The organism is Enterococcus sp. DJ147D b (assembly GCF_058216655.1).
The window spans coordinates 1,672,475-1,730,145 of sequence record NZ_CM177104.1; the positions used below are offsets into that span (position 1 = coordinate 1,672,475).

The 57,671-nt window shown below is 37.0% G+C and carries 60 protein-coding genes (2 of these 60 running past the window's edge); 9 read left to right on the plus strand and 51 right to left on the minus strand.

The genetic code is table 11. From position 1 onward, the window contains the following. From accD to fabT, 10 genes are all read right to left on the minus strand, one after another. On the minus strand, positions 1 to 106 hold the beginning of the coding sequence (accD, locus tag AC4BD1_RS07930) for an acetyl-CoA carboxylase, carboxyltransferase subunit beta (RefSeq protein WP_206909151.1). 764 nt of this gene lie to the left of the window's left edge; the window shows 106 of its 870 coding nt (coding positions 1-106); it begins with the start codon at positions 104 to 106; its stop codon lies beyond the left edge, outside the window. Beyond that, positions 107 to 1,486, minus strand: a complete 1,380-nt coding sequence (locus AC4BD1_RS07935; protein ID WP_490485441.1) for an acetyl-CoA carboxylase biotin carboxylase subunit — start codon at positions 1,484 to 1,486, stop codon at positions 107 to 109. Between the two features lie 7 nt (positions 1,487 to 1,493). Then, on the minus strand, positions 1,494 to 1,913 hold the full coding sequence (gene fabZ, locus AC4BD1_RS07940; RefSeq protein WP_490485443.1) for a 3-hydroxyacyl-ACP dehydratase FabZ: 420 nt from the start codon (positions 1,911 to 1,913) through the stop codon (positions 1,494 to 1,496). A 14-nt stretch (positions 1,914 to 1,927) separates the two neighbouring features. Further along, positions 1,928 to 2,413, minus strand: a complete 486-nt coding sequence (accB, locus tag AC4BD1_RS07945) for an acetyl-CoA carboxylase biotin carboxyl carrier protein (RefSeq protein WP_490485445.1) — start codon at positions 2,411 to 2,413, stop codon at positions 1,928 to 1,930. Positions 2,414 to 2,415: 2 nt separating this feature from the next. Continuing rightward, positions 2,416 to 3,651 (minus strand): beta-ketoacyl-ACP synthase II, encoded by a 1,236-nt coding sequence (gene fabF / locus AC4BD1_RS07950; protein WP_490485446.1) that lies wholly within the window; start codon positions 3,649 to 3,651, stop codon positions 2,416 to 2,418. Between the two features lie 18 nt (positions 3,652 to 3,669). Next, complete coding sequence (gene fabG, locus AC4BD1_RS07955; protein WP_206909142.1) at positions 3,670 to 4,407, minus strand: 3-oxoacyl-[acyl-carrier-protein] reductase; 738 nt, start codon at positions 4,405 to 4,407, stop codon at positions 3,670 to 3,672. Between the two features lie 2 nt (positions 4,408 to 4,409). Then, complete coding sequence (fabD, locus tag AC4BD1_RS07960; RefSeq protein ID WP_490485447.1) at positions 4,410 to 5,336, minus strand: ACP S-malonyltransferase; 927 nt, start codon at positions 5,334 to 5,336, stop codon at positions 4,410 to 4,412. 104 nt (positions 5,337 to 5,440) lie between these two features. Next, entirely contained in the window at positions 5,441 to 5,665 is a 225-nt protein-coding gene (locus AC4BD1_RS07965; protein ID WP_002287614.1) for an acyl carrier protein, read from the minus strand. A 60-nt stretch (positions 5,666 to 5,725) separates the two neighbouring features. Further along, complete coding sequence (locus tag AC4BD1_RS07970) at positions 5,726 to 6,688, minus strand: beta-ketoacyl-ACP synthase III (RefSeq protein ID WP_490485448.1); 963 nt, start codon at positions 6,686 to 6,688, stop codon at positions 5,726 to 5,728. 9 nt (positions 6,689 to 6,697) lie between these two features. Then, positions 6,698 to 7,138, minus strand: a complete 441-nt coding sequence (gene fabT, locus AC4BD1_RS07975; protein WP_067480856.1) for a fatty acid biosynthesis transcriptional regulator FabT — start codon at positions 7,136 to 7,138, stop codon at positions 6,698 to 6,700. Between the two features lie 304 nt (positions 7,139 to 7,442). Between fabT and AC4BD1_RS07980 the strand changes: the two genes are divergently transcribed. Next, the gene (locus AC4BD1_RS07980; protein ID WP_490466229.1) at positions 7,443 to 8,378 is read left to right on the plus strand and encodes a GIY-YIG nuclease family protein; all 936 of its coding nucleotides are present in this window, start codon (positions 7,443 to 7,445) and stop codon (positions 8,376 to 8,378) included. 100 nt (positions 8,379 to 8,478) lie between these two features. On the opposite strand, the gene AC4BD1_RS07985 is transcribed toward AC4BD1_RS07980, so the two are convergent. The 6 genes from AC4BD1_RS07985 to AC4BD1_RS08010 form a co-directional block, all read right to left on the minus strand. Further along, positions 8,479 to 8,709 (minus strand): YkuJ family protein, encoded by a 231-nt coding sequence (locus tag AC4BD1_RS07985; RefSeq protein WP_206899131.1) that lies wholly within the window; start codon positions 8,707 to 8,709, stop codon positions 8,479 to 8,481. 85 nt (positions 8,710 to 8,794) lie between these two features. Then, entirely contained in the window at positions 8,795 to 9,682 is an 888-nt protein-coding gene (locus AC4BD1_RS07990; RefSeq protein ID WP_490485449.1) for an NAD(P)-dependent oxidoreductase, read from the minus strand. 75 nt (positions 9,683 to 9,757) lie between these two features. After that, on the minus strand, positions 9,758 to 10,981 hold the full coding sequence (locus tag AC4BD1_RS07995; RefSeq protein WP_490485450.1) for a glycosyltransferase family 4 protein: 1,224 nt from the start codon (positions 10,979 to 10,981) through the stop codon (positions 9,758 to 9,760). A 17-nt stretch (positions 10,982 to 10,998) separates the two neighbouring features. Then, positions 10,999 to 12,048, minus strand: a complete 1,050-nt coding sequence (locus AC4BD1_RS08000; protein ID WP_490485451.1) for an LTA glycolipid anchor biosynthesis glycosyltransferase, IagA/BgsA family — start codon at positions 12,046 to 12,048, stop codon at positions 10,999 to 11,001. 186 nt (positions 12,049 to 12,234) lie between these two features. Then, entirely contained in the window at positions 12,235 to 13,962 is a 1,728-nt protein-coding gene (gene ptsP / locus AC4BD1_RS08005) for a phosphoenolpyruvate--protein phosphotransferase (protein ID WP_490466232.1), read from the minus strand. Continuing rightward, on the minus strand, positions 13,962 to 14,228 hold the full coding sequence (locus AC4BD1_RS08010; RefSeq protein WP_002287602.1) for a phosphocarrier protein HPr: 267 nt from the start codon (positions 14,226 to 14,228) through the stop codon (positions 13,962 to 13,964). The genes ptsP and AC4BD1_RS08010 overlap by 1 nt, the downstream gene beginning before the upstream one ends. A gap of 578 nt (positions 14,229 to 14,806) precedes the next feature. On the opposite strand from AC4BD1_RS08010, the gene AC4BD1_RS08015 reads away from it, so the two are divergent. Together AC4BD1_RS08015 and AC4BD1_RS08020 are read left to right on the plus strand one after the other, a co-directional pair. Then, positions 14,807 to 17,044 carry an ATP-dependent Clp protease ATP-binding subunit gene (locus AC4BD1_RS08015; protein WP_206909303.1) on the plus strand — a complete coding sequence of 746 codons (2,238 nt, stop codon included), beginning with the start codon at positions 14,807 to 14,809 and terminating at the stop codon, positions 17,042 to 17,044. Between the two features lie 213 nt (positions 17,045 to 17,257). After that, positions 17,258 to 17,581 (plus strand): DUF1827 family protein, encoded by a 324-nt coding sequence (locus AC4BD1_RS08020; protein WP_490485452.1) that lies wholly within the window; start codon positions 17,258 to 17,260, stop codon positions 17,579 to 17,581. 142 nt (positions 17,582 to 17,723) lie between these two features. Here AC4BD1_RS08020 and AC4BD1_RS08025 read toward each other — a convergent pair whose 3' ends face one another. From AC4BD1_RS08025 to AC4BD1_RS08080, 12 genes are all read right to left on the minus strand, one after another. Further along, entirely contained in the window at positions 17,724 to 17,978 is a 255-nt protein-coding gene (locus AC4BD1_RS08025; protein WP_242589911.1) for a flagellar motor switch protein, read from the minus strand. Positions 17,979 to 18,283: 305 nt separating this feature from the next. Further along, positions 18,284 to 18,484, minus strand: coding sequence for a hypothetical protein (locus AC4BD1_RS08030; protein WP_490466233.1), 201 nt, complete (start codon positions 18,482 to 18,484; stop codon positions 18,284 to 18,286). A gap of 26 nt (positions 18,485 to 18,510) precedes the next feature. After that, complete coding sequence (locus tag AC4BD1_RS08035) at positions 18,511 to 18,762, minus strand: helix-turn-helix domain-containing protein (RefSeq protein WP_490467307.1); 252 nt, start codon at positions 18,760 to 18,762, stop codon at positions 18,511 to 18,513. Between the two features lie 311 nt (positions 18,763 to 19,073). Continuing rightward, complete coding sequence (locus AC4BD1_RS08040) at positions 19,074 to 19,616, minus strand: ClbS/DfsB family four-helix bundle protein (RefSeq protein WP_490485453.1); 543 nt, start codon at positions 19,614 to 19,616, stop codon at positions 19,074 to 19,076. 173 nt (positions 19,617 to 19,789) lie between these two features. Beyond that, positions 19,790 to 20,167 (minus strand): HsmA family protein, encoded by a 378-nt coding sequence (locus AC4BD1_RS08045; protein WP_206909121.1) that lies wholly within the window; start codon positions 20,165 to 20,167, stop codon positions 19,790 to 19,792. 18 nt (positions 20,168 to 20,185) lie between these two features. Next, complete coding sequence (locus AC4BD1_RS08050; protein WP_490485454.1) at positions 20,186 to 20,605, minus strand: DUF2871 domain-containing protein; 420 nt, start codon at positions 20,603 to 20,605, stop codon at positions 20,186 to 20,188. A gap of 9 nt (positions 20,606 to 20,614) precedes the next feature. Further along, positions 20,615 to 21,025 carry a hypothetical protein gene (locus AC4BD1_RS08055; protein WP_490485455.1) on the minus strand — a complete coding sequence of 137 codons (411 nt, stop codon included), beginning with the start codon at positions 21,023 to 21,025 and terminating at the stop codon, positions 20,615 to 20,617. A 44-nt stretch (positions 21,026 to 21,069) separates the two neighbouring features. Next, the gene (locus AC4BD1_RS08060) at positions 21,070 to 21,624 is read right to left on the minus strand and encodes a TetR/AcrR family transcriptional regulator (RefSeq protein WP_206909115.1); all 555 of its coding nucleotides are present in this window, start codon (positions 21,622 to 21,624) and stop codon (positions 21,070 to 21,072) included. A 252-nt stretch (positions 21,625 to 21,876) separates the two neighbouring features. Then, positions 21,877 to 22,203: a hypothetical protein gene (locus AC4BD1_RS08065; protein WP_490466237.1), complete on the minus strand. Its 327-nt coding sequence runs from the start codon at positions 22,201 to 22,203 to the stop codon at positions 21,877 to 21,879. Positions 22,204 to 22,457: 254 nt separating this feature from the next. Then, complete coding sequence (locus tag AC4BD1_RS08070; RefSeq protein ID WP_490485457.1) at positions 22,458 to 24,035, minus strand: peptide chain release factor 3; 1,578 nt, start codon at positions 24,033 to 24,035, stop codon at positions 22,458 to 22,460. A 162-nt stretch (positions 24,036 to 24,197) separates the two neighbouring features. Continuing rightward, positions 24,198 to 25,574, minus strand: coding sequence for a hemolysin family protein (locus tag AC4BD1_RS08075; protein ID WP_206909109.1), 1,377 nt, complete (start codon positions 25,572 to 25,574; stop codon positions 24,198 to 24,200). A gap of 128 nt (positions 25,575 to 25,702) precedes the next feature. Beyond that, positions 25,703 to 26,821: an AI-2E family transporter gene (locus tag AC4BD1_RS08080; protein WP_490466238.1), complete on the minus strand. Its 1,119-nt coding sequence runs from the start codon at positions 26,819 to 26,821 to the stop codon at positions 25,703 to 25,705. Between the two features lie 148 nt (positions 26,822 to 26,969). Here AC4BD1_RS08080 and AC4BD1_RS08085 point away from each other — a divergent pair, with 148 nt between their 5' ends. After that, entirely contained in the window at positions 26,970 to 27,413 is a 444-nt protein-coding gene (locus AC4BD1_RS08085; RefSeq protein WP_490485458.1) for a GNAT family N-acetyltransferase, read from the plus strand. A gap of 51 nt (positions 27,414 to 27,464) precedes the next feature. Here the strand turns inward: AC4BD1_RS08085 and ntdP are convergent, their stop codons facing one another. The 3 genes from ntdP to recX all read right to left on the minus strand — a co-directional run bounded on the left by ntdP (position 27,465) and on the right by recX (position 30,072). Next, positions 27,465 to 27,998: a nucleoside tri-diphosphate phosphatase gene (gene ntdP / locus AC4BD1_RS08090; RefSeq protein ID WP_206899103.1), complete on the minus strand. Its 534-nt coding sequence runs from the start codon at positions 27,996 to 27,998 to the stop codon at positions 27,465 to 27,467. A 93-nt stretch (positions 27,999 to 28,091) separates the two neighbouring features. Continuing rightward, positions 28,092 to 29,279, minus strand: a complete 1,188-nt coding sequence (gene mutY / locus AC4BD1_RS08095; protein WP_490485459.1) for an A/G-specific adenine glycosylase — start codon at positions 29,277 to 29,279, stop codon at positions 28,092 to 28,094. Further along, the gene (gene recX / locus AC4BD1_RS08100; protein ID WP_490485460.1) at positions 29,272 to 30,072 is read right to left on the minus strand and encodes a recombination regulator RecX; all 801 of its coding nucleotides are present in this window, start codon (positions 30,070 to 30,072) and stop codon (positions 29,272 to 29,274) included. The genes mutY and recX overlap by 8 nt, the downstream gene beginning before the upstream one ends. Positions 30,073 to 30,179: 107 nt before the next feature. Between recX and rlmD the strand changes: the two genes are divergently transcribed. Further along, a complete protein-coding gene (gene rlmD, locus AC4BD1_RS08105) occupies positions 30,180 to 31,556 on the plus strand; it encodes a 23S rRNA (uracil(1939)-C(5))-methyltransferase RlmD (RefSeq protein WP_490466241.1) in 1,377 nt (458 codons plus the stop codon). A gap of 92 nt (positions 31,557 to 31,648) precedes the next feature. Here the strand turns inward: rlmD and AC4BD1_RS08110 are convergent, their stop codons facing one another. The 8 genes from AC4BD1_RS08110 to AC4BD1_RS08145 form a co-directional block, all read right to left on the minus strand. Beyond that, complete coding sequence (locus AC4BD1_RS08110; protein ID WP_490485462.1) at positions 31,649 to 32,893, minus strand: LCP family glycopolymer transferase; 1,245 nt, start codon at positions 32,891 to 32,893, stop codon at positions 31,649 to 31,651. Positions 32,894 to 33,289: 396 nt separating this feature from the next. Then, on the minus strand, positions 33,290 to 34,291 hold the full coding sequence (locus tag AC4BD1_RS08115) for a WxLIP family cell surface protein (RefSeq protein WP_490485463.1): 1,002 nt from the start codon (positions 34,289 to 34,291) through the stop codon (positions 33,290 to 33,292). A 33-nt stretch (positions 34,292 to 34,324) separates the two neighbouring features. After that, entirely contained in the window at positions 34,325 to 34,933 is a 609-nt protein-coding gene (locus tag AC4BD1_RS08120; RefSeq protein ID WP_490485464.1) for a WxL domain-containing protein, read from the minus strand. Between the two features lie 24 nt (positions 34,934 to 34,957). Beyond that, complete coding sequence (locus AC4BD1_RS08125; RefSeq protein WP_490466245.1) at positions 34,958 to 36,322, minus strand: adhesive domain-containing protein; 1,365 nt, start codon at positions 36,320 to 36,322, stop codon at positions 34,958 to 34,960. A gap of 33 nt (positions 36,323 to 36,355) precedes the next feature. Continuing rightward, positions 36,356 to 37,843: a Mur ligase family protein gene (locus AC4BD1_RS08130; protein WP_490466246.1), complete on the minus strand. Its 1,488-nt coding sequence runs from the start codon at positions 37,841 to 37,843 to the stop codon at positions 36,356 to 36,358. Positions 37,844 to 37,872: 29 nt separating this feature from the next. Next, on the minus strand, positions 37,873 to 38,112 hold the full coding sequence (locus tag AC4BD1_RS08135) for a hypothetical protein (RefSeq protein WP_490466247.1): 240 nt from the start codon (positions 38,110 to 38,112) through the stop codon (positions 37,873 to 37,875). Then, the gene (locus AC4BD1_RS08140; protein ID WP_490485465.1) at positions 38,112 to 39,797 is read right to left on the minus strand and encodes a hypothetical protein; all 1,686 of its coding nucleotides are present in this window, start codon (positions 39,795 to 39,797) and stop codon (positions 38,112 to 38,114) included. Before AC4BD1_RS08140 ends, AC4BD1_RS08135 begins: the two co-directional genes overlap by 1 nt. Before the next feature lie 72 nt (positions 39,798 to 39,869). Continuing rightward, positions 39,870 to 43,214, minus strand: coding sequence for an adhesive domain-containing protein (locus AC4BD1_RS08145; RefSeq protein ID WP_490485467.1), 3,345 nt, complete (start codon positions 43,212 to 43,214; stop codon positions 39,870 to 39,872). 482 nt (positions 43,215 to 43,696) lie between these two features. Here AC4BD1_RS08145 and AC4BD1_RS08150 point away from each other — a divergent pair, with 482 nt between their 5' ends. Next, positions 43,697 to 45,145 (plus strand): helix-turn-helix domain-containing protein, encoded by a 1,449-nt coding sequence (locus AC4BD1_RS08150; RefSeq protein WP_490466250.1) that lies wholly within the window; start codon positions 43,697 to 43,699, stop codon positions 45,143 to 45,145. A 132-nt stretch (positions 45,146 to 45,277) separates the two neighbouring features. On the opposite strand, the gene AC4BD1_RS08155 is transcribed toward AC4BD1_RS08150, so the two are convergent. The 3 genes from AC4BD1_RS08155 to AC4BD1_RS08165 form a co-directional block, all read right to left on the minus strand. Continuing rightward, complete coding sequence (locus AC4BD1_RS08155; RefSeq protein ID WP_067480755.1) at positions 45,278 to 45,478, minus strand: cold-shock protein; 201 nt, start codon at positions 45,476 to 45,478, stop codon at positions 45,278 to 45,280. Positions 45,479 to 45,614: 136 nt separating this feature from the next. Continuing rightward, positions 45,615 to 46,223, minus strand: coding sequence for a superoxide dismutase (locus tag AC4BD1_RS08160; protein WP_206909089.1), 609 nt, complete (start codon positions 46,221 to 46,223; stop codon positions 45,615 to 45,617). Positions 46,224 to 46,337: 114 nt separating this feature from the next. After that, positions 46,338 to 46,796, minus strand: coding sequence for a GtrA family protein (locus AC4BD1_RS08165; RefSeq protein WP_206909088.1), 459 nt, complete (start codon positions 46,794 to 46,796; stop codon positions 46,338 to 46,340). Positions 46,797 to 47,042: 246 nt separating this feature from the next. Here AC4BD1_RS08165 and AC4BD1_RS08170 point away from each other — a divergent pair, with 246 nt between their 5' ends. Together AC4BD1_RS08170 and AC4BD1_RS08175 are read left to right on the plus strand one after the other, a co-directional pair. Continuing rightward, positions 47,043 to 47,852 carry a DUF1189 domain-containing protein gene (locus AC4BD1_RS08170; protein WP_490485468.1) on the plus strand — a complete coding sequence of 270 codons (810 nt, stop codon included), beginning with the start codon at positions 47,043 to 47,045 and terminating at the stop codon, positions 47,850 to 47,852. A 123-nt stretch (positions 47,853 to 47,975) separates the two neighbouring features. Then, positions 47,976 to 48,923, plus strand: coding sequence for a phosphoglycerate dehydrogenase (locus AC4BD1_RS08175; protein WP_490485469.1), 948 nt, complete (start codon positions 47,976 to 47,978; stop codon positions 48,921 to 48,923). Positions 48,924 to 49,055: 132 nt separating this feature from the next. Here AC4BD1_RS08175 and AC4BD1_RS08180 read toward each other — a convergent pair whose 3' ends face one another. The 7 genes from AC4BD1_RS08180 to mltG form a co-directional block, all read right to left on the minus strand. Next, complete coding sequence (locus tag AC4BD1_RS08180; RefSeq protein ID WP_067480740.1) at positions 49,056 to 49,355, minus strand: HesB/YadR/YfhF family protein; 300 nt, start codon at positions 49,353 to 49,355, stop codon at positions 49,056 to 49,058. An 18-nt stretch (positions 49,356 to 49,373) separates the two neighbouring features. Continuing rightward, complete coding sequence (locus tag AC4BD1_RS08185; protein ID WP_206909083.1) at positions 49,374 to 50,039, minus strand: potassium channel family protein; 666 nt, start codon at positions 50,037 to 50,039, stop codon at positions 49,374 to 49,376. A 217-nt stretch (positions 50,040 to 50,256) separates the two neighbouring features. Then, the gene (locus tag AC4BD1_RS08190; RefSeq protein ID WP_206909082.1) at positions 50,257 to 50,889 is read right to left on the minus strand and encodes a response regulator transcription factor; all 633 of its coding nucleotides are present in this window, start codon (positions 50,887 to 50,889) and stop codon (positions 50,257 to 50,259) included. A 6-nt stretch (positions 50,890 to 50,895) separates the two neighbouring features. Continuing rightward, positions 50,896 to 51,963 carry a sensor histidine kinase gene (locus AC4BD1_RS08195; protein WP_490466253.1) on the minus strand — a complete coding sequence of 356 codons (1,068 nt, stop codon included), beginning with the start codon at positions 51,961 to 51,963 and terminating at the stop codon, positions 50,896 to 50,898. Further along, positions 51,960 to 52,691 carry a cell wall-active antibiotics response protein LiaF gene (liaF, locus tag AC4BD1_RS08200; RefSeq protein WP_206909080.1) on the minus strand — a complete coding sequence of 244 codons (732 nt, stop codon included), beginning with the start codon at positions 52,689 to 52,691 and terminating at the stop codon, positions 51,960 to 51,962. Before liaF ends, AC4BD1_RS08195 begins: the two co-directional genes overlap by 4 nt. 155 nt (positions 52,692 to 52,846) lie before the next feature. Next, a complete protein-coding gene (gene greA, locus AC4BD1_RS08205) occupies positions 52,847 to 53,326 on the minus strand; it encodes a transcription elongation factor GreA (RefSeq protein WP_206909079.1) in 480 nt (159 codons plus the stop codon). A gap of 134 nt (positions 53,327 to 53,460) precedes the next feature. Further along, on the minus strand, positions 53,461 to 54,633 hold the full coding sequence (mltG, locus tag AC4BD1_RS08210; protein ID WP_490466254.1) for an endolytic transglycosylase MltG: 1,173 nt from the start codon (positions 54,631 to 54,633) through the stop codon (positions 53,461 to 53,463). A 168-nt stretch (positions 54,634 to 54,801) separates the two neighbouring features. Between mltG and AC4BD1_RS08215 the strand changes: the two genes are divergently transcribed. After that, the gene (locus AC4BD1_RS08215) at positions 54,802 to 55,959 is read left to right on the plus strand and encodes a serine hydrolase domain-containing protein (RefSeq protein ID WP_490485470.1); all 1,158 of its coding nucleotides are present in this window, start codon (positions 54,802 to 54,804) and stop codon (positions 55,957 to 55,959) included. Between the two features lie 72 nt (positions 55,960 to 56,031). On the opposite strand, the gene AC4BD1_RS08220 is transcribed toward AC4BD1_RS08215, so the two are convergent. Beyond that, positions 56,032 to 56,982, minus strand: a complete 951-nt coding sequence (locus AC4BD1_RS08220) for an NAD-dependent epimerase/dehydratase family protein (RefSeq protein ID WP_490466256.1) — start codon at positions 56,980 to 56,982, stop codon at positions 56,032 to 56,034. Between the two features lie 136 nt (positions 56,983 to 57,118). Beyond that, positions 57,119 to 57,671, minus strand: the final stretch of a protein-coding gene (locus AC4BD1_RS08225; RefSeq protein ID WP_490466257.1) for a lipopolysaccharide biosynthesis protein. The gene runs 866 nt beyond the window's last position; the window shows 553 of its 1,419 coding nt (coding positions 867-1,419); its start codon lies beyond the right edge, outside the window; it ends in the stop codon at positions 57,119 to 57,121.

Here is a 57,671-nt window from a genome sequence, read left to right on the forward strand (position 1 = left end):
TCGGACACTTTGCCCACATGTTGTCAGGAACAGTTGGTGGACTTGTAGGCTGAGCTCCACGATTTGGGTTAATGCGAATATATTTTTTCTTCTTAAACAGAGCCATCTACTCGCCTCCAATCTCCGTTTCAGGTGTCCAATTTGGTAAAAATTCTTCTTGTAAAAATGCTGTCGTGTAATCACCAGCAATCACTGCTGGATGACTAATCAAGTCCATTTGAAATTCGGCATTTGTCACAACACCATCTGTCACGATTTCACTTAACGCACGTTGCATTTTCATCAACGCCTCAAAGCGTGTATCGCCATGAACAATGACTTTAGCAATCATTGAATCATAGTATGGAGGTATTTTATAGCCTGAATAAACTGCACTATCGACACGTAAACCCATTCCTCCAGCAGGAAGTAATAAGTTTTCAATGGTTCCAGGTGAAGGGGCAAAATGAAAAGCTGGATTTTCTGCATTGATTCGACATTCAATCGCATGACCTTGAAACTTGATGTCGCTTTGTTCTAACCCCAATGGTTCGCCTGCTGCGATTTCAATTTGCTTTTTCACTAAGTCAACATTCGTTACCATTTCTGTCACTGGATGTTCTACTTGAATTCGCGTATTCATTTCCATAAAGTAAAAGGCACCAGATTCATCCATCAGAAATTCAATGGTTCCAGCATTTTCGTAATTTACAGCTTTCGCTGCACGAACAGCCGCAGCGCCTAAATCTGCACGTTTTGCAGCAGAAATCACAACAGATGGTGATTCTTCAAGAACTTTTTGATTATTTCTTTGTAACGAACAATCACGCTCACCCAAATGAATGACATTTCCATAATGATCACCCAATATTTGAACTTCAATGTGTCTTGCTGGATAAATAATTTTTTCCAAATACATTTCGTCATTTCCAAACGCAGCAGCAGCTTCTTGTTGCGCAGAAGCAAAGTGTTGTGGTAGGTCTTCTTTGGTCATTACCTTCCGAATTCCTTTACCACCGCCACCAGCAGCGGCCTTTAGCATAACTGGGTAACCAATCTTATCCGCAACAGACAAAGCTTCTTCCACAGTAGAAAGTACACCTTCGCTTCCCGGGATCACCGGGACTTTCGCTTCTTGCATCAAGCGACGGGCATTAATCTTATTCCCCATCGCATCAATTGTTTCACTTTCAGGCCCAATAAAAACAATATTGCACTCTTCACACATTGATGCAAAACGACTATTTTCAGATAAAAAACCAAAACCTGGGTGAATCGCTTCGGCCTTAGTAACGATTGCCGCACTCAAAACCTGTTGAACATTCAAATAAGAATCAACAGCTTTCGCTGGTCCAATGCAAATCGCTTCATCTGCTAATTGGGTATGCAATGCGTCAGCATCTGCTTCTGAATATACAGCAACGGTTTGAATACCTAATTCACGACAGGCACGAATAATCCGCACGGCAATTTCACCGCGGTTAGCTATCAAAACTTTTGAAAACATATTTCACCTATCCAATCATAAAGGTTAATTCAGCTTCGGCAACTTTTTTGCCATCCACTTTTGCGACACCCTTCCCGATTCCTGCGGAAGATTTTACTTTGATAATTTCAACTTCCAAATATAAAGTATCTCCTGGTGTCACTTTGCGACGGAATTTTGCTTTATCCAATCCGCCAAAATAAGCTGTCTTTCCTTTAAATTGTTCTAAAGACAATAAGGCAACCGCTCCAGCTTGTGCCATTGCTTCAACAATCAGCACACCTGGCATAACTGGTTCTTTCGGAAAATGCCCTTGAAAAAAAGGTTCATTGATTGTGACATTTTTCTTAGCGATAACTCTTTCGCCTGCAACCATTTCTTCCACTCGATCAATCAGCAACATTGGGTAACGATGTGGAATGATTTCTTTGATTTCTTGAATATTCATCTTCTACCTCTTTCTTATTTTGGCTGAATTTTAACGAGTGGTTGACCAAATTCAACAACTTCTTCATTTTCAACCAGAATTTCAACAATTTCTCCGTCAAATTCACTGGTAATCTCATTCATTAGTTTCATCGCTTCAATAATACAGATGATTTCACCTTTTGCTACTTGGTCACCAACTTTTTTGTAAGCTGGTTTGTCCGGTGAAGGTTGTAAATATACAACACCAACAATGGGTGATTTTACTTCGATACCTTCAATTTCTTGCTTCGTGTCCGCTACGACAGACTGTTCCTTGAACGGTTCATCTGGTTTGATTTCTGGTTTAGCTGATACAGATTGGACTGCAGGTGCTTCCATTGTTTGAGGCGCTGTTGCTGCTCCACGACTCGTATTGTTTTTATTCATATAAAGTTCAAATTGACCTTCGCGCAAATCAAATTCAGTCAAAGAAGATTGATCAAATTGCGTTACTAATTCTTTAATTTCACTGATATTCAAACTTATTCCTCCCAGCGTTTCATACAAAGGACCGCATTATGCCCACCGAAACCTAGTGAGTTACTCATTGCATAAGTAATTTCAGCAGGTTTACTGTCATTTTTTACGACTGTTAAATCAATCTCTGGATCTTGATTCACTACGTTGATAGTTGGTGGTATAAATTGGTGCTCTAACGCTAACAACGTTGCTAATGCTTCGATTCCCCCTGCAGCGCCTAGTAAATGACCTGTCATTGATTTCGTGCTGCTAACATAGGTTTCTCGGAAGTTTTCACCAAGTGCTAGCTGAATTGCTTTTGCTTCTGCTTGGTCATTTGCGGGTGTACTTGTTCCGTGGGCGTTGATATAGCCCACTTCTTCTGGCTGGATTCCTGCTTCGTCCATTGCCAATTTCATTGCTTTTGAAGCGCCTGATCCGTCTGGTGTTGGTGCTGTCATATGATAGGCATCACAATTTGAACCGTAACCAACGATTTCACCATAGATTTTTGCACCACGTGCTTTTGCATGTTCCAAGGACTCGATCACTAAGATTCCAGCGCCTTCTCCCATAACAAAACCATTACGCTCTTCATCAAATGGAATGGAACCACGTATTGGATCCGTAGCAGTTGATAAAGCAGTCAACGCAGCAAAACCTGCGATTCCCATTTCACAGATTGTCGCTTCTGTTCCGCCAGCTAAGATAACGTCTGAGTATCCATGTTTGATGTTACGGTAAGCCTCACCAATTGAGTTTGTTCCACTAGCACAAGCTGTAACGATTGATGTACAAATTCCCTTAGCGCCTACTCGTAAGGCAATATTTCCAGCAGCCATGTTAGCGATCGACATAGGAACAAACATTGGGGATACGCGCTTAGCACCTTTTTCATGCAAACGAATTACTTGATTTTCAATTGTTGGTAAACCACCAATTCCAGAGCCAACGATAACGCCGAAACGGTCTTGATTGATTTTTTCTTTTTCTAATCCACTCATTTCAATCGCTTCAAGAGCGGCATAGATTCCATAAATCGAAAACATGTCCATACGTTTGCTGTCTTTTTTAATAAAGTATTTATCATAAGGGAAATCTTTTACTTCACCAGCTAACGTAATTCCTGTTTCAGTTGCATCAAATTTTGTAATTGGTGCAATTCCATTCGTTCCGTTTTTTAAACTATCTAAAAAGCTATCGGCATCGTTTCCGATTGGCGAAGTAACACCATAGCCTGTAATTACTACTCGATTCATCAATCATCTTCCTTTCTATTATCCGTGCATGACCAAACCACCATCAACATTGATCACTTGACCTGTGATGTACGCATTTTCTGCTAAGAAAACTGCAGCTTTGGCAATATCTTCCACATGACCAAAGCGTTGCAGTGGAATTTGTTTTGTGACTTGTTCTTTCACCTTTTCTGATAGAACATCCGTCATGTCCGTTGCAATAAAGCCCGGCGCAATGGCGTTGCATGTGATTCCACGCGTCGCTACTTCTCTTGCAACTGATTTTGTTAAGCCAACAACTCCAGCTTTACTAGCTGCATAGTTTGCTTGTCCGACATTTCCGATTAAACCAGAAACACTTGCCAAATTGATGATTGCACCTTCACGTTTCTTCATCATTTGTTTTAAAACATGTTGGGTCATGTTGAATGTACCAGTCAAATTGATATCCAAACATTTTTTGAAATCTTCAGCGTCCATACGAAGTAATAATTTGTCATTCGTGATTCCGGCGTTATTGACCAAAATGTCAACAGAACCCAGCTTCTCTTGTGCTTCCTTGATCATCTCACCTGCTTTAGTAAAATCAGAGATATCACCAGATACCCCAATACAGGTAACACCTAAAGCTGAAATTTCAGCCAATTTTTCTGAAGAAATCGCGCTGCGACCATTTAAGACAACATTGGCACCCGCTTTAGCAAACGCAATTGCGATTGCTTCCCCGATACCTCTTGTACTTCCTGTGACAAAAACGTTTTTTCCTCTAACGTTCATAATTACCTCCCTGATAATCGTTGATAAGTTTCTTCAAATGTTTGTTGATTCTCAACACGGTAAACAGGAATCGTTTTATCGATTTTTTTCATAAAACCACTCAAGACTTTCCCTGGTCCGACTTCAATCATTTGGTCAATTCCCAATGATTTTAATTTTTCAATACTTTCATAAAAGCGAACAGGAGACATCACTTGACGCTCTAACAAGTTTGGAATTGTCTCTTTTGTCATGATCTCAGTGGTGGTATTACTAATCACTGGGATCTTTGGTTCGTTAACCGAGATCGTTTTTAATTCCTTCGCTAGTTTTTGCGCTGCTGGCGCTAGAATGCCTGTATGAAAGGGTCCACTAACATTTAACGGAATCATTCGTTTAGCGCCTTGTTCTTGTAACAAATCCGTCGCCGCATCAACAGCCACTACTTCTCCACCAATAACGATTTGTTGTGGTGTATTATAATTTGCAGTTGAAACAATCCCATACTGACTTGCTTCTTGGCAACAATCTTCAATTACTTCAATCGGTGTATTCATCACAGCGACCATTTTGCCGCTGCCGGTTGGCGCCGCCTCCGTCATATAAGCACCGCGTTTAGCCACTAATGCCACGGCTTCCTCAAACGATAGCGCTTCACTCGCAACCAATGCGGAATACTCTCCTAAGCTAAGCCCTAATGCCGCATCTGGAGTGATTCCTTGTTCTTGTAATAAACGATGATAGGCAACACTTACCGTTAAAATCGCCGGCTGTGTGTAAGTTGTTTGATTTAGCTGCTGATTCTCAGTAAAACACAAATCTGCCATGTCATAACCAAGAATTTGACTTGCTTCATCAAATGTTTGCTTTACTACAGGTTCATGATATAAATCTTGACCCATGCCTTGATATTGAGCGCCTTGCCCACTAAATAAAAATGCTGTCTTCATTATATTCTCCAATAATTTAGGATAGACGATTAAGTATCCATTTATTCAAAAAGGCCAAGACATTTCATATCGGAAATGTCCCAGCCCCCAACCTTATTACATGATTATGCAGTTTGTTTTTCAACGTAAGTAACTAAATCTTGTACAGTTTTAATGCCATCTTCTGTTTCAATTTTCACATCAAATTCATCTTCGATTTCGTTGATGATTTGGAATAAGTCCAAGCTATCAGCTTCTAAATCTTCTTGAATATCTGTCGTTAATTTAATTTCTTCTGTTTCTTTCCCTAATTCTTCTGCAATAATTTCTTGAATTTTTTCGAATACCATACGATATATTCCTCCGATATTGTTTACAATTTTATAGTTTTATTTTTATCATTTATCAGTTTATAGCTCCATGAGGATACTTCCCCATGTTAAACCTCCGCCATAACCTGTAAATACCACTTTCTGATTACTGCCTAATTGAAGCGTCCCAGCGGAAACTGCCTCATCTAATAAAATAGGAATACTTGCAGCAGAAGTATTACCATACTTGTCCATATTTGCTAGAAACTGCTCTTGTGGAATTTTGACTTTCCGAGCGATTTTCTCAATGATTCGTTGATTTGCTTGATGCAAAAGTAGATAATCAACTGAATTTTCTTGCGTTATTTCTTTTAGATTCTTCGCGACATCACGAACTGCAAAGTCAAAAATATCACGTCCAACCATCTGTAAGTAGTAAGAACCTTCTGACTTTTCAGAATAAAATGGACTTTGATTTTTATGATATCCTGCTGTTAATGAAGAACCTCTTGTGCCATCTGTTGCTAGATGCTCCACTAATAATTTTTGTGTGGCGCCAGCTTCTAATAACACACCACCTGCTCCATCACCGAATAATACAGCTGTCGAGCGGTCTGTCCAGTCAAGTAACTTAGACAACGTTTCTCCACCAATCACAAGCCCTTTTTTTGAGCCACAGCGAATCATTTTTTCAGCAATACTTAGCGCATACACAAAACCAGTACAAGCAGCACTCAAATCAAAAGCAATTGCTTTGGTTGCTCCCAATCGTCCTTGGACTTGTGCAGCCACTGAAGGCATTGCATAATCGGGAGAAATCGTAGCAACTACGATGAAATCTAATTCTTCTGGCTGCGTTTTTTGCTTTTCTAGTAATTTTTGCGCAACTAGGAAACAAAGATCTGATGTTGTTTGATTTGTTACACAACGTCTTTCTCTAATCCCAGTTCGTGAACTGATCCATTCGTCTGATGTCTCCATCATTTGTGAAAGTTCATCGTTTGTCACGATTCTTTCAGGAAGTGCACTTGCAGTTGCCGTAATTGTTCCAAATTGTTCCATTAGCGTTCCTCACTTATACTCTCGCAAGAAATCATGCAAGTTTTTCAGTGCATTTAACAAAGCATGCTGTTCTTGGTCACCCATTCCGTCCAGAATATTTTTGACCATCTCTCGATGAAAATGTTGGTGCACGCGATATAATAGCTTACCCTTTTTCGTTAAGCCTAGTTTTACCACACGCCGATCATCTTCACTGCGAATACGCTCAACATACCCTTTTTTCACTAATTTGTTGATGGCAGTGGTCAAGGTTCCAACAGTGATCGATAACTCCTTTGCTACTTCTGAAGTTGTTTTTTTCTTATACATACCGATTGCCTCGATTGTATGCATCTCAGTAATCGATAGATCGTTGAATTGTGATTTTTTCAACTCAGACTCTTCGATCGTCAAGATATCATTGAACACACTTACGAGATAATCATTAACTGTTTTCAAATCTGGTTCCATGTTCCACCATCCACTAATTAGTTTGATTATCAAATCTTTTGATGTTCAAACTATATCTTAACTTTTTTCAAAAATCAACCGTATTCAGTGATTTTTTTTGATTCTCAGTTTATTTTAAGGAAAAACTCATTTACAAATATTGATAAAATAGATATTCAACAACGATAGATTAAAAAAACATTTCAAAAAAATATTTTGATTATCAAAGCTTTTTCTTCTGTTTATTTTCCAAAAAAGAAGTTTTCTTGTTTGTTTTTTTCAAATTTGTTATAGTTTTTTTGATTGAAAGACAAAAGGAGTAATTATGCTTAAAGAAAAAGTCAAAAATCTACCTCTTCTTCCTGGCGTTTATTTAATGAAAGATAAACACGGTTCAGTGATTTATGTAGGTAAAGCTAAACAGTTAAAAAAACGTGTAAGTAGTTACTTTCAACAAAACAAGCAACATTCAAATAAGGTACTAAGAATGATACATACCATTGTCGATTTTGATTTTGTCGTCGTAGATACTGAACTAGATGCGTTACTCTTAGAATGCGAACTAATTCAACACTATCATCCCATCTATAATCGACAAATGAACTATTTTACTAATTATAATTATCTGCAATTAACTGACACTGGTTTTGTTTTGTCGGATGATCCCACTTCTCAAAGTTTTGGTCCTTTTCGTTCCTATAAAAAAATACCTACTATCTTACGTATTTTAGAAGAAACTTACCAAATGCCTTGGCTGAAAGAAATTAGTTTGCTCGCTTTGCGAACACAGCTACCAACAATCAGTCAACTATCCTTTCAACAAAAGAAAAGAGAAATCCAAGGACTTCTACAAGGTAAAAATAAAAAAATTTTGTCTTATCTTAAACAACGACAAGAACATTTTATTGAACTTCTCAATTTCGAACGTGCAAGTAATATTCAAAATGAGATTGAACTAATGACTTCCTTCATCCGACAAATCAGAAACCAAAAAACATTTTTGCAGACATCTCGTCTTACTTTGGCTTTACCCGTTGCGGCAAATCCACAGCTAACAAAATATTATTTGATTTCCTACGGTCAATTAATAACGACGTCTAAAATGGCTAGTGACATCCTGCCAGATTTTCGTTTCACCGCTGGAAGTGATACTTTAGCAAAAAAACAACAATTGACAAAGGCGGAAGTTGATCCTGTTCAAATTTTGCTCAGCTACCAGCGTAAGATTAGCAAAGAACAGCCGAAAATAAATAATCAATGAGTATCTAGCAGCCACTCAAAAGCACAACATAAAAAGACCGAGACGAATAATCATCTCGGTCTTTTTATGTTGTGTACAAGCTTACGCTAAATTAGCAAAACTATTGGATTAAGTCGTAGATTTCCATCGCAACGATATCAATATTATCAAACTCGTATTGTTGATGTGTATCTGTTTCAGTTAATTCAAATGTAGCAGTTGCTTTATCATAAGTTACTGTACATTTTTCAACGCCTTCTTTTTCAAAGCGACGAACTTGCAACTCGTTGTCTGCTGATTCGACCATAGCCTCCAGTCGTTTAATAATTGCGACTAATTGTGAATGTGTCATAGGAGGTCCTCCTTTTCTTATTTCTGTTATATTGTAACAAAGTCATGGCTGTCTTGCATTGATTTTCGCGAAAAAAACAAGTTTTTTACGATTTTTTTTCTGGGACATTTCCATTCGGCCACCAAAGTTTAATCAACGCTTGTGTCCCATCGTTTTCAAACCCTTTACCAGCCAACTGTTCGTACAAAATGAGTGCTTGTTTAGTAGCAGGTAATTCAAGTGATTGATTTTCTGCTTCATCTAAAGCAATTTTTAAATCTTTGATAAAATGTTTAACAAAAAATCCAGGAGAATAGTCTTCACGTAAAATACGTGGTGCATAATTGCTCAAAGACCAGTTTGCTGCACTACCACCAGAAAGCGTTTCAATCACTTTTTTCAAATCAAGTTGATTTTTCTCTGCGTAAGCTAACATTTCGGTCATACCTGTCATTGTACCAGCAATCATGATTTGGTTAGCCATTTTTGTATGCTGACCTTTTCCTGCATCACCATGTAACGTGAAAGTTGAGCCAAACTCTCTAAAAATCGGCAAAACTTTTTCATAAATATCTTCTCGTCCACCAACCATAATTGTTAACGTAGCATTTTTTGCCCCCAAATCTCCACCTGAGACGGGAGCATCTAATGCAGCTGCTCCCTTTTCAGAAGCTGTCTGAGCAATTTTCTCTGCCAAAGTTGGTGTACTAGTTGTTAAATCAACCACAATTTTTTCTGAAATATTTGCTGAAAAAATGCCATTTTGTCCGTAATAAATTTCCTCAATATCCGTTGGATAACCAACCATTGTAAAAATCACTTGACCTTGTTCAGCCACTAACTGTGGTGTATCTGCCCAAACAGCTCCCTTAGCCACTAAAGGATCTGCTTTTGCTTTCGTTCGATTATAAACGACCACTTCATATCCCGCACGTAATAAGTGTTCAACAATAGAACTACCCATCACACCTGTTCCAATAAATCCGAGTTTCATGTTCTAACCTCCTAAAAAAAACCTTGACTCTAGTATACGCTAGAATCAAGGTTTGTTAAGAATAAATTGCTTTATTTATCGTTTAAATGAATTTAATTTAATTTTGATTCGCTCGATGGAAGCTTCTTCTTCTTTTCGACGCATTTCTTCTTCATGATAAATAATCATGTCTTGGTAAAATTCAATCATGGCTTCACCAAAATGCGTAGATGAAATTTCATAAAGTTTTGCAGCTAAAACCGCTTCATCACCAGGAATATCATCTATTATATATTGAATAAGTGCTTGTGCAAAATCTTCGTCTGTTTCAAAAGTCTTCCCTAGTGATGCGTGATCGAACAGGCGGTTCAAATAAGCGTTACCTTCGACCACACACGGTGTACCAGCAGCCATAGCTTCTGTATACGTGAGTCCTTGTGTTTCCGAGGTGGACGCACTGACAAAATAATCTGCTGCTTTATAATAAAGAGCCACTGCATTGTTATCGACTTCACCGGTAAACTGAACGACTTCTTGTAAATCTAATTCTTCTATTAAATCCTGTAATTCTTCTATATAAGGACCTTTTCCCACAATCACTAAGCGCGCATTTGGATAAGACGCAATGACTTCTGGAAAGCCTTGAATAATTGCTTGAATGTTTTTCTCATAAGAGAGTCGACTAAGCGAAAGCACCATCAATTGGTCATCAGTTAATCCTAATGACGACCGTAATGCGCTGACCTCCTGAGCGGTAATATCTGCTCGCTTAAATTTTTCGATATCAATCCCTGTTGGAATCACTCGTAAAGGTGCAACTACACCATACCCACGCAATGTATCGATCACTCGTTCGCTTGGACAAACAACGCCTGTCGTATGGTTAGCAAAAATACGCGAAAAATATTTGACGTGTGACTGTCTGATCACTTTACCATTTGCAATATAATGAAGATAATCTTCATACATTGTATGGTATGTATGAATAACTGGAATTTTCAATCTTTTTGCTACCATTTTCCCCAAAATTCCCGCTCCAAATTCAGTATGCGTATGGATCAAATCTAGTTCCAACTCCTTGGCAACTAAATAAGCATACCACATGCCTCTCACAACGATTCGCCGATCTTTGAAAGAAACAAACGGAACACTGGGCATTCTAATAACATCTTTTTCTAATTTATCCGCATTCGGATCTGTTGTAGTGAAAATATAGACTTCATGACCATTTTTTTCAAGCTCATCTTTTAATGTCTTGATTGACGTAGAAACTCCGCTAACTTGCGGAAAATAGGTATCGGTAAAAAAGCCAACTTTCATGTTTTTTTGCCTCCAAACTACCTTTTCATTGATTTACTTTTTTTAACCTCTAAAGGTGTTCCTTGTTCCTCCAACACCGTTTCATAAACTTTTTGAAGTTCTTGGCCAATTCGCTCGATGCTTCGCTCCTCAGCTGTTTTATAGCCAGCTTGCACTAAACTTGGAATCTCTTTTTCAGTTATTTGTCTGATTTTCTCAATAAATTCTTGATTCGTTCGTCCCATATAACAGTTTTTACCATCTTGTAACCAGCCTTCATAAACTGGAATATCTCTAACTAAAACATTTTGTTGACTTGCTAACGCCTCTAAAACAACGATTCCTTCCGTTTCTTCATAGGAAGGAAAGAAAAACAAATCTGCACCAGAATAAGCACCTTCAATGACATCTCCACGAATATAACCAGGAAATATAACATTTTTTGGATGATCTTCTTTGACGATTTTTCGAATATTTTTAGGGATCGAGTACATCGGTACATGACCAAACCAAATAAATGTGTACTCAGGCATTTCTCTCGCAATTTCAACGAAGTCAATGATTCCCTTTCGTTCAAAAAATAAGCCAACACAAATCACTACTTTTTGATTTGGAGATAAATCGAAATATTCTCTAAATTTTTGTTCTTTCGTAAGATCCGGTTGATATTTATCTAAATCAATCCCATTGGAAATCGCACGAATGGGAACTTCAATTCCGTAGCTTTCCAATAACCTTTTAGAATATGGCGTAGGCGTAATCAAATAGTCTGCCTTTTGGTACAAACTCACTAGATATTTTTTGACGACAGGAGATAATTGGTTAGACCCAATAAACGAATTGCGAAAGTCTTCTTCTGTCGAATGTGCATGATAAACAACCTTTTTGCCATCTCTTCGTGCTTTGTTAACCATATTATGACTATTGATACCATAAGTATTAATGTGCAAAATGTCATAGTCGTCATTGGTATCTAAGGTATAGGGAATCCCTACATCTGACAAAGCACGCTTTTGATGATCAAGCGCACGTCCAATCCCAGATTTTGCAAGTATTTTTTCACTTTCAAAATATAATAATACTTTCACCTTACGTCCCCCTTCTCCTCTATAGTATAACATAGCCATGAAACTGTCACTCAAACTTAAGCCCTATTTTTCAACAACTTTAAAAGTAAGCGATTCAATTGAAAAAACTAATTCGATTTTGAGAAAACAAAAAAGTGTTAGAAATCTCACTAAATTAGCAAAATTTCTAACACTTAACAATCAAACTTATTTTACGTATTCATTTACAAGCTCAACGACTTCTTCCATTGTATCGCAGTCTTTCAACGCGCGATCAGCAAGTTCAGCCATTTTCGTTGTATCTAAACGTTTCATCAAGCTACGTGTTTTGAGGATAGATGTTGCACTCATTGAGAACTCATCTAAGCCCATACCAACTAATAGAGGCACGGCTGTTTGATCTCCAGCCATTTCTCCACACATTCCAGCCCATTTGCCTTCAGCATGTGCTGCGTCAATTACGTTTTTAATTAAACGTAAGATTGATGGATTGTAAGGTTGATATAGATATGAAACACGTTCGTTCATGCGGTCAGCAGCCATAGTGTATTGGATCAAGTCATTTGTACCTACTGAGAAGAAGTCAACTTCCTTAGCAAACTTGTCAGCAATAACAGCTGCGGCAGGAATTTCAATCATAATTCCGACTTGGATCGTATCAGATACTTCCACGCCTTCATTGATTAATTTTTGTTTTTCATCTTCAAAGATTCCTTTTGCTGCACGGAATTCTTTCAAAGTAGCTACCATTGGGAACATGATACGCAAGTTACCATGAACAGAGGCGCGTAATAATGCACGCATTTGTGTGCGGAACATATCGTCACCTTGTTCAGACAAGCTGATACGTAGTGCACGATACCCTAAGAATGGGTTCATTTCGTGTGGTAATTGTAAGTAAGGCAGTTCTTTGTCCCCACCGATGTCCATTGTACGAACAACAACAGGTTTACCTTCCATACCTTCTAAGACAGCTTTATAAGCTTCATATTGGTCATCTTCTGTAGGGAAGTCTGGAGAATCCATGTATAAGAATTCTGTACGATAAAGACCAACAGCTTCTCCGCCGTTGTTATGAACACCAACTAAATCTTTTGGCGTTCCGATATTTGCAGCCAATTCAAAATGCTTGCCATCAGCTGTAACTGTTTCAGCATTTTTTAATTTTTCCCATTCTGCTTTTTGTGCAGCATAAGATTCGCCTGCTTTAGTAAATTCAGCCTTTTGTTCGTCTGTTGGTTCGATGATAACGTCACCTTCGATACCATTAACAGCCAACATTTGGCCTTCTTTTACTTTAGCAGTGATTTCTTTTGTTCCAACGATTGCTGGAATTTCTAAAGAACGAGCCATAATCGCAGAGTGAGAAGTACGTCCACCAATATCAGTCACAAAAGCTTTAACGAATGTACGATCTAATTGAGCTGTGTCACTTGGTGTCAAATCATGGGCAACAACGACAACTTCTTCATTGATCATTGAAGGATTTGGCAAGTTCACACCTAATAGATGCGCTAAAATACGTTTTGCAACGTCACGAATATCAGCAGCACGTTCTTGCATATAAGCGTTGTCATCCATAGCTTCAAACATGCCAATATACATATCAGTTACTTCTTTAAGAGCTGATTCAGCATTCACACTGTTATCTTTAATATTTTGCTTGATTTGACCAATCATTTCTGGGTCTGATAGAACCATCAAATGAGCATCAAATACTTGCGCTTCTGCTTCACCTAAGCTTTGCGCTGCTTTTTCACGAATTTGTTGCAATTCTTCAGTAGATTTTGATAATGCAGCATCTAAACGAGTTTCTTCAGCATCTGTATCTTCTACTGTTGTCTTACTGAATGATAAATCCGGTTGAACTAGCAGGTAAGCTTTTGCAACGGCTACACCGTCACTAGCGGCAATCCCTTTTAGCATTTCAACCATTATTCAGATAAGCCTTCTTTCTTCATTGTTTCTACGATAGCTGCCATAGCGTCTGCTTCGTCAGCACCTTCAGCTGTAATTGTAACGTCAGAACCTTGACCTACACCTAAAGACATAACGCCCATGATAGATTTCAAGTTTACTGATTTACCTTTATACTCTAAGTTTACATCAGAGTTAAATTTGCTTGCTGTTTGTACTAATAATGTAGCTGGACGTGCGTGGATCCCAGTTTCTGCTACTACGTGAAATTCTTTCTTTTCCATATTGATCGGTCTCCTTTAAGTGAGTGTTGTTTTTATGTGAGGGTTTTCTTTTTTAGCAATCCAGAAGATTTCTAATAAAGCTTTACCCTTTCATTTGTAAAGATTACCATTTTTTGTCGACAGATACAACAGTTTTCATTCAAATTCAGCGAAAAGTATTTTATTTAAACTTCTTTTCTTTTCGTTATTGGATTTACTCTTTCGCATTCGTCCATTGATTGCGTTTCCAACAATTACCAAGTATTTTATCTTCTTTTTTTTGACAAATCACACAAATTTTTTACTCCCTACCTTCTTAATAAAAAGAACAAAACTTGTTATGTAGCTTCAAACATCCTTTCTACTAGACATGCCTTTATTACGCTAATTTAAATACAGAATTGATTCGAGTAAAAATAGTTGATTCTCTTCTTTTTTTTAGTATAATAAATTCAAAGGTCAGAAATGGTCAATAGACTTTCTTTACCTTCTCGACTAACTAATAATTGGAAAAAAGATAAGTGTTTTCTTTTTACCTCTTGAAATATGCGTTGTAAAATAAAGATGCAACCCATTTTGTGAAAGGACGTGAACAACACATGCTTTGTCAAAATTGTGGCAAAAATGAAGCAACGATTCATTTATACGCAACAGTTAACGGACATCGTGCGCAATTAGATTATTGCCAGAGCTGTTATCAAAAAATCAAAAATCAAAAAAATGGAGGTCTGACAAACATGGCCCAAAACGATCCATTTGGATTTGGTAGTCTTGACGATCTATTCCGTTCAATGTCTAATCAAATGCAACAACAAGGAAATAGTTATGAACAAACACCACCTACTCAATTCGGTGGCGGAAATAATTTCAACGGTGGACAACCCCCACAAGGAAATCCTGAAGGTTTACTTGGAGAGTATGGCATTAATATTACCGAGCAAGCTCGCCAAGGTGACATCGATCCAGTCATCGGTCGTGATGAAGAAATTAAACGCGTGGTTGAGATCCTCAACCGCCGAACAAAAAATAATCCTGTTTTAATTGGTGAACCCGGTGTTGGTAAAACAGCAGTTGTTGAGGGATTAGCGCAAAAAATCGTTGATGGTGATGTTCCTCAAAAACTGATGGACAAAGAAGTCATTCGTCTGGATGTCGTTTCTTTAGTTCAAGGAACTGGCATTCGCGGTCAATTTGAAGAACGCATGCAAAAATTGATTGAAGAGATCACACAAGCAGAAAATGTCATCTTATTTATTGATGAAGTTCATGAGATCGTCGGTGCAGGTGCTGCTGGCGATGGAAACATGGATGCTGGAAATATTTTAAAACCTGCTTTGGCTCGTGGCGAGCTTCAAATGGTGGGTGCTACGACTTTGAATGAATATCGAATTATTGAAAAAGATGCTGCACTCGAACGTCGGATGCAACCTGTCCGCGTCGATGAACCAACTGTTGATGAAACAATCAGTATTTTAAAAGGTTTACAAAAACGTTATGAAGACTATCATCATGTAAAATATACTGATGAAGCAATCAAAGCTGCTGCTGTTTTATCTAATCGTTACGTGCAAGATCGCTTTCTACCTGATAAAGCAATTGATTTATTAGATGAAACTGGTTCAAAGAAAAACTTAACTATTCAAATCGTTGATCCAAAAACGATTGATAAAAAATTACAAGAAGCTGAAAAACAAAAAACACAGGCTTCTAATGAAGAGGACTTTGAAAAAGCAGCTTATTACCGTGATCAAATCAATAAACTGCAAAAAATGAAAGAAAAACAAATCACTGATGAAGAAACACCAGTCATCACAGAAAAAGATATGGAAAAAATCGTTGAACAACGCACAGGCATTCCCGTTGGCGAATTAAAAGAAAAAGAACAAACACAGCTTAAAAATCTTGCAACGGATTTGAAAGCACACGTTATCGGTCAAGACAATGCGGTTGAACGCGTTGCAAAAGCCATTCGACGTAACCGTGTCGGCTTAAGTAAAAAAGACCGCCCAATTGGTTCATTCTTATTTGTTGGACCTACTGGTGTTGGAAAAACAGAACTTGCTAAACAGTTAGCTTTCGAGTTATTTGGTTCTGAGGATTCAATGATTCGTTTCGACATGTCTGAATACATGGAAAAACACAGCGTATCAAAATTGATTGGTTCCCCTCCTGGCTATATTGGTTATGAAGAAGCAGGTCAACTAACTGAAAAAGTCCGCCGCAATCCATATAGCCTAATCTTGCTTGATGAAGTTGAAAAGGCACATCCAGATGTCTTACACATGTTCTTGCAAATTTTGGATGATGGTCGTTTGACAGATGCACAAGGTCGGACAGTCAGCTTCAAAGATACGATCATCATTATGACAAGTAATGCTGGCACAGGTAAAGTGGAAGCAAATGTTGGTTTTGGGGCGGCGAGAGAAGGCGTTACTCGTTCTGTCTTGAATCAATTAAACAATTATTTCACACCAGAATTCTTGAACCGTTTTGACGGTATCATTGAATTCAGTGCTTTATCAAAAGAAGATTTGATGTCAATCGTTACTTTAATGCTGAACGATGTGAATGATATGTTAGCAGTACAACAACTTCATATTGAAGTACCAGAAAATGTCAAAGAAAAATTAGTTGATCTAGGATATGATCCATCCATGGGCGCACGTCCACTTCGTCGCACAATCCAAGAACAAATTGAAGACGGAATCGCGGAATTTTATCTAGATCATCCAACCATTCATGACTTGAAAGCCAAACTAGATAAAGAAAACCGAATCGTTATTACATCGAAACCTGAACGTTTGGCAAAAGAATCAAACTCTGAAACTGCCGAATAGTCAGCAACTAAAAATTTTTGCAGTATTCACTCGAAAAAGAAGTCGAGCTTTCTTCCATTTGTTTTACAAATTTCTTAGAAAGTTCGGCTTTTCTTCTTCATTTATTTTCAAATAACAATGCAAATTACTTTTCATTTTATGAGAAAAAAATTATAATTAGGTAAATAATTCTGTTACTTATGTACTTATGCGTAAAGAAGAGAGGTGAGCGCCATGAAATTAGTAAACGTGACGAATAGCCATTCACGCCTTGTATTAAATCAATTAGAAAATACCGACGCACATATGATCAAAGTTTATAGCATGGGAAATACCACAGTTGTCTATACTGAAGCACCTGGACACAATGAAATTTTGCTAGTGAATCATAAGCGAAATATCCGCCAAAATGAAATTCAAGAAGTACAAAAATACTTCTTGAATAAACTCCATGACGCAGACTATCGCAAAGAAGACATCACAGTTATCGAACTTGAAGGTATGGTTGAGATTTCTATTCCAAAACAACCATTGGGACAAGAATTAGCATATAATTAAAAAATAAGCCTGATCTACTTGAATTGTTCATCAATTCTTGTTGATCAGGCTTATTTTTTCTGTTTTTCTTAATTTGAGATAATCATGTTTTTCTATATTACCATTCATGTATACATATAATGGTAGCTAGTCGATTCTTTTCTCACTGATTTTCTTTTACAACATTCGGCTTATCTCTTGATTTTTTTGTTTCTTTGAAGCTTTGTTCTTTTTGACTTTTCATATCCTTTTGATTGTTAACTTCTGGCTTTCGAGTTACTCCGCTAACTATTTTTTTGATTTCGCTACTGATTGCCTGATTTTGATCCCAATTTTCAATATCCAATAGTCGGCACAGTCTTAACATCTCCGTTTTTTTCTTCAATTTTCGTTCTCGTTTTTGCCACTCTGTCTCCATTATTTTCCACCTCACTTTCCTTTTTTAAGTTTATATACGCAAAAAAGAAAAAATATTTTTCTTTTTAAATTTTTTTTTGAGAAATCGTATAAAAAAATCAATACTCTTATTCCTAGTAAAAAATCAAGAAATATTTTTTACTATTGTGATTGTGTGAGTTCCAATTTATTTTATAGTAATTGATTCTATCTCGTCGGTTTATTCGATTAAACCAAAATAAAAAGGTTGGAATTTAAATTCATCCCAACCTTGTGTAACAAAATTTTAATGTCCTTGGTATCAATCTCACACTTATTAATCATTGCTTATTTTTTGGTAACTACTAGCCAGATTTCACTAGCCAAATTCTCTTGATCATTTGTCCAGCCAATCATAGGGGCCAACCTTCTTGTTTCTGCTAATCTTCCCTCATCAAAATGATAAGAAGCATTTACTACTTGGTGAGAATATAGGTCACCTAATTGGTCCATCTCTTCCCGCTGTTTTTTGGTGATTGATTGTGCCAATTCAACAATTCTTTGGTTTTTCTCCCTCAAAACTGGATGGATACACGCTTAGACACACCTACCAGTTGAAATGCTACTTTCTTTTCAATTTTGAATTCCATCGAAATTCCTCCTCTTACTTCAATATAAAATGAAAGTTTAGGAAAAGATTTTTGGATTTCTATTTTTCTAATCTCTGAAGGCAAATAACCACTCCACTTTCGAAAAGCTCTTGAAAAACCTTCAACTGTCTGATACCCATAACAAAATGCAACTTCAGTAACTCTCCCCCCTGAAATTAAGTCTTGATTTGCTCATGCCAGTCTTCGATTTTTGATGTATTCCGCTAAAGTCATGCCAACAACAAATGAAAAAGTTCGTTTTAAATGAGAGTCAGAAACCTCATCTGTTGAGCAATTTCAGTCAACAAAAGTTCGCCTATTAAGTTTTCTTCGATATAATCAATTAGTTTGTTTAAGTTTTGAAACATCTTTTCCTCCTAACTTCATTAACAGGTTACTCTTTTGTCAGTGACTATACTTGATTTTAGCTAGACATTTTTAGTCGATTTTTCATGAATGAAGTAGTTTAATACATTTAAATATCAAATTTATTGCTTATTTTTGATATGTTGCTTGATTTTTTTTATTGCCCACTCATAGTGACTAGAAGTCGAAGAGACGCAATAACTACCTAATGTCGAATTTCCTGTCCAGCTTAACTGATTTTTTACAAATAATTCTTCATTTGTAAAAGAATTGATTACCGTCATCACTTCATGATGACTCTGCTTCAACAAATCTTTTGCTTGCTCCAGAGAAGTGGTTTGGTGCTTTTCAACAAATGCCTCATTCATTTCGCCATACGTTCGCCAGTTATACGGTGATGGTAGAAATGAAACTTCTTGACCAGCTTGATTTTTTTTCACCCAATTTACGAGTAATTGATGCCATTCATATAAATGAATAAAAACGTCTCGGATATTTTTATCTCGACGCCAATGTTTTTCTTTTTTCTTGGACAAAAATGCTTCGTCAAAAGTAAATGGTGCCTTCTGTTCCTCTTCGGTCAACGTATTTACCAACTCCATCAATGCAACAAATTGTTCCTCCGCAAGGAACATCAGATCTGTCTTCTTTTTCGGCCTCGCCATTCTTAATCACTCCTTGAAGTCTATTCTTGATAAAATCATAACAAAAAAGTGCGCTATTTGTCGCTTGTTAACTAATGAATTCAACCTTTAAAGAATAGAAAAAGAGAAGGAGATTTTTTTATCTCCTCCTCTAATACTGTTTTTTATTTCTTATACTTTTTTGACAAAACTCCTTATTGATTCATCCCAATAAAAATACCTAAAACAAAGGGAACTAACCATGCGATCCAAACAAATAAACTAAATCGATGAAATGTCTGCTTGGCTTTGTCGTCTTTTTTGATCAAAATAATTGTTGCCCAAATTGCATGGAAAGCCATTAATAATAATGCAATTAATCCTGTTACGCTATGTAAGTTAAAAGTAAAACCACGACCAAAAATTTTACTCATAATCGTTGTTCCAGCAGTATCAAAAACAAAACCAAACCAGAAAATCAATGCGTGCCAGTTCAACAATATACCTGTTTTTCTTTCGGCAAATACTCCAATCGTATAAAATGTTAAGGCTAAAACCATACAACTAATTGCGGCAATTAATAAAGTTGACATCTACATTTCTCCTTCTTCCTACATTTCATTAAGTATTTCTTTTTTTATTGCTAATAACACCATCAACAATGCCACTGCGACTCCAATATGCGATAAGCCTGCAACTCCAGAAATCATTGCATCCATACTCGTAGAAATCACTCGTTGCTGAACTTGGAGCATCCCTCTAACAACCATCATTACAATCATCAAAGAAAAAGAAATGTTATACAATAGATAGAACTTTTTGTACAGTTTATTTTCTTCCATATGTGTCAGTTTTAAAAAAACTGCCATCAACAAAAAGAGTCCTGTTCCCAAAGCAAATAAATGAGTATGGACAACTGCCAAAACAGTTTGCCCCGTAAAATCATTCAACTTGGTAATTTCTCGATAAAAAACACCGCTACTCATTGCTAGAACAAAATAAACAATTGCTGTATTCATCACTTTTTTCATATTTTCTGCTCACTTTCTATTTGTATTAAAGTAGTTATACCCAAAAACGATACCTGCCAAAAACAATGCAGATCCCAGACCACTATAAAAAATAGCAATAAATTGCTCAGGTAATAGCTGAAACTTTCGGATACCAAGGCCTCCAAGAATCATGATTGCCATGATACTAAATGATTTGGCATCAAAAAAATTAAAAAAGAACTGCTTTTCTTCGTTCAGTTCGCTGATTCTTTGGGTATGTTTTTTTACCAAAGGTCCAAATACCATGAACCAAAAGATCAAAAAAACACAAGTGGATACACTTATATTCACTATTTCAACATAACTTTGATAAGCATCTATTCCAATCTTTGCGACATTAAAACCTGCAAATAGCCAAACTAAACTTGCAATTAATAATAATTGTGTTTTTTTTACCATAAGTACTCCTTGTGAACAACGTTCATTTTGCTTTAAATTTTTTACTAATAAATTGAGTTGCGAATGAGTTGTAATAAATTTTCGTGTTGTTTTTCGCTAATCATCGTATAAAGAAATAGCTCAAATATATAATCAACATATTCTTCCATCGATAAGTGATGATTGAACACATTGCCTCGAACCTGTGAATCTTTTTGTAATGCCTGGAGCATGCCTTGCTTGATATGGTTCCAATAAGTTTCCATCAATTCTGAACCCATTGCTTGATCTTCCACGGGCATAACTAACGCATGTGCCGTAAAAAAATTGGGATACGTTTTTTTTCCTTCTTCGATACTTTTTAACAAAGCTGCTAAACAGTCAAGAAAGTTATCAAAGTCGAAAGATGTTTCAGACAAATGAAAGATTTCCGCCCAAATACTTCCAATTGTTGCAGACAGTAAATGACTTTTTGAAGGGAAATAATTATAAACAGCGCCAACAGAGATGCCGCTTTTTTTTGCTAAAGAACGGATATTGACCGCCTGAATTCCTTGCTCTTTCACAATTTCTTTGCAGTAGCTGATCAGTGCTTCTTTTGAGCTAACAGCATTATTCATTACTCTTCCTCCTTCAACATGAACAACGTTCACATTGATGATACTAGAATTTCTTTTAGACGTCAACTACAAAAAGTTGAATCATAAGCGAAAGTTGTTTTTCATTTGCTCATTTTATATTCTAAAAAAAAGATTGCTTGTGACCATTTCAATTACACAAAAAAAGCCCATCATAATTGGACTTTTTTATAACAACTTTTAGTTAAATATTTCTTTTGATCCATTAAGTTAAGGCTTTTTCAATCACTTATATTAGCGGTGTCCCCGACTTTTGATTTCTACTGCACCAATCGTTACGATCGTTGCTATCAACAGAGTGATTCCACCAATGACCATGAAAGAAGTATAGTCAACATAACTATGATCGAAAAACATTTCAATACTAAAAATACTAAAGAAAATCAAATAGACCAAGATAAACAGTAGCCAGTTTGGCAAACGGAGTTTTGAAACAAGCGACATCCCTGCATAGAGCAATAAAAATGTGTATGTTGTTCGCATGTTACGAAATAAAAAGCGATGATTAATCAGGTTGAACAAAGCTTCACCTGCTGCGACTATCGTAACAACTACGATCATTCTATAAATTGGCGATTTCTAAAAAAAATGATCTATTTTCCGAATCATATTTGAGCACCTCACACATTTTTATTCTGTGTATCCAATCCCAATCAAAACGCAGTTCTTTTATACTTTGATTATTTATTTCATTATAGCACGGGAATGTTTCGGTTAGTTCAAACAAAAAAGTCCTTCTTCATCAAAACATGATGAAGAAGGACTTTTTATTGGTGTAGCATTTCTATTATTTAAAGCTGATTTATCAGCAATTTTTATAGTAAACTTTTCAGTTCAACATCTGGATATTTATCACTGAACCAACGCATCGCAAATTGATTTTCGAACAAGAATAACGGTTGATCAAAACGATCACGTGCTAAAATATTTCGACTGGAACTCATCTTTTCATCCAAATCTTCTGGATTGATCCAACGAGCAATTTTGTTCCCCATAGGTGTCATGATAACTTCTGAATTGTATTCATTCATCATCCGGTATTGGAAAACCTCAAATTGAAGTTGTCCTACAGCTCCAATAATATATTCTTCAGTCAAATAAGTTTTGTATAACTGGATCGCACCTTCTTGAACCAATTGTTGGATTCCTTTGTGGAAAGATTTTTGTTTCATCACATTTTTCGCTGTGACTTTCATAAACAATTCTGGTGTAAATGAAGGTAGTTCTTCATAAGCAACTTTCAATTTTCCTTCATACAAAGTATCTCCAATTTGGTAATTTCCGGTGTCGTAAACCCCAATGATATCACCTGCTACTGCATTTTCGACGTTTTCCCGTGCATCTGCCATAAACTGGGTAACATTACTTAATTTTAGTTTTTTACTTGTACGTTCTAAAAAAACATCCATCCCACGTTCAAATGTTCCTGAACAAATTCGCACAAAAGCAATTCTATCACGATGTGCAGGATTCATATTTGCTTGAATCTTAAAGACAAACCCTGAAAATTCTTCTTCATAGGGACTAATGACTTGTTCATCCCGAGTTTTGTGTCCATGGGGTGAGGGTGCTAAGTCTACAAATGTTTCCAAAAATGTCTGCACACCGAAGTTCGTTAACGCTGAACCAAAGAAGACAGGTGTTTGATCACCACGTGCAATTTTTTCCGCATTGAAAGCATCGCCAGCTTCTTTAACTAACTCGACTTCTTCTAATACTTGTGAATAGATTGAATTTTGAGTCAATGGATGATTGTCTGGCAATAAGCCTTCTTCATCTAGTTCAACTAAACGCTCATCGTTATAGTTTTCAGGACGGTAAAATTCTACACGATTATGATAGATATCATACAAGCCTTCCAATCCTTTTCCCATCCCAATTGGCCAGTTCATTGGGTAAGACTCGATATCTAATAATTCTTCTAGTTCCTCAAGTAGTTCAAGTGGTTCGCGACCATCACGATCGAGTTTATTGATAAAAGTAAAAATCGGAATACCACGTTTTTTGACAACTTTAAATAATTTTTTTGTTTGTGCTTCGATCCCCTTTGCACTATCGATTACCATCACTGCACTATCGACAGCCATCAATGTTCGATAAGTATCTTCAGAGAAGTCTTCGTGTCCCGGTGTATCCAAAATATTGACACGTTTTCCTTTGTAATCCAGCTGCATCACTGAACTGGTAACTGAGATCCCACGTTGCTTTTCGATTTCCATCCAGTCAGATTTAGCAAAGTTCCCTGTTTTTTTCCCTTTGACCGTACCGGCTTGGCGAATTGCACCACCAAACAAAAGTAATTGTTCAGTGATCGTCGTTTTCCCCGCATCCGGATGGGAAATAATCGCAAATGTTCGGCGATTATCAACTTGTTGTTTTAATTCCTTGTTCATAGATTAACTCCGTTTCTTCATCATTTATTTACTGTTTCTGCGAATACCTAATAGTCTCGTCTTACAACTAGATTAGTATATCATGTATTTCTTGAATGAAACAGTCAGTGAGTGGATAAATTCAAAAAGAAGCCGTGACTTTCATCACAGCTTCCCTTCATTTTATCTTCTAAGCTCGTCATCTTCGAACTCTTTTCTAAAATAACGACGTTCCTCTTCTGGCTCTATTTCGACTTCTTCTGGATCATGGAATTGCACACGAATTTTTAAAATTCTTGATCCTTCCATTTCTTCTGAAATCAAAGTCACGTTATCCACATCAAATGAAAGCTTTTCACCTTCATCAGGAATCAATCCTAACGCTGTAATCAAGTAACCAGCCATCGTGTCGACATCGCTCATGTGAAGATCTGTGTCAAACGCTTCATTGAATTCGTCGATCAGCATCCGTCCTTGAATGATATATTCATGTTCTGCTACTTTTTCATAAAGGTTTTCGACTTCATCTGATTCATCATCGATTTCACCGACGATTTCTTCTAGCAAGTCTTCTAAAGTTGCTAAACCTACTACGCCACCATATTCGTCAAGTAAAATGGCCATTTGATTTTGTGTTTTCTTCAATTCATACAACAAATCATCAATAAAAATCGTTTCCGGAACAAACAATGGTTCTTGCATGATTTTACGAATCTCTAAGTTAGCAAAGCCAAATCTATGAGCAGCTTTTAATAAGTTTTTCGTATGAAGAATCCCGATTACTTTATCCTTATCTTCGTTGTAGACAGGTATTCGAGAATAGTTTTCGGACAAAACTTCATTGATATTATCTTCAACGGAATCATTGATGTCGATCATAAAAGCATCCGTTCGAGGTACCATCACTTCTCGCGCAACTTTCGTATCTAAAGAAAAAACACCTTGCAACATTTCTAGCTCTTCATTATCCAAGACACCTTCTGTTTCCAACATATAACGCATTTCGTCTCGAGTCATCTTTGAGTCTTCGTCGTCAAATGTCATCGGAGTGATTCGGGCTAACAAACTAGTTGAAGCAGACAACAACCACACAAATGGTTTTGCTACCACACCGATTGCTCGAATAAAACCAGAAGTTAATTGTGCCACTTCTTCAGATTTATTCAAAGCGATTCGTTTTGGATAAAGTTCACCAAAAACAATCGATACATAAGTTAAAATTGCCAAAACAATCACACTAGCAAGATTTTTTGCTGCTGCACTGCCACCCAATACTGGTGCAAGTTTCTCAGACAACGTATTGGCCAAAGAAGCACCAGATAAAATGTTGACCAACGTGATCCCAACTTGGATCGTAGATAAAAAGTTGGTAGGGTCTTGCAATATTTTCAAAAGTTTTTGTGATTTTGTATCTCCTTCTTCAGCTTTTTGTTCAACCCGGTTTTTATTGATAGATACAACCGCAATCTCTGAAGCAGCTAAAAAAGCATTGATCAATGTCAAAACGATCAATAATAAAATCTGCGCTAACAGCGACTGACTCTCAGGGTCAGCATTCATAATCGCATTCTCTCCTTGTTAAGTTAAATTTTTTTTTAGTTTACGATAGAAAAAAACGTGGCTAGGTAGCCACGTTAAAATGGTATCACAAAGCAATTTTCTTTGCAATAAAAACAGTAGTGCAGGTCTTATGGTGTCGTTGCGATTTTCTTCGTACTTTCGTTTCGCTGATCTTCCTTAACGATTTTGATAACATAAGAAATAATTGTTTTACAAATCGCGTAAAAAGGTACACCTAAGAAGATTCCTAGTAGTCCAGCAATATTTCCGGCAACTAACAAAACGATAATAATTGTTAATGGATGAATCTTCAATGATTTTCCAATAACGTTTGGATAAATGATATTTCCATCTAGTTGTTGAACGACGAGCACAACAATACAACAAAGCAATGCTTTAAATGGTTCATTGAAAACCGTCACTAAGAAGGCCGGAGCTAATCCTAAATAAGGACCCAAGTAAGGAATCAAATTGGTCAAACCTGCAATCACCCCGAATAAAAAGGCATAATCAATACCCAAAATAAAATATCCTAGGAAGGTAAACGTACCAACAAATAAACATTCTATTGCTTGACCACTAATATAGTTGGCTAATGTCTGATTCAATTGACCTAGTAACTCGACGATTTGACTTCTCCGTTTGTCTGGGAAAAAGCGCTCAATATTGGGTACTAGTTTTTCGCCATCTTTTAGCATATAGAACAAAATAAATGGTGCCGTCACGATCACAATCGTTGCTGAAGCAATTGTTCCAACAATCGAGCCTAGGCTAGAAGAAATTCCACTTAAAAATTGTTGAATGATCTGACCATAAGAAATATCTAACTGGTCTAAATATTTGCTGATATTCACTTCTTTAAAAATCGGCCATTCTGCCATTTCTCTTAACCAGCTTTCAACTTGTTTGATGAAGTCAGGCATGTTTGAAGCCAATGAAGAAATTTGTTGTACCAGATTTGGGATCACACTCAGTAAAATCCAAATAATTGCTGTCAGTAGCATCAGCAATACAAGCACGACTGCCCAGGTTCGTTTGATTTTTATTCGCATCAACAGTTTAACAATAGGATTCAAAATATAATACAAGAATCCAGCAATTAAAACTGGCGCAAATAAAGTTGAAAAAAATGTCCCAATGGGTTCAAATATAAAATTGATTTTTGAAGAAACCAAAATCAATGTAGCCAAGATCAATAATTCAAAAGACCAAAACATCAATTTGGAATTTCTCAGTTTTTCAAACAATCGATTTCCTCCTTTTCTCTTTTTTATAGTATAGCGCATCTCGTTTGAAAATTCTTCTCTAACTTTTCTTTTTTCTGGAATGATTATCACGACTTTTCATTTCAGAAGCTTTCCAGTATACTAAAAAACAATAAGAGGTGATTGTAGAATGAAAATCGTACAAACAAGAGATACGTTAAGTGGGATTTATTTAGATGCTGTTCGCATTCGACATCAGGTATTTGTCGTTGAGCAAGGCGTTCCGCTTGAACGAGAAATCGATAAAGATGAGGCAAGATGTATTCATTTTGTCCTTTATTCTGAAAAAAAAGAACCATGTGGGACAGTTCGTTTACTGCCATTAAACAATGGAAAAATGAAGTTGCAACGAATGGCGATCCTTCAAAATTTTCGCCAACAAGGTCTAGGAAATTACTTAGTGAAGGAAGCAGAAGAATTCACTAAAAATCAAGGCTACAACACCATTCTTTTAGGTGCTCAAGAAACTGCTGTGAATTTTTATTCCAAGCTAGGCTATGAAATTTATGGCGAACCATTTGAAGATGCAGGAATGCCTCATCTACATATGCGAAAGAAAATGTCACAGCAATAAAAAAACAGCGGGCTTAAGAATTTTTTCTCTAGCCTGCTGTTCTTTTTTGTTTTACTTTCGCGACAATTGCTTATAACGATCATACCAAATATCAATATAGCCTTCAGAAAAAGGTCCTTGTTCATTATTGATCCAGTCAACTAAAATCTTCACATTCTCTTTTAAAATGAAGTCGATGTCATTAGGATAATGCATGATTTTACTGTGCATTTCATATTCATCAACATCTAACAAACGTTTTTCTCCATCAGGAAATACCTTGATATCTAAATCATAGTCGATATACTTCAAGGCTTCATCGTCTAATAAAAAAGGTGAAGCTAGATTACAATAATAGGAAACCCCCTTTTCACGAATCATTGCTATTACATTAAACCAGTATTTTTTGTGGAAATACACAATTGCTGGTTCTCGCGTTACCCAACGCCGACCGTCAGACTCGGTAACTAAAGTGTGATCGTTCACGCCAATCATTGAGTGTTCGCTTGTTTTTAATACCATGGTATCACGCCACGTTCGATGCAATTTGCCGTCGTGTTTGTAACTTTGGATCGTGACAAACTCTCCTTCTTTTGGAACTCCCATAGCAACCCTTCCTTAAGCAGCATCTTGTGCTTTGTGTTTGGGTGTTCATTACACCGACATCGTAATTATTATATCAATAAACTTTCTCTTTGCCTAGGAAGGATTACTATTGTTTCGATTTTTCTCAAGTTGGTCTACCAATTTCATTTGAACTTTTGGAAAAACAAATTGAGCAAACTTTGCTTCCTCGATCCACAAAGTGGCTTCTGATTCTGGCAACAGTTGAGTGGTCACGTTTGTTGCTCGTCCGTAAAACAAAAGGACATGCCATTTTAAGTGACTGAACACATGAACTACCTCACCTAAATGTCGCTTTTGCCAAACAACTGTCTCCTGGTGAGCAAAAGGTAAATCCCTCTGTTCTTCTGCAATCAGCAACTCATCAAATAAACTCGGTTGATTGTCAATGGCTGATGCCCATTCCTGCTGAAGTTCCTGATACCGTTCAAGTGTGACTTCAACTAACGGAAACGTCCACATGTCTGCCAATAACTTTTGGCTTGTCCGTTTTTCCAAATAAAAGCTTCCTGCTTGATCTTGAATTGCTGCTGCCACATAATACACATCTTTTGGCTTAGCTTTTTTTGTTTTCACAGGAAAGTTAGTTTGAATTCCACGCTCATTTGCTAAACAAAAAGATTGGATGGGGCAACTCTCACATTTTGGAGAAGTTGGTGTACAAATAGCTGAACCTAAATCCATGAATGCCTGATTGAATTCTCCCGGATGTTCTTCGTCAATAATACTTCGAACTGCTTCATCGAAAACTTTTCTACTAGACGCCTTTGCAATGTCGTCTTCAATACAAAACAAACGACTCACAACTCGCATCACATTGCCATCAATTGCGGGCTCAGGCAAATCGAAGGCAATACTAGCAATCGCTCCCGTCGTATAAGGACCAATTCCTTTTAAAGAGCTGATTTCAGCAACTGTTTGCGGCATTTCCCCGCCAAATTCACTCATGATTTGTTTCGCTGCTGCTTGAATATTTCGAGCACGAGAGTAATACCCTAGTCCTTCCCAAGCCTTCAATAATTTTTCTTCTGGTGCATTAGCTAGCGCTTCAATTGTTGGAAACCACTCCATAAACCGATAAAAATAATCGATGACTGTATCGACGCGCGTTTGCTGTAACATAATCTCTGAGATCCAGATACGGTATGGGTCGCGATTATAGCGCCAAGGTAAATTTCTTTTTTCTCTTTCATACCACTCAATAAATTTTTTCTGAAATTCTTTTGTCTGTTCTGTTGACCAGTTTTCCCACTCTTTATTCACTGATTTCTGCTTCCTTTTCTGAAATAAATCGTTGAATCAAGTCCAGATTAAATCCCTTTTGATAAAGACTCTGTTTGACTTTCATCCTACGTTTTGTTAAATCAAAACGTGCATTCTTTCGCCATAATTTTTCGCCTTGGTTTACCAACAATTCATACTCTGCTTCCTCATCCACTTCTTGTGGCAATTGGGCAATTGCCTGCTGGATCACTTCTGAGTTGAAGCCTTTGGTCATTAAATTTTGTTGAATTTTTCGTAAGAGCTCTTTCTGGCTTTTTCCATGATTTTTTTTGTATGCTTTTTGTGCGGCGATACCGGCAACTTCCACTTGGTCTTCAAAAAGATATTGGCTCAATGCTTGCTCGATGATTTCTGGTTTTAGCCCTTTTTGCTGTAGCTGCTGGTTCAACTTTCTGGGTCCTTTGTCACTCAGACGCATCTGCGTTCGGACGTAGCTTTCCCCATAAACAAGATCATTGATCAAATCTAATTCTTTCAATCGTGCAACGATTTTATTTCGATCTTCTTGAACGATTTCTTTTTCTTTTAAATAAGTACGAATTTCTTTTTCTGAGCGTAATTGGTAACTCAAATAATTCAATGCTTGCTGAAAACCAAAGTCTTCTCCACTACTTTTTTTGATTTCTTTGATTAGTTCCTCATCTAACTCTCGTCCTTTTAGTAAACGATAACGAATTAAAACATCTTCTGAAACATGTAGTGGCTCGCCAACAGATAAATCGACTTGGTAAAAAGGGCCCTTGCCTTTGCTGATCCTCGTCACTGTTATCATGAAACTCCTCCTCGAACATATATTCTCTATCATATCATAGAAACTCCCCGCCGACAGCGATTTTGTGATAGAATAGACCCACATCAAACGAAAAAAAGGAGATACCTATGACAGAAACAATTGTCAAAACCGGACAAACAGTTCCTTTAAAAATTAAACGACTTGGTATCAATGGTGAAGGCATTGGCTACTTCAAACGATTGATTATTTTTGTTCCCTATGCTTTACCAAAGGAAGAAGTACTTGTGAAAATCACCAAGGCGACATCTCGTTATGCAGAAGCAGAACTTGTGAAAGTAAAAAAATCAAGTAGCCAACGCGTCGTCGCTCCCTGTCCTGTTTATTACGAGTGTGGTGGTTGTCAATTACAACATTTAGCCTACCATGCACAACTCGATTTCAAAAAAGATTTGCTTTTACAAGCACTTGAAAAATTCAAACCTGCTGGCTTCCGTCATTTTCCTTTATTACCAACGATTGGCATGGAAGACCCTTGGCGCTATCGGAATAAAGCTCAATTTCAGTTAAGAAAAAACAAAAAAACCAACCAAATCGAGGCTGGTTTATATCAAGCGAATTCACATAATTTAGTTCCACTGACTGATTGTTTGGTTCAAGAACCTCGAACACAAAAAGTGATGAATACAGTCGTTCGCTTGTTAAATAAATATGATCTACCTATTTATGATGAACGAACAAATAGCGGTATTTTTCGGACAATCATGGTTCGTGTTGGGATCCAGACAGGAGAACTGCAAGTTGTTTTTATTACTCGAAGTCAAAAGTTTCCACAAAAAAATGCACTGATTCGTGAAATCAACGAACGGTTGCCTGAAGTAGTTTCCATTATGCAAAATGTTCAACCTCAAAAAACTTCTTTAGTAATGGGTGACGAAACGATTCATCTTTGGGGAAAAGAAGCAATCGAAGAACGAATCAACGAAGTCACTTTTGATTTATCACCGCGCGCCTTTTTCCAACTGAATCCAGAACAAACAAAAATTCTTTATCAAGAAGGAATCAAAGCGTTAGCCATCGAAAAAGATGAAACAGTTGTGGATGCGTATTGTGGTGTAGGAACAATTGGGTTAAGCGTTGCAAAATATGCAAAAGAAGTTCGCGGAATGGATGTTGTTCCCCAAGCAATTGAGGATGCGAAAAAAAATGCAACACGTTTGGGCTACGACAATACTCGTTATGAAGTCGGAACGGCAGAAGAACTTTTACCTAAATGGCTCGAAGAAGGATTTACTCCTGATGGAATTATCGTTGATCCACCCCGAACTGGTTTGGATGCTAAATTAATTCAATCTTTATTGAAACATCCAGCCAAAAAATTAGTTTATATCTCTTGTAATGTTTCAACCTTGGCTCGTGACTTAGTTGAATTAACCAAATGTTATGAAGTCGACTACTTGCAATCAGTCGACATGTTTCCACAAACTGCTCGCTGTGAAGTCGTTGTCAAATTAACTAAAAAATAAACAGATAAAAATTGTCTCATTTACGATCTATTAATAAAAATCGCCCCACTAAAAATCGGCTGACGACTTTTAGTGGGGCGATTCATTTTTATTTAATAATTTCCATTATAATTGTATTGATTCGTATCTTCCGGTGTATATTGTTCATAATTTTCTTGATTATTGTTTTGATCGTAGTTATTTTCAGTACCATATCCATTGTCTTGATTGTAGTCTTGGTTATAATCCCCATTACCATCTGAGTAGGTGGATGAATAATTGTCTGAATAACTGTTGGAATAGTCATTTGAATAATTATTTGAATAGTCATTACCATCGGTGACAGTGCTACTTGAAGTTAGACCCGTCCCATCTTCTGAGTCATCATAGAACATTTGATACGCATTATCATTTTTCAAATTAGGCAACGTGCTACTTGTTTTCAAATCTAATTGTTTTTTCAATTTGTTTTGAACTTTCAATAACTCATTTTGACCAAGAATTTGATAATAAATTTCATTAATTGTTGTGCTTTCCCCTTGTAGCTGTCCTTGGTCGATTTTATTGAATGCTGCAGTATAATTCGTTGCAACATCTAACATATCGTCCCATTCCAAATCCGTCTTCACATTGTTTTCAACTGCTTTTAAAATCTTTTGATAATTGCTCACACCATCTAGACTTAGAACTTTATTGACGATTTTCGTGACAACTTCACGTTGACGGCGTTGACGACCGATGTCCCCTTCTGGATCTTCATGGCGCATTCTGGCATAGGCTAATCCTGTCTCACCGTCTAGCTTTTGTTTGCCAACAGGTACGTGGACTCCATCTAGTGTGAAGTCAATTTTATTATTAACTTCAATCCCACCAACTGCATCAATCAAATCTTTCATTCCATCCAAGTTGATCGTCACATAATGATCAAGTGGTATATCCAACAATTGCTCAATCGAATCCATTGCCATTTCGACCCCACCAAATGCATAGGCGTGATTTAATTTGTCCACTGTTCCATAACCAACGATATTCGTATAAATATCACGATCCAAGCTGACAATTGTTGAAGTTTTCTTTTCTGGATTAACTGTTACAACCATCATGGTATCTGAACGACCTTGTTCTGTCCGTCCTAAGCCACCAGTGTCTAGTCCGAGTAATAAAACGGAAAATGGTTCTCGATCGTCAATACTGACTTTGTCCGATCGTTTAGTTGAAACTCGATTTAAATCCTTTGAAATTTTGTTGACTGTTTGATTTGCTTCACCCATAAATTTGATTCCATATGCCGAAAGTCCGACAATCAAAAGAACAAAAACTCCGAGAAAAGCTAAAACTACTTTTTGCCACCGCTTCATAGTACACCTCTGTTTCACATTTTCTAAAATATTTTCTCATACAACAATTTATTCAGCAATTCCCCACTTTAATCATAATAAAACTTTAAAGAACAGATCAGAAATTATGTAAATTTTCAAAATTCTTCATTATCATACCATAGCACTACTTTCGAGAAAAGGCAGAATTGTGTATAAATGAGTGATAAATTGCATAAAATGAAAAATTTATGCTTTTTTTGAATAAAAGTTATAGTGCCAAGTAGTCAGCTTCTACTAAATGCGCACTATCATACAAAACACTTTCTCTTTTTATCCTATCTTAAGCAAGAACACTTTTATTTTAAAGAACTTTCTAAACGCCACACAAAAAAACTGGAACGCCACACTGTCCCAGCTTTCTGATTCAAACTTTATTCATTTTGTTTGTTTATTTCGTAACTTGTTTAACAACCAGACAATTACTGCAATCAATCCGAAAATTATTCCAATCCCTAGCCACATCAACCATGGAAACGGATTTTTGGGTTCTTCGATTGAAACATCTTTTCTATTGTAAGAGTCAGATGTCTTCTTAGTCACCCTAAATAATGTTTCCTCACTCCAATGAAACTCTTCTTTACTAACCGTTGTTTTTAAGCGGTATGTTCCCTCCTCGAACTTTTGCCCCTCTAAAAAGATCAAGTATGTCATACCGCTATTAGGAGCAAATCCAATCGCTTGATTTCCACTTAATCGAGGAGTTTCTTCTTTTTCTTTAAATAACTCATACTGAATATCTGCTGTTGATAAATACGTTGCCTTCGTATTTTGTAACCCTACTTTCACAGCATTTCTACCGTTAACTTGAGTTGGGGAAGCTTCCTTCATTTCCAGAACAGGCGCCATTTTTTCTCGTTCATTTTGTAGCAAAACAGCGATTTCTCGAGAAAAAACATTTTGAATGTTACCTTCTGCTTTTTCTCGTGGCTTTTCTTGAAGATAAATTCCACCAGCAAGCACACCTTCAAATGGTTTATTTGGCATTTTGACAGTTAACACAAGAATTTTTTGCTCATGTCCTTTTAAAAGAAATTCTTTTTGTGACAATTGGACTACTTGTTCAATATCGGCTGGTAACGCTTGTGTTGTATCCTGATTTTTTCCAGAATACTCGACAACACCAAGTTGATTCGTTCTTGCGCGATTAAAAGAAGAAATAATTGTGACTGGTGTCTCTTTTAAATTCGTCACAATTACTTTTAACTGTACTTCTTGTTCAGGTGCTAGTTGTAAATCAAAATAAGCATCATTTTGGGTAGTTATTTCTTGATTCGGTTGAATTTGCGCATCAAAACTTTGTAGTGATTCTCCCTGAATCGGCACCACAAATCCCAATCCTAATCCGACTATTCCCAATATTCCAATCAACCATTTCACAATTATCCCTCCTTTTTTCATCTACTCAACTTTTTATGGTTCGGGTGTTGAAGAAAATGTCCAATTCAAGGTTGTCATATACTCTGCTGCAACTTTATTCGTATTAGCTGGTATCGCTAAAGAAAACTGATTGATTGCCAAGGAAGTATCTCCAGAATTCTCCCCAGCCGTTGCACTTAAGACCGTAAATTCCTGGTTAAATACCTGAATAGCTAATTCATCATTTTCATATGTGCTCGTTGGGCTTAAAGATAAGTTATTTGTAACTGAGCCAAACGACAAACTTAACACTGCATCTGTCAATTCTACTTCGTCACTCGTTTGAAATTGTTCGACTTGTGCTACTTTCACCAACCAAGTTCCCGTAAGATTTCCTCGGTTATCTCGGACGTCGACCGCTCCAGTTGTCGCTGGTGCTGCCTGTTCACCTGTTGTCGTTGCAATCCAATTTTCTGCCGTTACAGTTTGAATTGGGTGTTCACCAAAATTTAAATCAGTCGGAATCTCACTCGTATAATCAAATTCTAATGTCCCCGGAAGATAATTCACTTTTCCTTGTGTCTGTGCGTCTGCAAAAACAAATTGACTAGAAAGTAAGCACAGACCTAACATCGTTAAGCTTGTAAATATTTTCTTTTTCATAACCATTCTTCCTCCTTTAGCAATCTAACTAGGTGTATCTGACAACACCCACTCCAAAACGGTTTGGTAAGTTCCCGTCGATTTCACAGCCTCTTTCGGAACAAATAATTGAAATTCACTAAGATTTAACAAAACATCACCTGGTTGCGTCGTTCCATTTAACTGGATAAGGGGTTGTTGAACACCAACATTTAATCCAACAATCTGGTTGGCGGTGCTACTAACTGAACCTGCAGGAAAAGTTGAAATCAGGTCAGCGTTCTTAATTTGTAATTGTGCCAAAAGTTCATTCGTACCTTGGTTCCATGAAGTTAACTGCTCCACTTTTAACTGCCAAAATTTTTCTACCAATCGCGTATCACTGATTTGAACAACACCTGTCGTTACTTGTTGATTTTCTTTAGCAATCAGTAACTCATCCATTTGCGTTTGAATAACATGTTCACCAAAATCCAAGTTACTTGGAAGAAATGTCGTTTCCATAGCCAACGCTCCTGCAGAAAAATAAATTACCGTCTGCGCAACAGATTCTCCTAGCTGAATCAATGCTTCATCTGTCTGCATAAACATTCCTGTAAAATTTGCAACATAATCACTTGTGGTTGCAGGCGAAGAAACTAGAAAAGGGAATGATGCTTGCGTGTTTCCTAAAATTGAGCCAGCTACCAAGGCACGACTATCAGCTGAAGTTGATGAATTTAAATTATTGATTAATTGATTTAAGGCCGTTGTAAAGGGAGTCAATAACACACCCAAAATCGTTCCAATTAAAGGAATAGACGTAACAACGGTTAATAGATTTTGAACACGATTTTTTAGCGTTGTGGCTAAAATAGGGAATAAACCTTGACTAATGGCTACTTCAAATTGTGTGTTCGTTCTCGGCGTAATCGCAAGAGACAGGTTTTGACTACCAAAATTTTCCGAGGTTAGTTCCGTCAATGCTTGATTCGCAGCTGTTTTATTTGCTGCGGAAACCAGTGGTGAATGAACAATCAAAGAGATGACTGAACTGATTGTCGGCATCAACGCTTGCAATGGGGATTGGCTTAAAGGAACAGTCACCGTCGTCTGTACAATTGCAGATCCATTAACTTGAACATAACCAACCATCTCCATTGGAATTTCAAGTATTCCATATTTTTCACCCGTCGTAATCGCTCCGACTCCTACGCCATTTTCTCCCGTGAGCACAAAAGTAACTGGCGTATTTTCCACATGTAAAAATGGTTTTTCGGCAGTGGTTTCGCTGTTATTTGAAAGTGTTGTTGTCCCAAATAATTCTAGAGAAAGTGCTTGAACGACATGGGTCTGGCTTAAAATAATCCAGATCAAACAGAAAGTCATTCCAAATGCCTGCCAAACTTTTTTTCTTTGAAAAGAACGCATCTAACCCCCTCCCTCACATCCATTTGAATTTAATCAATGAACCATTTGACCGTTGAAACTTCTTCCTAATTTACGGATATACTGATCAATTTGCTGGAAATCGCTTCCTGTTACTGAGCCTTTAGCTAAAATCAAACTATCGTCACTCAATAGCGTTTCCAATTGTTCTGATAATTCTTTTAACGTAGCAAACCAGTGAAACCTCGAATCATTTTGTTGCTCCAAAGCAAAGATTTCTTTGAACTGCTCACCATAACCAAAGATATAATCAGCCTCGGCATCTTCCATATCTTGTTTGATTGCAAGATGAACAGATTTCGCTGCCTCTCCTAAATCAGCAATTTGTCCTAAAATGAGAAAACTTTTTCCTAAATAATAAGGACGTACATCATTAAAGTAGCTAATCGCATTTCTCATAGCCGGTAATGAAGCGTTGTGGGTATCATCAATAAACGTAAATGTTTTTTCTGGTGCAATCATTATTGATGATTTTTCTAAAATTTTGTGCAGTGGTCTAAATGTCTCGAATTTTCTAAGATAAGGTTCGATTGTCCCCTCCATTTCATAAACCACCAGTAACGTTGCTAACGCATTGGAAATCATCCCAGCAGAAGAAACGGTTAGCTTGACAGTCCTCTCTTCATCTAAAAAAGAAATTACTAACTCACAGTACTCTCTTTTTTGTTGCCAGTGCTTAACATAAACATCTGTTAGTGTATCTTGTAATGAATAAGTGTAGATTTTCGCCTCTCTTTTTCTGGCAGCATCAACTAAAATAGTGAACTCTTCTTGCCCCATATCTTTGTTGATAATCGCCGTTCCACCTTTTTTTAACCCCTCAAAAATCTTGGCTTTGTGAATTGCCACACCTTTTGTATCCTTCAATGAACTAAGATGTGCTTCACCAATTGAGGTCACCAATGCAATATCCGGTTCAATCAATTTTGACATAGAACCAGTATCATAGGAATTCAACGCATTTACCGAAACTTCTAAATTAAAGACTTCTGGATCAGTTAATAACTTGCTCATGTACAGTGGAATTGCAAAACGTACATTGTGATTTCCTCGGTTCTCTAACACTTTCTTATCTTTAAATAAATGAGAAATCATCATTCGCGTCGATGTTTTTCCCGCAGAACCAGTAATAGCAATCACGGGTTTAATAAACTCTGCTCGAAGCTTAGCTGACAAATTCAAGAGAAATTCCCAGCTATTCGGAACGATAAACTGTGGTACCTGAACTAAATCATCTGTGATTGGACGTTCTGTTACAATCAAACCAAACTCATTTTCTCTTCCGGCAATTTGTTCATTGCCATCTAGCCATTTAACCGGTTTTCGATTAATATAATTTCTTCTTTCTGACGTGATACAAACAAAAATCGTTGAAGAATAATCACGGTGTTTCTTTAAGTGTCCTGAAAAATATTCTAAATCAGTTATTTCTTGATCCAAATTTTCATACTCTCTGAAATAATTCCCTTCGATTTCCGTTAACACTGTTCGAATGGTCTTCATTTTTTCACCCCGCCTTCTTCATTTATCGATTACCAGCGACCACGTCTTGGACGTGCTTGATTCACGTATCTGGTAGCTGTTTTTTTGATTCTCTCGGGCGAATCATTCCGGTCATTTTCCCAAGGATACAAACCATTTTCATCTTTCTCATACCCAGTTAAATCTTCTGGAGGTTGCTGGTCTTTCCACCCTTTTTTCCGACGTACTTTAAAAATAAAATAAGATAAACCAATCAAAGATAACGCAATGAAACGAATCGTTCCAACCATTAGAATTCCTCCTCTTTATTGGTATGCATTCGATAATTGATCAAGCCTGACAGAAAATGCTCCACATCGTCAATCCGCATACGAAAACGATCATGTCGGGCAAAGAAGCCATAACAAACAATAGCGGGCTGTTTAAAAAATTGTGCAAATTCCGGGAACATCACACCTGTTGTTATTTCATGTAACACTCTTTTTTCCATCACATGATTGATTCTAGTTTTTGCTTGAAAAAAATCTTTATCCAATGGAAAGATTTCTTTTCTAAACGGACTCACTTCTAATTTAGTCATCATTTTTGATGCCGCAACTAATAATTCCAGCATTGTTGGATAAGCAGTATCACGTTTATCAATGAAATTGATGTTTTCCAGAGCATTTTTTAATCCAAATTGGTAATATTCCTTTTTCTGTTGATACTTCAGTAATTCATTTGTCGCATAACTTAACCAATGATCGTGATATTTTTGATAATTATTGGCAACGAACTGTGTCATTAGACCTTCACAGATTGTCAAAATTTCTCGCTGTTTCAAAATCTCATAAGCACGCAATAATGCAAATAAAATTTCACCGTCATAGTAAACGATTCTGAACTGTTCTTTCACTTGCAACTGACCATCTAACACATGAATGGTTTTCTTTTCTGCAGTCAGAAATTTATCTTCAACTACTCGGATCAGCTCTTGTAAGAATGAATGAAAGTACTCATCTTGAGTTAACTCGACGTACTTAGCAACAGCGAGTATTGCCGTTGCTTGTGCGCCTAATTTATACTCCACATCTTTTGCTAGTTGCTCTTTGACCAAGAGATACTCATCTAGTTCATCTGTTAAGTGTTTCATTCCCCAAATCAATCCATCTTTTACTGATGTCAACATCTTTTGATCAGAAAAGTATTCAGCTGCTTCTGCTAACGCATATAAGGAAGAAAAATGTCGAACTGAATTGTAGCCTTTAATTGGTTGGTCATAGCAGGGATAATAACCATAAATAAATTTCCCAGTAGAAGTCAGCTGATTTTCTAAATAACTACTTCCTTTATCAATAACTAAATCTGTCATTTGCACTAAATTTTCTCGAGAGATTTCTCGTATTCGATTTCCATTCCCATAGTCCTTAATTGGTAAAAGTTGCCCCTTTTCAAAGTAATATGACTTCGTTTCAAACAAATAAAAATCTGAGCGTTGTAAATAGCTTAAATCTTGTTCATTTCTCCCGTATTTTCGTTTGACATAGCCACGATAATTTTGTTCATCGATTTGTAAATCTGGAAGATTTTTTCCCACTTTATGTGCTTTACTTGGCTTCAAAATTGCGTTAGCCACAAGTTCTTCCATTAAGAAGCTTCGTTTTCGTAAACCATCGATCCTGACATTAAAATCAACGTAGTTATTTCGACGAACTTTTTTTAAACCTGTTAGGAACTGGGCAAAATCGATTCTCGTTTCTTTTGTCAAAATATCAATTCTTAAATAAGGGGCTTGATTGAATTGATTGATTTTATATGCGGATAAAAAGTTGTTCCAGATCGTCTTGAAATTGTTGCCATAAAATTCAATGACCCGTCCGCGTTCACTAAAATCACCGGTACTAACAATCAACAGTTTATTAGTTGCATTCGTTTCAACTTGATCAATGATTTCTTTTATTGAAGCCAAAACATTTTCGGTCGTCTGAACAAACATATCCTCACCTCATGAAAGATTGATGAAGAGAATGCTCCTCTTCATCAATCTATTTTATTTTGCTACTTAGCTTTATTTATTCTTTTTTCCTTTGCGAATTCTCCAAATTCCTAGCCCAGAAATGAACGCTGTTATTGCTCCTAACAATGAGGTTGAAGCACTTGTTTGATCAGATGTTTTTGGATAATTTTTTGGACTTGTCTTCTGCGTCATGTTAATTCCAGTCCCACCTTTACCACTTGGTGGATAACGGTCATTACCAAGTTGAAGTGGTAATTTTGGCGTCGGTCCTGTTTGTTTAACTGGCGTAGGATCATCTGAATCAGAATCAGAATCGGCATCCGCATCGGCGTCTGAATCCGCGTCAGCGTCAGAATCGGCATCCGCATCGGCGTCAGCGTCTGAATCTGCATCGGAATCAGCGTCGGCATCGGCATCTGCGTCAGCGTCGGCATCGGCATCTGCGTCTGCGTCTGCATCAGCGTCTGAATCTGCATCGGAATCAGCGTCGGCATCGGCATCTGCGTCAGCGTCGGCATCGGCATCTGCGTCTGCATCAGAATCGGCATCGGCATCGGCATCGGCGTCAGCATCGGCGTCAGCATCGGCGTCGGCGTCTGAATCGGCATCTGCGTCTGCATCAGAATCGGCATCCGCATCTGCGTCAGCATCTGCGTCAGCATCGGCGTCTGCGTCTGAATCGGCATCGGCGTCAGCGTCTGAATCGGCATCCGCATCCGCGTCTGAATCTGCATCCGCATCAGCATCGGCGTCAGCATCGGCGTCAGCATCGGCATCCGCATCGGCATCCGCATCCGCGTCGGCATCTGCATCGGCGTCGGCATCCGCATCGGAATCAGCATCGGCGTCGGCATCCGCATCCGCATCTGAATCGGCATCCGCGTCGGCATCCGCATCGGCATCTGCATCCGCATCGGCGTCGGCGTCGGAATCGGCATCGGCGTCGGCGTCAGCATCCGCATCGGCATCCGCATCGGCATCCGCGTCAGCGTCAGCGTCTGAATCTGCATCCGCATCCGCATCGGCATCAGCATCCGCGTCAGCGTCTGAATCTGCATCCGCATCCGCATCTGAATCGGCATCCGCATCAGCGTCAGAATCCGCATCGGCGTCTGAATCTGCATCCGCATCGGCGTCTGAATCTGCATCCGCATCTGAATCGGCATCCGCATCGGCGTCTGAATCTGAATCCGCATCTGAATCCGCGTCAGCGTCTGAATCTGCATCCGCATCCGCATCTGAATCGGCATCCGCATCGGCGTCTGAATCCGCATCGGCGTCTGAATCGGCATCCGCATCGGCGTCTGAATCTGCATCCGCATCCGCATCGGCATCTGCATCCGCATCGGCGTCTGAATCTGAATCCGCATCTGAATCCGCGTCAGCGTCTGAATCGGCATCCGCATCCGCATCGGCGTCTGAATCTGCATCCGCATCAGCGTCAGAATCCGCATCGGCGTCTGAATCGGCATCCGCATCCGCATCTGAATCGGCATCCGCATCGGCGTCTGAATCGGCATCCGCATCTGAATCCGCGTCAGCGTCAGCGTCAGAATCCGCATCTGCGTCAGCATCCGCATCTGAATCCGCGTCAGCGTCTGAATCGGCATCTGCATCGGCATCTGCATCCGCGTCTGAATCTGCATCTGCATCTGCATCCGCGTCGGCGTCAGCGTCAGAATCCGCATCTGCGTCAGCATCCGCATCTGAATCCGCGTCAGCGTCAGCGTCAGAATCGGCGTCAGCGTCGGCATCCGCATCGGCATCTGCATCGGCGTCAGAATCAGCATCAGCATCGGCGTCGGCGTCGGAATCGGCATCGGCGTCAGCGTCGGCATCTGCATCCGCATCCGCATCTGAATCGGCATCCGCATCGGCGTCTGAATCTGAATCCGCATCTGAATCCGCGTCAGCGTCTGAATCGGCATCCGCATCCGCATCTGAATCGGCATCCGCATCAGCGTCAGAATCCGCATCGGCGTCTGAATCGGCATCCGCATCTGAATCCGCGTCAGCGTCTGAATCGGCATCCGCGTCGGCATCTGCATCATCGTCATCTTCATCCGGAATAAATGCTTGCGTTGGTAAACTTGGAATATCATTTTCATCGTAAGCGATCAACTGAATTTCATCTAATGGATTAACATCATCTGAAGAAATGGGAATAGTAAAGCTTCCTGTTACTTCATCCGCCGATCCTTCACCAATTAATACACCATCTTTATAAATTCGTACTGTAGCACCAGGATCAGCCATCCCCGTGACTTCATAGCCATCAGCTACATTTCCAGTTACCACAACATTGTAAGGAGCAGTTACATTACTTGCCTCATAGAACACCGGTGTGTACCCGTCATAATTTGAAGCGATGTCAATCGACAACAGATTTGTTTTAATCATCGTTGCTAAAAAACCTGCTTCATATGGATTAGAGATGTCTACTCCTGCTGTCAATAAATCTTGATATGTTGGATCTTGGATCATCGTTGGAATGGTCACAGTTGTTTGACCAAGCACACTGCCATCCACCAAATTACCAATCAACGAAGAGCCTACGTTAACTAGAGCCAAGGCTGTATTGAAAGTAAGAGTAAAAGCTGGTTTAAGTGTAGTATTCAGAGTTGTATTAACTGCGGCTGCCGCGAACGTACCTCCTAGTCCTGAACCAGCAGTCGGAACAGCATCAATAGATTGTACCGCGTTATTCAAATCTGTTAAAATATCCGTCAGTGATTCACGAATGATTACTTCAAGAATCCCTTCTAGTTCAGCATAGATGTACTCATCACCTTGTGCTTCGAGCTGTAGCGCGACATCAGCAGCGGTTAGATTAGTTAAATTATTCAATAAATCTAACTGCGTATAAACTTGTGATAAATCTATTGTTGCTAACGGATTAAGGGCTATCGCTGCATTTATTCCATTTACTAACGTAGTTACTGCACCATTTACAACTGTTAGCAACGGATCTAAGGCATTCGTAGGCAATAGGATTTCAGTTGAGAATGTTCCATCACCGTTTGGCGTTACTAGCCCTTGCATTTCTTCTGGAATTGCTAGAACTGCTAGACGATTTCCTGGTAAAACACTTAAATCAATTCCACTATCCGCTGAAATGATAAAATCAACAGCACGACTGACATTTTCTAAAGGAAAAGGGGCAGAGCTGGTAGTTCCACTTGTGTTAGATGAAGTTAAATTACTGAATAGCTGTCCGTTAATCAAATCTGCATAAACTTCGTTCGTTTCAAGAGTAAAAAGTGGCGTAGCAATTGAAATTGGGGCTAACCCTAACAACATACCTGTTGCCAACGACGTTCCCACAAGCAAGTATTTTTTTGATCGGCGCTTAGTACTTGCTTTTTGGTCCATTAATCTTCGGTAGTCCTTTTTCATGTTTATCCTCCTTTTTGAGACACATCTCCTAACTGTCCAGTCCTCCAACAAAAGAATAAATATGTGAAGCAGCTAACGACCTCCCCTTTATACCCGATTTTTATACCTAAAAGGCGCCTTTTCAGGTATTTTTATTCACTAGCAACTTAAGTTATTCGGAGTTTATCAAGGGTGTATCATAAAATCTATTTTTTTGCTCGTTAGTCAATAAAATAACCACCATTAAACGAAATCGTTACTTTAAAATTAAAAAATAATCAAAAATGTATTATAATATTCACCATAAACAGATAAGAACTCTCATAAAACAAATAAATCTATAACATAAAAAAAAGATAAAATATCATAAGATATTCCATCTTTTTATAGTTCTATGTTATTTCTTCTTATTTTTTGTGTTTATTTATCGACTAAAAATGAGAATTTTTGATAAGTTTTACTAGTCTTATCTAATTTAAATACTTTTTGAAGGAGTAACTTGTATGAATCAATTTTTTAGTTTAGAACGTCCAATCCAGATGCAGTTAGCTATTCTTGAAACACTTTACTTTTCAGAAAAGCCTTATTCTTTGGAGAAACTTGCTCGTTCACTCTCCTCTGACAAACGATCAGTTGCCCAATATTGTCAAAAAATTCAAGAATTACCAAATGCGATTCATTTTGCCAAAACTTCATCTCATTATCATTTCACAGGTGATTCAAAAGAATATCAACTTCTATATGCAGATATATTAGCTTTATCTCCTATTTTTCAATTAATTTATCAATTGATATTCGTCTCAAAAATCCAAATAAAGGACTTTTTGGTTTCAATTGAGATCAGTGAATTTATTTTACGTAGACATATTACACAATTAAATAAAAAATTTGCTCCTTATGATATACAAATAAAAACCAAAAATGGTGACATTTATCTAACAGGAAAGGAGACACAAATTCGTTATTTTAGTTATTTAGTTTTGTGGGAGACTTATCGTGGAGTAATTTGGCCTTTTGCAACCATTGACTTCGCACAGACACTATCTGATGTAGAAAACCTTTTTAAAGCTGTAGGCCAGCAACCAAATAAAATAAAAGTTCTCCAATGGTGCTACATTTCTGCTATTAATTTTTTACGGTCTTCTCAAGGACATTTAATTGACAACAATATTTTACCCACGTTTACCACACAAATCTGGAAAGAATTTTCGGAAGAAGCACAGATTTTTCAGGAGGTAATCGGCGATAAGCTTTCAGAAACAGAATTACGTTTTTCCTTTCTTTGGATGCAGTCGAAAACAAATTTTTATTTAGCAAAAAACTTTTTGGAAAGAGCATTAAAACTTCATTTAGCAAAACAAACCTCTGCAAGATTATTTTTGATCAAATTTTTCTCTTATTTAAATACATTAAAACGAAATCAATTTAATCATATCAAAAAACGTAAACTGTTAAATGCAACCTTATTAGCGAACTCAATGCACGCAATTTTATTTCCGAATTTTTTAACGTTAAACAAAGAATTTATTTTTGATATAGAAGAAAAACATCCGGAGCTTTTGGGAGAAATGTCTCGAGTCTGTACTGAATTCAAGCATCAAGAGGAAGCGCTTTATTGGTTACGTCCTTGGATCTTAACGGAAGCATTTTTGATTATCGCTCCTCCAACGTATTTTGACAAGCAGCTCAATGTCAAATTTGAAAGTGACCTTCCGCATTCGCTAGAACTAGCAGCCATGAAAAAGATCAATGATTCTTTACGTCCTTACATCAATCTATTTATGACCAATGACCTTTCCATTCAACCAGATTTGATCATCCGAACAACCGATACGTTACTTACTATGCCCACATTTGAGGAAGAACCTATAGTTGTCACAATTTCCATCCAAGATATTGAAAAACAAATCCATTCACTGGTTCACTTTATTAAAGAACATTTCCTTCTGTAACTCATTCATTTATACAAACTAAAAAAGGAGTCGTAGCACAAGCCACAACTCCTTTTTTGTATAATCTCGTGAAACAAATCTAACTTTTTTCAAAGGGATTTATTTTTGATAAGATCGTTTATTCAACAAATATTATAATTTAGTCACTTCAGCAGCTTGAGGTCCGCGTGAACCTTCAACAATTGTGAATTCAACTTCTTGACCTTCTTCTAAGCTCTTAAAGCCATCTCCTTGAATTGCTGAGAAGTGTACAAATACGTCATCTCCGCCATCTACTGTAATAAACCCAAATCCTTTTTCATTGTTGAACCATTTAACTGTTCCGTGTTCCATAAGTGTATAGCCTCCAAAAAATGTTCTTGTAAGAATTCCTCTTACAAAAATATTATACCGAATTTAGAAAACGCTCGCAAGGTTGTTTTTTACTTTTTCCGGAAACAACTAAAGATGGAACTAACATATGAACACGTTATTTTGCTTGTTCAAACTGTTTATTTACTTCATCCCAGTTCACAAGATTCCAGAACGCTTCGATGTAATCAGGACGTACATTTTTATATTTCAAATAATAGGCATGTTCCCACACGTCTAAACCTAATACAGGCGTTTGACCTTCCATCAAAGGTGAATCTTGATTAGCAGTTGAAGTAATAACTAATTTACCATTATCAACAGCCAGCCAAGCCCAACCAGAACCAAAACGACCAGTTGCTGCAGTTTTGAATTCTGATTTAAATGAAGCAAAGTCACCAAAAGCAGCATCAATTGCTTCTTTGATTGCTCCTGTTGGTTCGCCACCAGCATTTGGTGCCATGATCTTCCAGAAGAATGAATGGTTTGCATGTCCGCCACCATTATTGCGAACTGCAGTTTTGATATCTTCAGGAATAGCATCCATATCAGAAATTAATTCTTCTATTGATTTTTCTCCGAGTTCTGGATGTTTTTCGATTGCTGCATTTAGATTAGTCACGTAAGTGTGATGGTGCTTGTCATGATGAAGGTGCATTGTTTCTTCATCGATATAAGGTTCCAAAGCATCATATGCATATGGTAAATCAGGTAATGTGTAAGTCATTGAAAATCTTCCTCCTCAATAATCCTGTTAGTCTTTACACTCAAAAGAGTAACAAAGAGTTGAGAATTCTTCAAAAGTTATGCCTACGATTTTTGTTATTGTTTTTCGATTCGATTATTTGGTTTCTTTGATTTCATCAATTACCTCAGTTTTTTTGAAAATAAATAACTTACTGAATATATAGTTAGCCAAAACAACTAAGATTTGTGTAATGATTTTAGCCACATACTCGTTACTATTTAACCCCTGAATGAGTAAAATCATAGCGCCCATGTCCAGTCCATAGGAAACAATTCGATAGAAAAGAAATTTTGCAAATTCTCCTACCATATGCCAAAAACTTGGTGATTTAGAATGAAAAACCCAAATTTTATTTGTTACAAAAGCAAACAACACCGAACAAATCCAGGAAATCGTATTTGAAACGACCATGCTTAAACCAAATACTTGTAATGCTAACGCAAAGGTCACAAAGTTTACCACTGTTGCTAACCCACCAAAAAAAATATACACAAAAATTTCCCAGTACCCTTTTTCTTCTAAAAATTCTTTGATTTGCAAATATACTTTCATTTTTGAACCTACCCTTATTAAAATTCTTATTTATCATACGCTATTTTCAAAAAACTTTCAGCCAGATTATTAAAAAATTAGTAAACAGTTTTGTTGATCCATAAAAAAACAAACAATTACTTTCTGTAAGGATAACATTTTTCCGATTAACAGCCAATCAATCTTGTAATTTTGCCTCCTTCTCTTGTATTTCCAGCTATACTTCGCTAGAATTGCTGTTGAAGACAATACTAAAGAGGAGCTATTATGACAACAAAACAATTAATATTCAATTCATTTACAAAATTCAAAAATCTCAAAGAGGCACGACAAACTCCTTTTTGGAAATCGATTCTTTATCTCTTAGTGCTAAGTGTGATCATGGCATTACCAATTTCATTCCAAGTCTTTCAAGTTTTGGATAACATCAAGACTGACGGACAACAAATCGCCAAAAAGATCCCTGATTTTGAAATCAAAGATGGGCAATTAGATGCCCATGACGCTAAAGGTTTCATTTATCAGACAAATTCCATCATTTTTACTTTTGATCCTGATGGGAAACGTTCTGAACATGATATTTCTACTGATTTGATGGGGAATTTTATCAGTGTTGGCATGCTGAAAGATCAGATGGTTATTGCCTTACCAAATACTGGTACGACTACTTCTTTGTTAGGTAGCAATGAGATGGTCTTAAGTTATTCAAATGAGGCATTAGCTAACTTGAATGGGCAACAAATGCGCGAAGTTTTGGCAAACTCAACGATTCCATTCTGGATTAAAGCAGTGACTTTTATTATCACAATTTATCCAAGTTTTCTTAATCTACTGATTACATTGATCATTGCGAGCTTTGCAAGCTATATCTATGCTCGTCTACGTTTAACTAGGGCAACATTCCTTGACTGTTTAAAAACAATGATTTATGCGATTACGTTACCAACCCTACTTTCCACTGTCATTTTAATTTTTGTTCCAACATTTGATACAAGCATCTTCATCACATTAGTCGGCTTATTTATTTTCATTCAGGCATGTAAAGGTTGGCCAAGATTTCAATTACCAAAACAATAATTCACTTTAAGCCATGACAGCTGTCATGGCTCTTTTTTTATTTGCTGTTCTCCTTCCTCATCAACTTACTTCAAACTTTGCGCACTTTGCGCTACACTTAAGACAAGAAAGGTGGTCAAATCTATGAAACAGCCAATCATTTACTCCACTCGTCCTTTTCGTGAAGAATTTATCGAAAGAATCGAGACGCTTGCACCAAATTATCAATTCAAAACAGAGCTAACCACTGCTGAACTTTCACAAGTTGAAATCAGCTTGGGCTGGAATCGTGAATTTCAACCCGAACTACTAGCAAGCAATAATTTGAAATGGGTTCAATCCATTTCTGCAGGTGTCGACACCTTGCCCTTAGAAGAATTTTCAAAACATGATATCTTACTTTCGAATGGTAGTGGTATCCATAGTGAATCAATTGCTGAACATTTGATGGGTGTCATTTTTGGGTATTCTCGTGGTCTTTTTCAGGCACAAAAAGCACAAGTTGCTCAAAAATGGCTTGGTTCTGACATTCACTATCAAGCGATCCAAAAGAAAAAGTTACTGATTATCGGTACTGGGCATATCGGTAAAATGGTCGCTCAAAGAGCAGAAGTTTTTGGAATGGAAATCTATGGTATCAATACGACCGGTCGACCAGTAGAACATATTAAAGAGACCTTTCCGTTAGCAAAACTTAAAGAGATCTTACCAACGATGGATATCGTAATCAACATCTTGCCGCTGACCGAACAAACCAATGGCCTATTTGATCAAGAAATGTTCACTTTCTTTTCACCAACAGCGCTCTTTATAAATGTTGGTCGTGGACCATCTGTTAAGACCGACGAATTGATTGACGCGCTGAATCAAAAGAAACTAGCTTTTGCAGCGCTAGATGTTTTTGAAGAGGAACCATTACCAGAAAACAGTCCGCTTTGGTCAATGGAAAATGTGCTGATCACACCACATATTGCTGGATTGACTCCCCATTTCCAAACTAAATTTATGGACATTTTTCTCAAGAATCTTGAAAGTTATCTTTCAGATCAAGCTCTTACAGTTAATCAAGTACAGTTACTTTCTGGTTATTAAAATAAAAATTCATTGACTTCCTAAAATCCAGTAATCATATAATTTTTATTTTGCGAACGAAACAGATTAGAGTCATTCATCCAAAAAAACGGCGAAACCAATCAATGATTTCGCCGTTTTTTTGTTCTATTTTTAATCATTTTTTTCAAAATGATAGGCCGGTTCATCTTTTTTGGCATCATAGTCGACAACCAAATCATATCCTTTGAAAAACCATTCATCTGCTTCTTCAATAAAAAATTTCATGCCATCAATCAATTCTTCTTCAATCACATTTTCTGGTTCTTCAACTGATAATCCAATCGAAAATCCTTCGTGTACCTCTGTTTTACCATAAACTTTTCCGAAAAAGCGAATACCAAGATTTTCAGGTGGATTCACTTCTTTTTTGAACCATTCTTGTGCTGCAGGTGTTACTGTTAATTTAGTCAAAATCATTCACCCCTATAATTATTGATTCATTTTATCGTCAAGCATCTCTACATCTTCTGTTTCTCCGATTACTAATAAATTGTCATTTTGGCGGACAAATTCATCCGCTGCTGGAGAAACAACGACTGTTCGATCAACTCGACGAATTGCTACAACAGTTAAATCAAACCGTTGTCGGAAATTTAGTTCACCAAGTGTTTTATTGAAAAATTTAGGATTGGATACTCGAATCTCAGCTAAGGAGTAAGCATCCGTCAACTCTAAATAATCTAAAATATTTTTTGAAACTAAATTATGCGCAATACGAACCCCCATGTCTCTTTCCGGATGTACTACGCGATCTGCGCCAATTTTTTCTAAAACGCGTGCATGATATTCATTTTGTGCCTTCACCAGTATATTTGGCACACCCATCTCCTTGACCATTAGTGTTACTAAAATGCTGGCTTGGATATCTTCACCAATTGCCACAATCACATGATCAAAGTTACGAATGCCTAACGAACGTAAAGTCATTTCATCTTGTGCATTTGCCACCACTGCATGCGTAGCAATATTCATATATTCATTTACACGATCTTCATTGCTGTCAATTGCCAAAACTTCTTGTCCTGATTCAATCAACGTGCGACAGATGCTGCCACCAAATCGACCAAGACCGATGATTGCAAAATTCTGTTTCAAGTCATTACTCCTCTTCATTCTTATTTCTTTTCAAGTATAGCAAAGCCTTTTCAAAAACAAAAGAGGCGAGACTTATTCAAAGCCTTATCCTCCGAAACTTTCTGATCTCACTTCACAAAAACAAAAAAGCAGGACAAAACACAATTAGTCTTGCCCTACATTCTTTTTGATTTTAAGCAGTTGTTTATGATCAGCTGTCTTTTTATTTATCGATTCGTTATTTGATCAAACCATGTTTGAATGCATAAATTGCTGCTTGAGTACGATCCTCAACCTCAAGTTTTGCTAAAATATTTGAAACATGGGTTTTGACTGTTTTTAAAGTGATAAATAACTCATCTGCAATTTCTTGATTACTCTTTCCTTCAGAAATCAACATCAAGATTTCATTTTCTCGTTTCGTCAGGTCTTCATGCAAAATAGGTTCGTTTCGCCGACTCATCTTTTCCATCATTTTCGTTGTTACTTCTGGTTCTAACACTCGCTCGCCACGTTGCGTTGCACGAATCGCATCTGCGATCTCATGTGCAGTCGAAGTTTTTAATAAATAACCTGCAGCGCCAGCCTCAATCGCAGGATATACTTTTTCATCATCAATAAAGCTGGTGACAATAATAATTTTTGCCTCTGGCCAATCTTTTAAGATCGCTTTTGTTGACTCGATTCCATCCATTTCTTCCATCACTAGATCCATTAGAATAACATCTGGTCGCAATTCCATTGCTTTTTCATAGCCAATTAAGCCATTCTCAGCCTCTCCAACTACTTCGATGTCGTCTTGAATAGATAAGTAAGAAGAAACACCTAAACGCACCATCTCGTGGTCATCTACGAGCATTACTTTTATCATCCGTCGTTATACCTCCTTAATTAAAGGAACTTTGATCTCGACACTCGTTCCCTGTCCTTTAAAGCTAATAATCTTCACTGTGCCACCAATTCCTGCCACACGTTCTTTGATATTTACTAGACCGTAACTTCCCGTTTTCGTTTCGTTCATATTGAATCCCGTTCCATCATCAATAACACGTAGTAATAAATTATTATCGATCCGATGTAAATAGACCTCTAATTCATTTGCTTTTGCATGGCGTAGTGTATTTGAAAGCAGCTCTTGCACAATTCGGAAAAGGTGGTCTTCAATTGAACTGGATAATTGAACGTCTTCAATCTCCCACTTCAACGAAATTTGAATTTTGTTTTGTAACTCTTTTAATAATTGTTCAATTCCTTGTTTCAAGCTTTTCTCTTCCAAATTAACAGGACGTAAGTGTAACAATAACGCGCGCATCTCGGATTGAGAAGCATTGATGATATCCGCGACCATACGTAATTGTTTACGAAAAACTTCTGGGGTGTCACTTTTTTCTGCTTGTTCGGTCAAAGCAGACATCATCATCATGGCAGCAAATAACTGTTGTGAAACAGAATCATGCAACTCACGGGCTAACCGGTGTCTCTCTAATTCTAAGATTTCTTCTTTTGTTTGTCCATTTACATACTGTGGTCGACTTGTTAAGATCTGAAGCTCACTTGAAACTTCAATCATTTTTTCTTTGATTTTAATGATTTCTTGGTCAATATCTTTGATGTATTCATTATCGGTTGGTGTTACGATTGGCTGATCCAAAATTTTCGCATCATAGTTGCCGGAAGAAACTGCTCGTAACTTTTCTTCGATTTTACCATATCTTGCTTTTTGAACAACTGATACGATCAAAAAAGTCAATAAACCTACACCTAAGGAAAGAGCAAATAAATGAAAAATCAGTGGTACATAAAGCAATCTTGCTTGCAATAATTCCGCCCACCAATGCGTCTGTTTGCTTGCATAAAAATAGGTGAACATAGCGAATAAAATAACCATAAATGTGCCTAGTGAAGCATAAAAAGCAATCATTGATCGGGAGATTTTTCCAATCATACACGAATCACCTCAACATCACCAAGCAACGTATTCGTAATGATTTTCAACCGCCGAGGGTTTTCATCATAATCATTACTATAGATTTTGATTGACTCATTTTTCAATGAAAATTGTTCCTCTTCAAAATAAACATTTCCAAATAATGTCGCGTGCTCAAGACTAATGGCTATCCCTAATGGAACAAGAATTCTTGTTCGGCCTACACCTTTTCGGACAATCACAATATTATCATCCTTAGGTAACAAGGTATTTCCTAAATCAATGATTGTGTCACCTGAGGCAATTGCAATATTGATGTCATCCCATTCATACACATCTGAACCAATTCTTTGATTTCCAATTAGTTGTTGTTTAGTACGTTCGTTGTTATGAGATTTCAGCTGTTCCGTTTGAATCATCATCATTTGTTTTTTTCGCCAAAAAGCATTTTTGGTTAAATCAATACCAGAGATTTCAACACCTTTTAATCCAATAAACAACACGGCAAAAATCAGCATCAACCAAAGTGCTGGACTACTAATCAAACTAAAAAAGAGGATCAAGCTCCCTAAAATCAATTGAAATTTTTGAAATTTTTTGCGTGGTTTCTTGCGCAGTGCCAAATAAATATTGAGTATACCAAAAACCACGAAGATCAAGATTTCTGTATTATTAACAATTTGCCAAACAGCAAATAATAGCAATAAGGTTTCGACTACGAAAAAAAATCGTAAAGAACTATTCATCAGCTTGCTCCTTTCCTACTCACTTTCTTCATCATACCTATTTTTTTGAGGCTTTACTATAGGTCTCTGGTTGTAAAATTTATTTTTCTATCAAATAAACCAAAAAGAAAGACCTAGACGAATCAACTGATTACGCTCTAGGTCTGTTAACAAAATTAAGCTTGTTCAACTTTAACGATTTTAACTAACATATCTCCACCCGGTGTAGTGATTGTTACTTCATCGCCTTTTGACTTTCCAATCAACGCTTGTGCAATTGGAGAGTCATTTGAAATCTTACCAGAAAATGGATCAGCTTCAGCACTACCAACAATAGTATATTCTTCTTCGTCCCCGTCCGGAAGTTCAACAAATGTAACTGTTTTTCCGATTGAAACTTCGTCAGAATCAACGCCGTTATTATCAATGATCTGTGCAAAACGAATCATTGTTTCAATCGTCGTGATACGTCCTTCTACAAAAGCTTGTTCGTCTTTTGCTGATTCATACTCTGAGTTTTCTGACAAATCGCCAAAGCTTCGAGCAATTTTGATACGCTCAATAATTTCTCCGCGTTTAACTGTTTTTAATTCTTCCAATTCTTGTTCTAGCTTTTCTTTTCCTTCTAGCGTCATTGGGTAAACTTTCTCTACCATTCGTAACGTCTCCTTCATCTCAATAGACTACCACAAAAGGTAACCCTTTATGGACTATAGTCCAAAAAAGATTACCATGCTTTTTCTAAAATGTAAATGTTTTTCTAAAAATGAATCAATAACACTAATTTATTTTATGATTTATTGACATATTTTTCAACTAATTCTAAGTGTTCTTCATATGTTTTAGCAAAGTATACATTTCCTGTACTGATATCTGCTACAAAATAGTAATAATCATTATCTGCAGGAGACAAGACTGCTTTGATGGATTCCTCACTAGGACTATCAAATGGTCCAGGACCAAAACCTGTATTTGTATATAAGTTATATGGAGAGTCAACTGCAGTATCTGTATAACTAACGGTTTCTTTGTGTTCGCCAAGCGCATATAAAACGGAAATATCCGTTTGCAACGGCATATCTGACTCAATTCGGTTGTAGAAAACTCGTGCAATATTCTTGCGGTCGTTCTCTTTGACACCTTCTTTTTCAACTAAAGAAGCTAATGTCAACACCTCTTGAACAGTATGATTTTGTTGTTTGATTGTCGTATAGTAATCTTGCATAACTGAGTCTGTTTTTTCAACCATTTGGATAACTAAATCTTTCAATGACGTATCCTTGTAATAATCATAAGTAGCTGGGAATAAATAACCTTCTAAATGATACTTTACATCTTTAGCTTGAGACGTGCTTTCCAATAGTTCTGGGAATTTTTGATACAACTCTTTTAAGAAAGCTTCATCCGTCATTAAATCTAGAAATTCTTGCTTATCTTTCCCAGTTATTTTAGCCACTCGACTCGCTATCTGGTCTATATCATAACCTTCAGGAATCGTGATTTTCCCATCGGCAACTGCTTTTGCTTCAGCAGTTCCGCCTTCTTGCAATAATTTACCAATCTCATCTAAAGTCATGTCTGGAGACATTTGATAAAATCCTGCTTGAAAACCAGTTAAATTTTTAAATTTCGTATAATAATTAAAAACGATACCGCTTTTGATAACATGATTCTTTTCGAGGATTTCGCCAATTTGTTTATTCGAAGAACCAGTTGGAACTTCTACTTGAACTAATTGACTATCCGATTTATCTAACGGTTGCAAGCCACTTTCAACATATTTGTAAGTAGTAAAGCCAAATACGCCTACAATTGCCAATAAAGTAATCACAATCACTAAAATGATCTTGCCGACGATCTTATCTTCTTTTTTACGCAAATTTTTACGTTTGACTATAACTTCTTGCGTTGTCGTGTGTCCATTCTTATTATTTTCTTCTGGATGTTGTTTGTTTTCTGACAAAACAACTCCTCCTTACTCTCAAGTTCATAACTCCATCTATTATACATGAAATTTCTTTCAGAGTGAATTCTTTTCATAAAATATTATATTGCAAAATTGTTAGTAGGAATCTCCTTTACTCACGTATTAAAATAAAAGTGTTTTAAAAATATCAGAAAGGATAATCCTATGCACACTACAAAACATCAAAAAAAGCAAGCTAGGAAGAAAACAATTCTTCTTTCTATCTTAACTCTTCTTCTGGGATTAGGCGTAGCCACAAGTTGGTATCTGCTCCTACTTTCTGACACAATCAAGCCAGTTACGGATTCAGAGCCAACAACTGTCGTAAAATTGACCGATTCCGAAGAAAAAACAGTAACACAAATGGATCAATTCTTAAAAAAGTCAGATTACATTGGCACAATCTACGTTCGAAAAAATAATCGAATTATCTTAGAAAAAACTTATGGTTATGCGAACAAAGAAACAAATCAATTAAATTCTTTATCACTTGACTATCAGATTGGTTCAATCCAAAAAGCGATGACTGCTCTGCTCATCCTAAAGCAAATCGAACAGAAAAAAATTAGTTTTACCACACCTCTAGCTACCTTTTATCCACAGATTCCAGGTAGTCAAACAATCACGATTCATGACTTGTTGGTGATGCGATCTGGTCTGCATAAAACCGAACAGCCTTCTATCCCACTGAATGATCGTGACATCGTTCAATTCACCGTAGAGCATTTAAAATGGACTGATTATCAAACCTACCATTATGAACCACTAAACTTTACTTTATTGGCAGGAATTCTAATGCAGTTAACGAACAAAAGTTATGAAGAATTGTTATCGGAATCATTAATTCAGCCTCTACAATTACACCATACTGATTTTTATGAAAATGTCAAAAATTCTCCTCAGCACGCTAAATCTTATCAAATGACAGCTGATGATGACTACTGGAAAGCATTAGATGAAAATGAAACTGCGATTCATAATGAACTAGGAACAGGAAATATCAGTATGAATACGTATGATCTAGCAGCCTTTTTCACGAAGGTGCTGTCTGGAGAACTTATTTCAAAAAAACTACTCTTTTCACTTTGGCAAAACAATCAGTTAAAGAATCCCTATAGTGGTGGTGTTTACAGTGGAGAAGATTACATTCTAGCACAAGGAAACATCAATCGGTTTCACTCTGTTGTTGCAATGACAAAAGATACAAAAAACGCTATTGTTATGCAAAGTAATATCCAATCTGACACAAAAATAAAACCCGGTGCAGTCGCTATTAGAAATCAACTTTATGAAATGCTGACAGGAAAAAAACTTCCTTCATAATTTTAACTACAAAAAAATAGCAAGGTGGTATTTTTATTTACCACTTTGCTATTTTTTTAGAATATAAAAGCTTTATTCATTAAACTCACTTTCAATGTAACGTTGCATACCATCCAAAATATCAAACTTTGGTTGATAACCTAACGTTTTGATTTTTGAAATATCTGCCAATGAATCATGAATATCACCTGAACGCTCTTCTTCAAATTTTAGCGCTAACTTCACATTCAAAATCTTGTCAATTGCCTGAATAAGTTCAAGTAATGTTGTACTATTACCTGTTCCTACATTAAACTGTTTTCCTAAGGCTTCGTCTTTCGTTGCCACCAGCAACAACGCTTGAATCACGTCTTCAATATAAACGAAGTCCCTTGATTGGCTCCCATCACCGAACAAAGTGAAAACAGCTGGTTCGCCCGCTAACTGTTTCTTGTAGCGATCGATTAAAATCGAGATAACCCCGCTATAGGGTGAGTTAGGGTTTTGATTTGGCCCAAAAACATTGAAGAAACGAACCGCACTAGTTGGTATATCGTACAAATGGTAGTAATCCAAAGCATACTGTTCCGCAGCAAATTTATCTACGGCATAAGGTGTCAACGGACGAATCACTGACTCTTCTTGTTTTGGCAAAGTCAATTCATCTCCATAGACAGCAGCCGAAGAACTGAAGACTAAACGTTTTAGATTAGGCTGATACTGACGAATCAATTCCAATAATATCAGTACACTTTCAAAATTCACACGGTGTGTTGCAACAGGACGTTCCACAGAATCAGCCACACTTGCAACCGCAGCTAAATGAAAAATATAAGCAAATGAATATTCAGAAAGCAACTGTTCCATTAACACTTTATCTGCTACATCGCCTTCTACGAACTTAATATTGTTTGATGAAATCAAATTTTCTTGTTTTCCCATGGATAAATCATCTACAACAATGATTTTATTTTCTTTACTTAAATAATTTGCTAGCGTAGAACCAATAAATCCGGCTCCGCCAGTGATTAATATGTTGTCCACTTTTTCACCTCAATTAAATGATCCTTTGATTATCCACGTTAAGTTTAACATTAAAAAAAAAATAAAACTATGTAAATTTATTTCGCAATATAAAAATGAACGCAATTATCAATTGCGTTCATTAAAAAAATCTATATCAATTCTTTATCAAATAAATAAATTTATTTTTATTATCCATGATTTTTTTCCAAGAAATAGCAATATAAACTATAAAAACAATAATATACAAAATAACGCTGTTCCAAAGAGATAGATATAAGTTTCCTGTAACAAATGCAATTGTTACAAAAGTTTCAAGTATCTCATTTTTCCACAAACTGATTTTCATGTATCTACTTAACAATAGCTCAGCTACAATACATCTAAAGGCCAAACTACACATGATAAGAACCACTGCTAAAGTCAAATTTCCCATCACAAAAATAATAATTAAAGATGCTATTAAAGTTGTAATAAGGGTTAGGACATTAACAAATAAAATCGTTTTTTCCTGACGTAGAGTTTTCAAATAGGTATTTATTAACAGTGACATTCTTCCTTCATAAATGACGATTGGAAACAAAATACCCATAAATTTTAAACTTTCTGCATATTCTGGAAGCCACATGCTAAGGATATACCTTGCAGGTCCATAAAAAATGAGAATTGAATAAGTCATAGGAACAAATAATCCTCTTAATATTTCATAA

Bases quoted from the DNA above. Each gene is read 5' to 3' on its own strand.
- rlmD (WP_490466241.1), top strand. From the start codon at position 30,180: ATGACAGAAACAATTGTCAAAACCGGACAAACAGTTCCTTTAAAAATT.
- AC4BD1_RS08190 (WP_206909082.1), bottom strand. From the start codon at position 50,889: ATGATAAAAGTAATGCTCGTAGATGACCACGAGATGGTGCGTTTAGGT.
- AC4BD1_RS08045 (WP_206909121.1), bottom strand. From the start codon at position 20,167: ATGTCAACTTTATTAATTGCCGCAATTAGTTGTATGGTTTTAGCCTTA.
- AC4BD1_RS07980 (WP_490466229.1), top strand. From the start codon at position 7,443: ATGCTTAAAGAAAAAGTCAAAAATCTACCTCTTCTTCCTGGCGTTTAT.
- AC4BD1_RS08060 (WP_206909115.1), bottom strand. From the start codon at position 21,624: ATGAATAATGCTGTTAGCTCAAAAGAAGCACTGATCAGCTACTGCAAA.
- fabD (WP_490485447.1), bottom strand. From the start codon at position 5,336: ATGAAGACAGCATTTTTATTTAGTGGGCAAGGCGCTCAATATCAAGGC.
- recX (WP_490485460.1), bottom strand. From the start codon at position 30,072: ATGATAACAGTGACGAGGATCAGCAAAGGCAAGGGCCCTTTTTACCAA.
- AC4BD1_RS07990 (WP_490485449.1), bottom strand. From the start codon at position 9,682: ATGAAACTCGGATTTATTGGAACAGGTGTGATGGGTAGTTCTATTGTT.
- fabG (WP_206909142.1), bottom strand. From the start codon at position 4,407: ATGAACGTTAGAGGAAAAAACGTTTTTGTCACAGGAAGTACAAGAGGT.
- AC4BD1_RS08010 (WP_002287602.1), bottom strand. From the start codon at position 14,228: ATGGAAAAGAAAGAATTTCACGTAGTAGCAGAAACTGGGATCCACGCA.
- ptsP (WP_490466232.1), bottom strand. From the start codon at position 13,962: ATGGTTGAAATGCTAAAAGGGATTGCCGCTAGTGACGGTGTAGCCGTT.
- AC4BD1_RS08040 (WP_490485453.1), bottom strand. From the start codon at position 19,616: ATGGCGAGGCCGAAAAAGAAGACAGATCTGATGTTCCTTGCGGAGGAA.
- AC4BD1_RS07935 (WP_490485441.1), bottom strand. From the start codon at position 1,486: ATGTTTTCAAAAGTTTTGATAGCTAACCGCGGTGAAATTGCCGTGCGG.
- fabT (WP_067480856.1), bottom strand. From the start codon at position 7,138: ATGGAACCAGATTTGAAAACAGTTAATGATTATCTCGTAAGTGTGTTC.
- AC4BD1_RS08125 (WP_490466245.1), bottom strand. From the start codon at position 36,322: ATGCGTTCTTTTCAAAGAAAAAAAGTTTGGCAGGCATTTGGAATGACT.
- AC4BD1_RS08065 (WP_490466237.1), bottom strand. From the start codon at position 22,203: ATGATCGTAGTTGTTACGATAGTCGCAGCAGGTGAAGCTTTGTTCAAC.
- AC4BD1_RS08195 (WP_490466253.1), bottom strand. From the start codon at position 51,963: ATGATTGGAAAAATCTCCCGATCAATGATTGCTTTTTATGCTTCACTA.
- AC4BD1_RS08015 (WP_206909303.1), top strand. From the start codon at position 14,807: ATGCTTTGTCAAAATTGTGGCAAAAATGAAGCAACGATTCATTTATAC.
- AC4BD1_RS07970 (WP_490485448.1), bottom strand. From the start codon at position 6,688: ATGGAACAATTTGGAACAATTACGGCAACTGCAAGTGCACTTCCTGAA.
- AC4BD1_RS07965 (WP_002287614.1), bottom strand. From the start codon at position 5,665: ATGGTATTCGAAAAAATTCAAGAAATTATTGCAGAAGAATTAGGGAAA.
- fabF (WP_490485446.1), bottom strand. From the start codon at position 3,651: ATGAATCGAGTAGTAATTACAGGCTATGGTGTTACTTCGCCAATCGGA.
- ntdP (WP_206899103.1), bottom strand. From the start codon at position 27,998: ATGGGAGTTCCAAAAGAAGGAGAGTTTGTCACGATCCAAAGTTACAAA.
- fabZ (WP_490485443.1), bottom strand. From the start codon at position 1,913: ATGAATATTCAAGAAATCAAAGAAATCATTCCACATCGTTACCCAATG.
- AC4BD1_RS08075 (WP_206909109.1), bottom strand. From the start codon at position 25,574: ATGAATGCTGACCCTGAGAGTCAGTCGCTGTTAGCGCAGATTTTATTA.
- AC4BD1_RS08050 (WP_490485454.1), bottom strand. From the start codon at position 20,605: ATGAAAAAAGTGATGAATACAGCAATTGTTTATTTTGTTCTAGCAATG.
- AC4BD1_RS08140 (WP_490485465.1), bottom strand. From the start codon at position 39,797: ATGTTTGTTCAGACGACCGAAAATGTTTTGGCTTCAATAAAAGAAATC.
- AC4BD1_RS08055 (WP_490485455.1), bottom strand. From the start codon at position 21,025: ATGGTAAAAAAAACACAATTATTATTAATTGCAAGTTTAGTTTGGCTA.
- AC4BD1_RS08215 (WP_490485470.1), top strand. From the start codon at position 54,802: ATGCACACTACAAAACATCAAAAAAAGCAAGCTAGGAAGAAAACAATT.
- AC4BD1_RS08120 (WP_490485464.1), bottom strand. From the start codon at position 34,933: ATGAAAAAGAAAATATTTACAAGCTTAACGATGTTAGGTCTGTGCTTA.
- AC4BD1_RS08145 (WP_490485467.1), bottom strand. From the start codon at position 43,214: ATGAAAAAGGACTACCGAAGATTAATGGACCAAAAAGCAAGTACTAAG.
- AC4BD1_RS07985 (WP_206899131.1), bottom strand. From the start codon at position 8,709: ATGACACATTCACAATTAGTCGCAATTATTAAACGACTGGAGGCTATG.
- AC4BD1_RS08175 (WP_490485469.1), top strand. From the start codon at position 47,976: ATGAAACAGCCAATCATTTACTCCACTCGTCCTTTTCGTGAAGAATTT.
- AC4BD1_RS08150 (WP_490466250.1), top strand. From the start codon at position 43,697: ATGAATCAATTTTTTAGTTTAGAACGTCCAATCCAGATGCAGTTAGCT.
- AC4BD1_RS07995 (WP_490485450.1), bottom strand. From the start codon at position 10,981: ATGAAAGTTGGCTTTTTTACCGATACCTATTTTCCGCAAGTTAGCGGA.
- AC4BD1_RS08155 (WP_067480755.1), bottom strand. From the start codon at position 45,478: ATGGAACACGGAACAGTTAAATGGTTCAACAATGAAAAAGGATTTGGG.
- AC4BD1_RS08020 (WP_490485452.1), top strand. From the start codon at position 17,258: ATGAAATTAGTAAACGTGACGAATAGCCATTCACGCCTTGTATTAAAT.
- AC4BD1_RS08110 (WP_490485462.1), bottom strand. From the start codon at position 32,893: ATGAAGCGGTGGCAAAAAGTAGTTTTAGCTTTTCTCGGAGTTTTTGTT.
- AC4BD1_RS08160 (WP_206909089.1), bottom strand. From the start codon at position 46,223: ATGACTTACACATTACCTGATTTACCATATGCATATGATGCTTTGGAA.
- AC4BD1_RS08165 (WP_206909088.1), bottom strand. From the start codon at position 46,796: ATGAAAGTATATTTGCAAATCAAAGAATTTTTAGAAGAAAAAGGGTAC.
- liaF (WP_206909080.1), bottom strand. From the start codon at position 52,691: ATGAATAGTTCTTTACGATTTTTTTTCGTAGTCGAAACCTTATTGCTA.
- AC4BD1_RS08070 (WP_490485457.1), bottom strand. From the start codon at position 24,035: ATGAACAAGGAATTAAAACAACAAGTTGATAATCGCCGAACATTTGCG.
- AC4BD1_RS08025 (WP_242589911.1), bottom strand. From the start codon at position 17,978: ATGGAGACAGAGTGGCAAAAACGAGAACGAAAATTGAAGAAAAAAACG.
- greA (WP_206909079.1), bottom strand. From the start codon at position 53,326: ATGGTAGAGAAAGTTTACCCAATGACGCTAGAAGGAAAAGAAAAGCTA.
- AC4BD1_RS08170 (WP_490485468.1), top strand. From the start codon at position 47,043: ATGACAACAAAACAATTAATATTCAATTCATTTACAAAATTCAAAAAT.
- AC4BD1_RS08130 (WP_490466246.1), bottom strand. From the start codon at position 37,843: ATGAAGACCATTCGAACAGTGTTAACGGAAATCGAAGGGAATTATTTC.
- AC4BD1_RS08135 (WP_490466247.1), bottom strand. From the start codon at position 38,112: ATGGTTGGAACGATTCGTTTCATTGCGTTATCTTTGATTGGTTTATCT.
- AC4BD1_RS08085 (WP_490485458.1), top strand. From the start codon at position 26,970: ATGAAAATCGTACAAACAAGAGATACGTTAAGTGGGATTTATTTAGAT.